Source organism: Streptomyces sp. IMTB 2501 (assembly GCF_001953885.1).
Lineage (GTDB): Bacteria > Actinomycetota > Actinomycetes > Streptomycetales > Streptomycetaceae > Streptomyces.
Genome location: NZ_MQUS01000032.1, coordinates 55,829 through 113,499 on the forward strand (window position 1 = coordinate 55,829; position 57,671 = coordinate 113,499).

30 protein-coding genes and 1 pseudogene (2 of these 31 running past the window's edge) are annotated in these 57,671 nt (G+C 72.4%); 7 read left to right on the top strand and 24 right to left on the bottom strand.

Features of this window, described 5'->3' with window-relative positions:
- From AV521_RS37925 to AV521_RS52400, 8 genes are all read right to left on the bottom strand, one after another.
- A protein-coding gene (locus AV521_RS37925; protein ID WP_076095272.1) for a carbohydrate ABC transporter permease crosses the window boundary here: on the bottom strand, positions 1-543 show its 5' portion. It extends 318 nt beyond the left edge of the window; 543 of the gene's 861 nt are visible here — the first part of the coding sequence; the start codon lies at positions 541-543; its stop codon lies beyond the left edge, outside the window.
- On the bottom strand, positions 540-1,478 hold the full coding sequence (locus tag AV521_RS37930) for a carbohydrate ABC transporter permease (protein ID WP_076095274.1): 939 nt from the start codon (positions 1,476-1,478) through the stop codon (positions 540-542). Before AV521_RS37930 ends, AV521_RS37925 begins: the two co-directional genes overlap by 4 nt.
- The gene (locus tag AV521_RS37935) at positions 1,475-2,758 is read right to left on the bottom strand and encodes an ABC transporter substrate-binding protein (RefSeq protein WP_076095276.1); all 1,284 of its coding nucleotides are present in this window, start codon (positions 2,756-2,758) and stop codon (positions 1,475-1,477) included. Before AV521_RS37935 ends, AV521_RS37930 begins: the two co-directional genes overlap by 4 nt.
- Positions 2,759-2,800: 42 nt before the next feature.
- Positions 2,801-3,571 carry a cupin gene (locus AV521_RS37940; RefSeq protein WP_076095279.1) on the bottom strand — a complete coding sequence of 257 codons (771 nt, stop codon included), beginning with the start codon at positions 3,569-3,571 and terminating at the stop codon, positions 2,801-2,803.
- Positions 3,565-4,497, bottom strand: coding sequence for a PmoA family protein (locus AV521_RS37945; RefSeq protein WP_076095281.1), 933 nt, complete (start codon positions 4,495-4,497; stop codon positions 3,565-3,567). Before AV521_RS37945 ends, AV521_RS37940 begins: the two co-directional genes overlap by 7 nt.
- The gene (locus tag AV521_RS37950) at positions 4,494-5,609 is read right to left on the bottom strand and encodes a Gfo/Idh/MocA family protein (protein ID WP_076095283.1); all 1,116 of its coding nucleotides are present in this window, start codon (positions 5,607-5,609) and stop codon (positions 4,494-4,496) included. The genes AV521_RS37945 and AV521_RS37950 overlap by 4 nt, the downstream gene beginning before the upstream one ends.
- A gap of 271 nt (positions 5,610-5,880) precedes the next feature.
- On the bottom strand, positions 5,881-6,312 hold the full coding sequence (locus AV521_RS37955; RefSeq protein WP_256725857.1) for a DUF4231 domain-containing protein: 432 nt from the start codon (positions 6,310-6,312) through the stop codon (positions 5,881-5,883).
- Positions 6,309-10,781: a hypothetical protein gene (locus AV521_RS52400; RefSeq protein ID WP_076095286.1), complete on the bottom strand. Its 4,473-nt coding sequence runs from the start codon at positions 10,779-10,781 to the stop codon at positions 6,309-6,311. The genes AV521_RS37955 and AV521_RS52400 overlap by 4 nt, the downstream gene beginning before the upstream one ends.
- An 87-nt stretch (positions 10,782-10,868) precedes the next feature.
- On the opposite strand from AV521_RS52400, the gene AV521_RS37965 reads away from it, so the two are divergent.
- Both AV521_RS37965 and AV521_RS37970 read left to right on the top strand, forming a co-directional pair.
- On the top strand, positions 10,869-12,302 hold the full coding sequence (locus AV521_RS37965) for a triacylglycerol lipase (RefSeq protein ID WP_143658726.1): 1,434 nt from the start codon (positions 10,869-10,871) through the stop codon (positions 12,300-12,302).
- Between the two features lie 503 nt (positions 12,303-12,805).
- Positions 12,806-13,460: pseudogene (locus AV521_RS37970) on the top strand (SAM-dependent methyltransferase); the annotation flags it as partial.
- 217 nt (positions 13,461-13,677) lie between these two features.
- Here the strand turns inward: AV521_RS37970 and AV521_RS37975 are convergent.
- A complete protein-coding gene (locus AV521_RS37975) occupies positions 13,678-14,565 on the bottom strand; it encodes an LD-carboxypeptidase (RefSeq protein WP_218639401.1) in 888 nt (295 codons plus the stop codon).
- Positions 14,566-14,918: 353 nt separating this feature from the next.
- On the opposite strand from AV521_RS37975, the gene AV521_RS37980 reads away from it, so the two are divergent.
- Positions 14,919-16,616, top strand: a complete 1,698-nt coding sequence (locus AV521_RS37980; protein ID WP_076095294.1) for a DUF885 domain-containing protein — start codon at positions 14,919-14,921, stop codon at positions 16,614-16,616.
- A 153-nt stretch (positions 16,617-16,769) separates the two neighbouring features.
- On the opposite strand, the gene AV521_RS37985 is transcribed toward AV521_RS37980, so the two are convergent.
- Positions 16,770-17,198, bottom strand: a complete 429-nt coding sequence (locus tag AV521_RS37985; protein WP_076095296.1) for a hypothetical protein — start codon at positions 17,196-17,198, stop codon at positions 16,770-16,772.
- Positions 17,199-17,910: 712 nt separating this feature from the next.
- The gene (locus tag AV521_RS49715; RefSeq protein WP_179023690.1) at positions 17,911-18,054 is read right to left on the bottom strand and encodes a hypothetical protein; all 144 of its coding nucleotides are present in this window, start codon (positions 18,052-18,054) and stop codon (positions 17,911-17,913) included.
- A 218-nt stretch (positions 18,055-18,272) separates the two neighbouring features.
- Here AV521_RS49715 and AV521_RS37990 point away from each other — a divergent pair, with 218 nt between their 5' ends.
- Together AV521_RS37990 and AV521_RS37995 are read left to right on the top strand one after the other, a co-directional pair.
- Positions 18,273-18,734 carry a pyridoxamine 5'-phosphate oxidase family protein gene (locus AV521_RS37990; RefSeq protein WP_076095297.1) on the top strand — a complete coding sequence of 154 codons (462 nt, stop codon included), beginning with the start codon at positions 18,273-18,275 and terminating at the stop codon, positions 18,732-18,734.
- Between the two features lie 425 nt (positions 18,735-19,159).
- On the top strand, positions 19,160-19,651 hold the full coding sequence (locus AV521_RS37995) for a hypothetical protein (RefSeq protein WP_076095299.1): 492 nt from the start codon (positions 19,160-19,162) through the stop codon (positions 19,649-19,651).
- Between the two features lie 43 nt (positions 19,652-19,694).
- Here the strand turns inward: AV521_RS37995 and AV521_RS38000 are convergent, their stop codons facing one another.
- The gene (locus AV521_RS38000) at positions 19,695-20,051 is read right to left on the bottom strand and encodes a hypothetical protein (protein ID WP_076095302.1); all 357 of its coding nucleotides are present in this window, start codon (positions 20,049-20,051) and stop codon (positions 19,695-19,697) included.
- Positions 20,052-20,502: 451 nt separating this feature from the next.
- On the opposite strand from AV521_RS38000, the gene AV521_RS38005 reads away from it, so the two are divergent.
- Positions 20,503-22,305, top strand: a complete 1,803-nt coding sequence (locus AV521_RS38005) for a CocE/NonD family hydrolase (protein WP_079249610.1) — start codon at positions 20,503-20,505, stop codon at positions 22,303-22,305.
- Positions 22,306-22,899: 594 nt separating this feature from the next.
- Here the strand turns inward: AV521_RS38005 and AV521_RS48880 are convergent.
- Complete coding sequence (locus AV521_RS48880) at positions 22,900-23,226, bottom strand: hypothetical protein (protein ID WP_143658727.1); 327 nt, start codon at positions 23,224-23,226, stop codon at positions 22,900-22,902.
- Positions 23,227-24,201: 975 nt separating this feature from the next.
- On the opposite strand from AV521_RS48880, the gene AV521_RS38015 reads away from it, so the two are divergent.
- Positions 24,202-26,985 carry an AAA family ATPase gene (locus AV521_RS38015; RefSeq protein ID WP_076095304.1) on the top strand — a complete coding sequence of 928 codons (2,784 nt, stop codon included), beginning with the start codon at positions 24,202-24,204 and terminating at the stop codon, positions 26,983-26,985.
- A 124-nt stretch (positions 26,986-27,109) separates the two neighbouring features.
- On the opposite strand, the gene AV521_RS38020 is transcribed toward AV521_RS38015, so the two are convergent.
- The 11 genes from AV521_RS38020 to AV521_RS38070 form a co-directional block, all read right to left on the bottom strand.
- Positions 27,110-37,600 carry a type I polyketide synthase gene (locus AV521_RS38020; protein WP_076095307.1) on the bottom strand — a complete coding sequence of 3,497 codons (10,491 nt, stop codon included), beginning with the start codon at positions 37,598-37,600 and terminating at the stop codon, positions 27,110-27,112.
- Between the two features lie 113 nt (positions 37,601-37,713).
- The gene (locus AV521_RS38025) at positions 37,714-48,423 is read right to left on the bottom strand and encodes a type I polyketide synthase (protein ID WP_076095309.1); all 10,710 of its coding nucleotides are present in this window, start codon (positions 48,421-48,423) and stop codon (positions 37,714-37,716) included.
- A 92-nt stretch (positions 48,424-48,515) separates the two neighbouring features.
- Entirely contained in the window at positions 48,516-49,796 is a 1,281-nt protein-coding gene (locus AV521_RS38030; protein WP_076095312.1) for a methylaspartate mutase, read from the bottom strand.
- Positions 49,793-50,245 (bottom strand): cobalamin B12-binding domain-containing protein, encoded by a 453-nt coding sequence (locus tag AV521_RS38035; protein WP_076095314.1) that lies wholly within the window; start codon positions 50,243-50,245, stop codon positions 49,793-49,795. The genes AV521_RS38030 and AV521_RS38035 overlap by 4 nt, the downstream gene beginning before the upstream one ends.
- Positions 50,245-51,483: a decarboxylase gene (locus AV521_RS38040; protein ID WP_076095316.1), complete on the bottom strand. Its 1,239-nt coding sequence runs from the start codon at positions 51,481-51,483 to the stop codon at positions 50,245-50,247. The genes AV521_RS38035 and AV521_RS38040 overlap by 1 nt, the downstream gene beginning before the upstream one ends.
- Positions 51,480-53,033 (bottom strand): AMP-binding protein, encoded by a 1,554-nt coding sequence (locus tag AV521_RS38045; RefSeq protein WP_076095318.1) that lies wholly within the window; start codon positions 53,031-53,033, stop codon positions 51,480-51,482. The genes AV521_RS38040 and AV521_RS38045 overlap by 4 nt, the downstream gene beginning before the upstream one ends.
- On the bottom strand, positions 53,030-54,592 hold the full coding sequence (locus AV521_RS38050; RefSeq protein WP_076095320.1) for an AMP-binding protein: 1,563 nt from the start codon (positions 54,590-54,592) through the stop codon (positions 53,030-53,032). The genes AV521_RS38045 and AV521_RS38050 overlap by 4 nt, the downstream gene beginning before the upstream one ends.
- A 25-nt stretch (positions 54,593-54,617) precedes the next feature.
- A complete protein-coding gene (locus tag AV521_RS38055; RefSeq protein WP_076095322.1) occupies positions 54,618-54,869 on the bottom strand; it encodes a phosphopantetheine-binding protein in 252 nt (83 codons plus the stop codon).
- A 26-nt stretch (positions 54,870-54,895) separates the two neighbouring features.
- Positions 54,896-55,831, bottom strand: a complete 936-nt coding sequence (locus AV521_RS38060) for an ACP S-malonyltransferase (RefSeq protein ID WP_076095324.1) — start codon at positions 55,829-55,831, stop codon at positions 54,896-54,898.
- A gap of 37 nt (positions 55,832-55,868) precedes the next feature.
- A complete protein-coding gene (locus tag AV521_RS38065) occupies positions 55,869-56,765 on the bottom strand; it encodes a proline iminopeptidase-family hydrolase (RefSeq protein WP_076095326.1) in 897 nt (298 codons plus the stop codon).
- A gap of 418 nt (positions 56,766-57,183) precedes the next feature.
- Positions 57,184-57,671 carry the 3' end of an MFS transporter gene (locus tag AV521_RS38070; RefSeq protein WP_107481133.1) on the bottom strand. 967 nt of this gene lie beyond the right edge of the window, so 488 of the gene's 1,455 nt are visible here — the last part of the coding sequence; the start codon falls outside the window, past its right edge; it ends in the stop codon at positions 57,184-57,186.

The following is a 57,671-nucleotide window of genomic DNA, read 5'->3' on the forward strand; positions in this document are numbered from 1 at the left end:
GGCGGCTTCCTCCAGTTCGCGGGGCAGGCCGCGCATGAACTGCACGATGAGGAAGACGAAGAACGCCTCGGTAGCGAGGAACTTCGGCAGGATCAGCGGCCAGTAGGTGTTCACCAGGCCGAGTTTGTTGAAGAGGATGTACTGCGGGATCAGAACCGCGTGATGCGGCAGCATGATCGTGGCGATCATGAAGGCGAACAGCGGCCGGCGCATCCGGAAGCGGAGCCTTGCGAAGGCATAGGCCGCGAGGGAGCAGCTCAGCACGTTGCCGAGGACGGCGCCGCCCGCGATCAGCAGCGAGTTGCCGAGCAGCCGCCAGACGGAGACGCCGTTCACGCCGTCCAGGGCGGTGGTGTAGTTCGACCATTCGAGGTGGCTGGGCAGCAGGTTGAGGCTCGCGATGACCTCGTCGGCGGGTTTGAGCGAGGTGGCGAGCAGCCAGGCCAGCGGGTACAGCATGACGAGCAGCGCGGCCAGACAGCCGGCGTGCAGGGCGATCCGGCCCCGGCTAACGCGCCGGCCCGGCACGGCGGTTGTGGTCATCGCTCCTCCTCGGAGGTGTAGAAGACCCAGCTCCGCGAGGTGCGGAAGAGGACGGCGGTGACGGCGCCGATGACGAGCAGCAGGACCCAGGCCATGGCGGAGGCGTAGCCCATGTGGGAGGCGACGAAGCCACGGTCGTAGAGGTAGAGGGTGTAGACGAGCGTGGAGTCGGCGGGGCCGCCCTTGCCCGCGCTGATGGCGAAGGCGGGCGTGAAGACCTGGAAGGCCTGGATGGTCTGCAGGACCAGGTTGAAGAACAGTACCGGGGACAGCATCGGTACGGTGACGGAGACGAACTGCCGCCATTTGCCCGCCCCGTCGACGGCGGCGGCCTCGTACAGTTCGGCGGGTATCTGCTGGAGCCCGGCAAGGAAGATGACCATGGGGGCGCCGAACTGCCACACCGTCAGCAGGGCGACGGCGAACAGGGCCCAGCCCGGCTTGTTGACCCAGCCGCCGGTGCCGAGCAGATGGTCCACGGTGCCGCCGTCGTTGAAGACCGCCCGCCACACCAACGCGACGGACATCGACGCGCCCAGCAGCGAGGGAGCGTAGAACGCGGAACGGTAGAAGCCCTTGCCGCGTTTCATGCCCTTCAGGGCGAGAGCGACCGCGAGTGCTAGCGCGAGCTGGAGAGGTACGGCGATGACGACATAGGTGAGCGTCGTCAGTACGGAGCGCCAGTAGCGCGGGTCCTCGGTGAACATCTGGACGTAGTTGCGCAGGCCCACCCAGTGCGGCGGGTTGAACAGGTCGTAGTCGGTGAACGACAGATACAGCGACACGGCCATCGGGAGCAGGGTGAGGACGGTCGCGCCGAGCACCCACGGGGAGAGGAACACCCAGGCGGCGCCCTGGCATTCGCGCCTCGGGCGGCGCCGTGCCGTGGCGGCGGAGCGGCGGGCGGTGGGCGCGGGGATGTCGGTGGTGGTCATGACCTCAGCTCCGCCTTCGCCTCGGTGATGTAGTTCTCGGCCGCCTTGCGAGGCGACATGCGCTCGTACGACACCTGGTCGTAGTCGCGCTGGAAGGTGGTCTGCAGGGCGTTGTCGCCGGAGGGCGGGGCCTGCGGCGGGTCCTTGAGGGTGCCCTCCAGGGAGGCCTGGTAGTCGGCGATGGTGTTGTCGAAGCCGGTCAGGCCGGCTCCGATCTCCTTGCGGATCGCCTCGTTGACGGGGATGCCGCGCGTCGCACCGAGGATCTTCGCCGCGTCGGGGTCGTTGACGAGGAAGTCGATCAGCTGGGCGGCCTGGGTGGGGTGACTCGTGTGGGCTCCGACGCCGAGGAACATGGACGGCTTGAAGTACTGGCCGGGGGTGCCGTTCGCGCCGGACGGCATGGGCGCGAGCGCCACCCCGCCCTTGACGAGGGCCTGGAAACCGCTGGCGGGGGCGTCCCAGTTGGCGTCGGAGGCGGCCTTGCCGCGGCCGAGCGGAGTGTTCTCGACGGATCCGTCGAGCTGGGTGGTCTGCTCGGCGGGCGACACGGCGCCCTCGCGGCGCAGCCGGTCGGTGAAGGTCCACCAGCGGGTGAGGTCGGCGGCGGTGAAGCCGAGCCCCCGGTCCTTGGTGTAGAGGGACTTGCCCCGGCCGCGCAGCCAGACCTCGAAGGCGTCCTCGCTCTGCCCGGGGTCGGTGCCGCCCGGCTTCCCGGTCTTCCGGGCCAGGGTGCGCATCGCCTCGGCCCACTGGTCCCAGGTCCAGCTGCGGCCGGGCAGCGGCGCCCCTGAGCGCCGCCAGGCCCGGACGTCGTATGCGACGGTCTCGGTGCCGCGGCCCTGCGGCACGGCGTACTGCGCGCCGCGCACCCGGCCGGTGGCCAGCAGTCCGGGGTCGATGCCGGCGGTGCGCAGCACCCGCTGCTGCCGCCCGAGGTCGAGCAGGACGCCACCGGAGGCGTACTGGTCGATCTGCCGGTAGTCGAGCTGCATCACATCGGGTGCGTCGCCGCCGGCGGCCTGGGTGGCGAGCTTCTGTTTGTAGGCGTCGTAGCCGGAGAACGACGTCTGCACCCTTACGTCCGGATGCCGCTGTTCGAACAGGGCGACGGCCTTCCCGGTGCGTGCGGCACGGTCGGGGTTGCCCCACCACGTGTAGCGCAGCACGATCTTGCCGCCCCCCGCCGACTCCCCGGATCCGCCGCAGCCGGCCAGCACCACGCACAGGGCGAGTGCGGCGGCCGTCGCGCAGAACCCCTTTGTCGTGTGTCCGGGCATGCCGAGGTCACCTCTTCCTGATCGCCGGTGCCGGGGTGGCTTCTAGACCGTCGGCTTGCCGTCGTACGGCAGCGTCGTCCCGGGCAGTGCGTACTCGTCCCGGCGGCCGCACATCCCGAAGCCTCCGAGGCGGCTCGGCTCGCTCTGGTACGCGGTCGTTTCGGCGAGGTAGGCGGGCTCGCCGGACTCCAGGGCGTCGAGTTGGGCGCCGGTGCGTTCGGCGGCGGCGAGGGCGCCGGCCCGCCACAGCTCGCGCCAGGCGGGCACCCGGGCGCGGACGAGGCGGGCGGCGGCCTGCTGGAAGGCGCGGTACGGACCGCTGTCCCCGGCCGTCAGGGCCTCGCGCAGGGTGAGATAGCCCTCGACGGCCAGGTCCCGGCGGCGCCGGGCGGCGGCCTCGGTGTCCGGGCCGGTGCCCGGCGGAAGGGCGGCGGCGGCTGCGTACCGCTCGGGGTCGGCGAGCACCTCGGGCGGGAAGGTGAACACGGCGTCCCCGGCCTCGGGCAGGCCGTTGTTCTGCATGAGCACCGTGATCCGGAGACCGCCGCCCTGCACCATGCGGTGCACGGTGCCGGGGGTGAACCAGGCTAGTGAGCCGGCTCGCAGCGGGATGTCCCGGTAGCCGTCGGGGCTCAGCGTCTGCACCGCCCCCTGCCCGCCGGTGACGACGTACGCCTCGGTGCACACCAGATGCAGATGGGGGCTCCCGCCGCAGACCCCGTCGGCGGCCGCCCAGTCGTAGGCGCTCAGATGGGACAGGCCCACGGCGCCGGGCAGCGGACGGGAGGGCGCGGGCTTGGCTTCGCTCACCACGGCAGACCCTCCAGGTGACGGCTGACCCGGTCGCGGTCCCAGGCGCCGTCGGCGATCACGACCCGGTAGCGGAAGCCGAAGCTCTCCCCCGGCGGCAGGGCGAACTCCTCGAAGAAGGCCCAGGAGAACGCGACGGTCGGGATCGGCGCGGAGCGCACGAACCAGTGCGAGGCATGGATGGCGGACGACTCGTCCAGATTCTCTGGGGCGTGCGCGAAGACGAGTGTGGAGCGGGCGTCGGTCTCGTCGTGTTCGGTGGTGAAGGCCAGCCACGGGCCCTGACGGCCCATCACCTTCTGGGCATCGACACCCGGTTCGGAGTCGGGCGTGAACACCGCGCCGCCGGTGAAGTCGCGCGGACCGCGCCACTGCAGCCCGGTGTAGCCGGCCATCTCACGGCCCGCGGTGGTGGGCGAGCCGAACAGCAGCGGCTCGTCATGGATGTTGGTGAGGTGGATGGACCAGTCCAGGGTCCAGGCCCCGGCCTCCTCGTCAACCGTGTGCACGGCGAGGCCGCGGACCTCGCGGGCCCATTCCCGGCCGCCGTTCTCGACCCAGGTCAACCCCTCGGTGAGGTCGAGGCGTTCGTCGGTGACGGCGAGGTCGGTGAAGCCGTCGTGGCGCATCGAGCCGACCCGGTCGGGCAGCCTTAGGTAACCCTCGCCGTGCACATAGCAGTTGCCGCCCCAGAAGTTCTGCCCGGACAGATGACTGGCCGTCATCTGCAGACCCTTGTGCCAGCGGTGGTCGTTCGGCCGGTATCCGGTCACCGTGCTCCCGGCGAGGGTGCGCACGGGGTGGGCGTAGGGCTTGCGGGCCTCGAAGGCGTCCGGGTCGGGGCGGTAGACGTAGCGGAGGATCTCGGTGCCGTTCGGCGCCTCGACCGCGAGATGCTCGCCGTGGACGTGGCTGACACGGATGCTCATGCGCGCTCCTTGGGAGCCCAGTCGGGGTGGCCGCCGTGCATGGCCGCGTAGTAGGGGTCACCGGGGGCGATCTCACCGGCCCGAACCGGCTGTCCGGTGAACGCCGCCTTGTACAGGGCGGCGGCGAACTCCAGGGTGGAGCGCGCGTCGGGCCCACTGCCCGGGGGGCGCTCGCCACGGTCGAACGCATCGAGAAGGGCGCCGAGTTGGGCGATGTGCGAGCTGGGTACGTCGGCGGCGAGGGCGCGCCAGACCGCTGCACGCTCGGGATCCACATGCGGTGCGGGGGTGTAGACCCAGTCGTCGTTGCCATGCCCGTACAGGTGGCTCAGTTCCAGCGTGGCGTCGGCACAGTCGACACGGATGCGGCTGACCTGGTCCGGGGACAGGACGCTGTTGACGACGGTGGCCAGCGCGCCGCCGCGAAAGCGGACCAGGGCGGTGGAGACGTCCTCGCTCTCGACGTCGTGGACCAGCCGGGCCGCCATGGCCCGCACCTCCTCCCACTCCCCCAGCAGATGCAGCAGCAGGTCGTACTGGTGGATGCCGTGCCCCATGGTCGGCCCGCCGCCCTCGGTCGCCCAGCGGCCGCGCCACGGTACGGAGTAGTAGCCGGCGTCCCGGTGCCAGGTGGTCTGGCAGTGGGCGACCAGCGGGGTGCCCAGTTCACCGCGCGCGATCAGGTCCCTGGCGTGTACGGCGCCGGAGCCGTAGCGGTGCTGGAAGACCACCGAGGCGTAGCCGCCGGAGGCCTCCTCGGCGGCGGCGATGTCGTCGTACCCGGCGAGCGACAGACACAGCGGCTTTTCGCACAGCACCCAGGCACCCGCCTTGAGCGCGGCCACGGTCTGCTCACGGTGCAGCGCGGGCGGGGTGCCGATGAGGACCAGGTCGGGGCGTACGGCGTCGAGCATGGCCTCGGTCGAGGTGAACCCGGCGATCCGCGCACCCGCTCGGCCCCGGAACTCGTCCAGTCGGCGCTCGTCCACATCGACGGCGGCGACGAGTTCGACGCGCTCGGCATGGACTCTGAGCGCGGGGAGATGACTGCCGGTGACGATGGCGCCGGTGCCGATGACGGCGACGCGACGGCGGGGCGGGGGCAGGGACATGCGGCGCTCCTGAGGGCTCGGCAGACGGGGTGCAAACGCAGCTGCACCCACACGCAGAAAGCGCTTGCTCCGTACGGGGCGACCCTAGGGGCGGAGGGATTGTCAGGACAACCCCTGTGCAGGGGGATTCGCTGGCGCGAGGGTGATGAGGAAGGGGCGGCGGCATGTGCGGACGGCGATCAGCGCCACGCCGGGGACGCCCATCGGCGCCGTGTCGCGGACGACGGGGACCGCCACTCGTCTTCTCAAGAACGGCGCCCGCGCGCCGTCCTCAGAAGATGTTCCGCTCCCGGTGCCGCTGGCGCAGTTTCAGGAACCGGGACCGCACCTCTTCGGCGGGCAGGCCCCCCTCCGCCTGGACCAGCAGGTCGGCCAGGGCGTCGCGCGACTCCATGAAGCCGCGCCATTTCTGCTGTGGTTTGAGCCAGGTGTCGATCGCCGTGGTGATCGCGACGATCAGGGACAGGGCCGGCACCCAGGACAGCAGCCAACTTCCCTTCGCCTGGCCCAGGTTCTGGTCGGCGGCCACGATGGCGCTGGTCGCGATCAGCACGATCCGCAGGCCGTAGTACGTCCCGCCGTACGCGTTCGTGCCCACCCTCCAGCGGCGCAACTCCCGGCGCAGCTCGCGTTGGAGCACGGGCGGCAGCCCCTGGAGCCCGTCGGAGGAGGAACGGGGCGGGTCCTGGGCCGTAGCGGTCATGGTGTGCCCTTCCAGCGCCGGCGGTCGGAGAACTCCAGCAGTTCCACGATGTGCACGACTCGCCCGTGGCCCACGGCGAGGAGCACGGTGTCGGAGTCGTGCCGGTCGCGCAGCATGCTCACGGTCGAGACCGGTTGAGGAAACCCGCGGACGGCTCCGAGCAGCGCCTCGGCCTGCGCGTCCCAGATCTCCACGGTGCGGTCGGCGGTGGGTACGGCGACCAGAATCCGCCCGTCGGCGGTGGCCACCGCAGCCACTCCACGGACCGGCCCGCGGCCGAACTCGGCCCGGATCGACCGGGACGTCAGGTCCCATACGCGTACGACGTCCGCGTCTGCGCTGACCAGCATCGAACCCTCGGGGCCGAGGACGGAGGCGAGGCTGTGCACGGGGCCCCGGTGGGCCTTGCTGCCGTCGCCGGGGCCACGCAACTGTCCGACAGGCCTGCCGGAGGGGTGTGCCCAGAGGGTGATCTTTCCGCCCTTGTCGCCGCTCGCCAGCCATGTCGTCCCGTCGGGCTGCGGGGCGAAGGCCACGGCGCCGATGGCGCGGCGGTGGCCGCGCAGCAGCCGGATGCGAGAGCCGAACCGGGCGCGCATCCGGTCACCTTCGCTGTCATGCAGTGCGATGGTGTGGGGGCGGCCGACCGCGATGAGTCCGTCGTCGCCGTCCTCGTCGAGGGCGGCCGCAGTCAGTGCGGCCACCGGTCCGCTGCCCTTGTGTCTCATCAGCGGGGAACCCTCCGTGCTCCAGAACTGGACGGATCCCTCCTCACTGCCCGAGACCAGGGTCGCGTGGCGCTCGCCGCCTGCAGACACCCAGGAGACCGCGGTGACGCTTTGTTCATGACCCGACTTGACGCTCCTGACCGCCGCGGTGGTGCCGCCCGCAGGCGGTTTGTCGACAGTTATGTACTCGGTTTCCACGTGGACGACGCACCGGGCGATCCTCCGTCCTGTCCTCCCGTCCCAGATCCAGACCGTGCCGTCCGCGGTACCGGTGGCCAGCAGCAGCCGGCCGTCGGGCAGCGCGACAAGGTCCGAGCTGGTAAGGGCGTCGGCGTGGGACTGGCCGCGCTGCGGGTGGTCGTCGGCGGTCGAGACAGCCGTGTTCCACAGCCGTACGGTTCCGTCCTGGCTCCCGCTGACGACGAAGGTCTCACCGCCGCGATTCCGCACCCCCGCCACAGCCCGGACATCGCCGGAGTGACCGGTCCAGCCACCGGCGGGGCCGCGTCCTCGTCTGAGCCGGACCCCTCCCTCCGGTCCGCCGGTCACAAAGGCCGCCGGATCACCCTTGACACCACCGAGGGACTCGGGGGTGAAACCGATGGCTCTGGGCGTGAACCCCTCGTCACCGGTTCCGTCCTCGTCGTCGGCCGGTGCCCCGGTTCGCAGATCCAGGCAGCGCACTCCGTCGACGAACGGCCCGCCGCGGCCCACCACGACGTCACGTCCGTCGAGCTCCGCAAGGGCCAAGCCGTAGCGGGCCCTCAGCTGGCCGGGCCACTTGCGCCACCACAGCTGCGGAACCCGGACATCTGCCGACGGCGCGATTTTCCAGGTTTTGACCGCGCCCGTGGTGTGGGCGGCCACGAGTACGTCGCCGATCCCCGACAGGGAGGTGAGGGCCAGCGCGCGCGTGCCGAGACCGCCGCCGGGCCAGGTCTGCCGCGGTTCGCCGCGGTCGGTGTCCCAGAGGCGGATACGGCCGTCGCGGGCGCTCGTCGCGAGCAGCGGTTCGCCGTCCGCGGTGGCGCCGAAGGCCATGGCCGTCACCTTCCGGCGGTGAAGGCAGGGTGCGACCGCCGGCAGACCTTCGTAGACGTCCCACAGATGGACCTCGCGGTCCGAGGCGGCGGCGAGCAGGAGCCGGCCTCTGGCGCGGGCGAGTTCCACCGCCGTCACGGGGGCTTGTCCGATGGGCAGCGTGTGCAGCAGTTTGCCCGTGGCCCCGTCCCACAGATGGACCGTACCCTGGTCGTCGCCGGCGGCCACGGTGAGCGTGCCGTCCGGATCGAGGTCGATCGCGACGGAGCCCACCGCACTGGTCGGGCCGCCGACGAGCACGCCGTGAAAGTTCGTTCTGCGGCCGTTGCCCCACCGGACCCGCCAGCCCAGTTGCGCTTCTGTCCGCAGCTGGGGCAGCGCGTCCGGTTCGTCGATGCCGGCTCGCAGCTGCAGCAGGGCCGCTCGGTCCTCGGGTGTCAGGTACCGCAGCTCGTCCCAGACCCGCAGATACAGCCGCGGCAGGGAACGGCGCTGTTGTTCGGGCGTGTTGAGGACGCCCATCATCCGGGTCGGGTCCGCGTACGGGAGGATGCCGGTGTCCTGGACGAGGTGATCGAGCCGGTCCGCGGCGAGGGCGTAGACAGGCAGATGCTTGAGTGCGTAGGGGGTGGCGTGGGCCCAGTCCCACTGCCGGTCGGTGCGGGGGACGGTGCCCAGGACGGTCTCGTACAGGAGGACGGGCGCGCGGTCCGCCGTGGCTACGGCCTGGCGTAGGTAGTCGGCGTAGGCCTGGTGGTAGAGGCGGTAGACGCTCTGGCCCTCCTCGCCGGCCTCGATCAGGTGGGCGCCGGCGTTGGCCATGACCCAGGCCACGTCGTCCTCGGTATAGGTCCGTGCTCCGCCGGTGAGCGCCGTTGCCGCGGTGGCCCAGATCGTACGCTTGGGCAGGCCGGGGCCCAGCGCCCAGGCCAGCGGGGCGAGCAGGTCGGTGACCTGCTGCCGCAGGGTGCCGTACCGTGAGAGGTCGGCCGCGAACACCTCGGCCACGTCACGGCTGCGGAAGATCTCGCGCGCCTCGGGGCCGTCCAGGTCCAGGATCTCGCTCCGGGCGGCCAGCGCCCGGGTGAACAGCCGGGCCATCAGGAACACCGACTCGCTCTCCCGCGCAACGCGCCGGGCCGCCCGCCGGGTGAGTTCGGTGTCGGCGAGCTCGTACCGGGAGCCCTTCAGGTCGGTGAGGCGCTTGTAGGCGTACGCCTCGATGTCCTCGGTGGCGGCGGTGTCCTGATCGAGATCGAGGCGATGCCGCGATTCCGGGGCGAGGATCCCCAGCAGGTCACGGGCGGCGGAATCCCTCGCCTCGGCGGCGCGGCCGCGCGTGCCGACGAGGACCTTGACCCCGCTCTGGTCGGCGAGCGGACGCAGCAGAAGCCCGGCGATGGCGCCCACCGCCTCCGGCCGCGCCTCGTCCAACGCGTCGACGAGCACGGTGTACCTGCGGTTGGTCCGGCCGACGGCGGAGACGAGTTGCTCCGCTCCGCGCCAGCCACCGCGAGGAGGTTCGAGTCCGAGGGCCTTCGCCAACGCCTCGACGCAGTCCAGCACGTCCTTGCCACGTGCGTGGATGCCCACGTCGATGGCGCCGATGTCGGGCAGCGTGCCGGGGTCCGCGCCGTCGACCACGTCCGGGGCGGCCGCATATACGTCCTTCCGGTACGACGCGTCGGACAGCACGGCGAGTCTCCCGAGCAACGCCGACTTGCCGCTGCCCGGCGGTCCGGTGACGACGAACATGCCCGAGTCCTCCGTGCGCAGCCACGTCACGATGGACCGCAGGGCGTGGGTGCGCCCCTGGAAGAAGTAGCCCTCGTCGCCGACTGCGTCGATGCCCTGGAACTTGAGCATGAAGTGTTCGCGGACGTCGGCGGGCAGCAGGGCCGGCCGGGCGCGGCGGCTTTCGAGATCGGTGTCCGGGAGTTCCGGGTCGTAGCGCGGGTTGGGGAAGAAGGGGGTGGAGAAGACATCGGTCCACCGCTTTGCGAGGCGCTGACGCGAACCGAGCTGGGCATTCAGCGCCGTGATCATTTCATCGATCGTGATCGACCGGTCACGTGGCCCCCACCCCCGCATCGTCACCTCGTCGTCCGGGTCCTGCAGGAGTGCCCGCATGGCCTCGCTCAGAGCCAGCTCTTCGGCACGCTCGCCGGAAGCCACCGAGCACAGGACCACCAGCTTGGGCGGCCTGGCCATCCGCTGATCGTCCAGCACCTTGCTGAACGCCTCGCACGCCTCTCCGGCGCCGCTTCCCGAACTGCACGCATCCATGACGAGGACGATTTCGCGAGCGCCGCACCGCGCCAGCAGTGATCCCAGATAGGCGGGCTGAATCGCGTCGCCCATGCTGATCAGCCCGTCGTCGCCCTTGGCAGAGTCGGAGCACAGCAGGAAGAACCCGCTGTGCTCCAGCCGACGGCCGTGCCCGGCCCAGTAGACAAGCAGCCGTTCGGTGCCGGAGGGGAGGCTCAAGTCGGCGATGAGGTCCTGGATTTGGCGGCAGCGCAGGTCCTGCGGTCGCCTTCTGCTGCCGGGGTGGCGGCGAAAGCCCCCGGCGACCAACAGGTCGACCACGGCGTCCACGTGGCTGCGCAGATGTTCCAGCTTTCCCATGGACGGGGACTCGTACTCGTCCACGACGATGTCCAGGACGGTTCCCCATTCGTCCCCCGCTGTGTTGTGCACGCCTCTATCTTGGTCGTCTCGGGCCTGCGTCGTCAGGTCATCCCGTGGATTCGACGGTCGTTCCGTCACGGCAGCTGAGGCGGTGTCGTGTTCGCACAGCGTCAGGAGGGGACTCTCCTTCAGGAGCGGGATCTCGTCGTGGTGGTGCCGGGCATTCTCGGCAGTGTGTTGCGCGCGCCGAACGGCCGGGAGGCGTGGAACGCCTCGTTCGCCATGGCGGCGCATGTCCTGGGCGACTTCTGCGAGGCCCTGGAGGCCCTCAGGCTCCCGCCCGGTCTCGGCGACGGACCACCGCCCGCGCGATACGCCCTGCAGCCCGAGTCGTTGATGCCGGGCTCACAGGTCTGGCCGGGCTTCTGGGCGGGCGCCGGATACCCGGCCCTGCTGAAGTCCCTGCGCCAGCACCTCAAGAATCCCGCACAACAGCTGATGATTTTCACGTACGACTGGAGGCTGTCGAACCAGTACAACGCGCGCCTGCTCATGGACCGGGCGAAACGGCGACTGCATCAGTGGCGCCGCGAAGGCGGTGAGCCCGACGCGCAGCTGCAACTCGTCTGCCATTCCATGGGCGGCCTGATCGGCCGGTACTTCCTGCACGTCCTCGGCGGTACGGAAATGACCAGGCGGGCGTACACCATCGGCACGCCGTACGTGGGTTCCGTGAAAGCGGTGCGCGTCCTGACAGGCCATCTGTTGCCGCCGTGGGCGGGCCGGTTCGGTGAGCGACTGCGCTCCGTCGCGGAGACCTTCCCCTCGATCGCGGAACTCCTCCCGGCCTACCGCTGCGTGACGAAGCCGAGGGGCATGGGCAGCCCAGGCACCGGCGGCGGTGCGGGGGACGACGGCCCCGCCGATGCCATCCGTCTGCTGGACTGCCACGTCCCCGGCCTCAGCCGTCAGGCCGTGGAACGCTCAGCCGATTTCCACACCACGATCAGAAAGAGGGAAGCCGAATCGGGGGACAGGCTGGTGCATGTGTTCACGGGAGGCGGGCAGCCGACTGAACAGAGCGTGGTGATCGACCCATCAGGGCTGCGTTTCACCTGTCAGCAGCGTGGCTTCGACCACGGCGGAGACGGAACGGTGCCACGCTTCAGCAGCGTCCCTCCGCACTGGGAGGACGATTCCCCCGCCCTGTTCTATCCGTCGACACACGTCGGCCTGACCAGCCACAGGGAGTTGTTGCGCAGCCTCACACGAAAGATCGCCGCAGCTCCCTCCAGCGCGACACTGACGCCGGCCCGCTCACTGTCGCTGCACGTGGATCCCGTGGTGCTGGCCGGACAGACCGTGCCCCTCCAGGTCCACACGGACTGCCCCGACCTCACCCTCGACGCCCGCCTGCAGCACGTCGGCGGAACGCCCTACGGCCGCCCCCTCCCCCTCCGCCCCGACGGCACGGGAAACTACACGGCCGACCTCACCCTGCCACCCGGCATCTGGCACATCACCGTCGAGACGACGAAGGAGTCCCCCGCGAGCCAGGTGGACGACCTCATCGTGGTGGCGCCGTACTGATCCTGGCCCATACGCGAGTAGCGCGCGGGTGGTCAGTTGTGGTGGGGAAGCCAGACGGGGGCACTGCTGCCGCGTGGAAGCAGGATGTCGCGGAAACGGCCGGGAGTTCCGGACATGATGACCTGGTCGGTGACGCCCTGGTAGTGGCCGCAGGAGGTCTCGGCGGTGAAGGTGTCCGGGCCAAGGGGGATCGGCTCTGGTCGGCCTCTGCAGGGAGGCCCGTACGGATGGCTGGCCCCCGGACGAGGTCAGGGGGCCTGCGCACTCTGCTCGCCCGCTACAACGAGGCCTGCTCCGTCGGCACCGAGGACGAGTGACTGGAGGACGAGCGGACCACACTGAGGCCCGCCGGCCCAAGTTGGGCCGGCGGGCCGTAGCTCACATTTGTCCGTGCGGTCACTCGGTCCGGGTGGTCACCGGAGCGTACGAGTGAACTGGTACGCGCTCTGCGAGGTGCCGCTGCAGGAGTCGGAGAGCTGACCGTTGGTCGCGCAGGCTTTGTCGAGTCGAGGCAAGCGGCTTACCAGAACCGCCAGTTCATGCACCGGACAGCCGCCTGGCTCGCCGAGCAGGGGATCGACCGGTTCCTGGACATAGGCACGGGAATTCCGACCGAGCCCAACCTTCACCAGATCGTGCAGGACATCCTGCCGACCGCGAAGATCGTGTACACCGACAACGACCCGATCGTCCTGCGGCATGCCGAGGCGCTGCTGGTCAGCGTTCCCGAGGGCGCGACCGACTACATCCAGGCCGATGTACGACAGCCCGAAGTCATCGTGCAACACGCCCAAAGAATCCCGGACTTCTCACTCCCATCGCGCGGTCGCTGATAGCTCTGACGCATTTCAGCCCCGATGAGCAGGATGCCCACGGGATCGTCCGCGATCTGGTCGCCACGCTGCCGTCCGGCAGTTGTCTGGCGCTGTCGCACGCCGCGTCCGATCTGTATCCGGAATTCGCCGCCCAGGTCACTGTCGAGTACGCCAAGGGCGGCATCCAGCTCGGTTTCCGAAGCCGGGCGGAGGTGGCGCAGTTCTTCGACGGCCTGGAACTCGTCCCGCCCGGCCTGGTGACGGCGACGGAGTGGCACACCTCCTCCCTGCCTCCGTACCAGAAGGCAGTGGCAGCTACGCGGGAGTGGCCCGTATCTCCTGACGCACGCCTGCACCCGGACGACGCGTCATGGGTGTCTCCGGCTGCCTGGCATCTGCCGTTCACCGGGGTGCTGGAGCTGCCTCTCCGAAGCGACGAGGCTTTTCCGACCCTGCCTTGTCGCTGGTCCACGGCGCCCTCGTGATGGGACGAGCCGGCGTCTGCGATGCCCCCGAAGACAGTGCCGGGTCATGCCGTGCGCCCCGGACGGCCCGCGGCGTTATGCGACGGCGGGCTGGACGGTCAGTGTGCCCGTGGCCGTGTCGATTCTGGCCTCGGTACCGAGCGGGACAGTTGGAGGATGCGCACCGTGTCCAACGGGAAGCCCGCCGAGGACTGGAACGTCCAAGCGGGCGAGTCGGTCGCGCAGGACATCAACGAGGCCCCATCCTCCCGTCGCAGGGTGAGCCGCCGACTGGTCGAAGCCGAGGAACTGGCCGAGTGCGACGCCACGCAGTCCATCCAGGCTTCCGCTGCGGGACAGTTGGGTGAGCGCGCGGTCGATCTCGCCCAGCCCGGTGCCCTTCTGGTGCTCCAGAAACAGAATCGCGCCTTTCAGGCTCGGCAGGCCGGCTCCGATTTCGGTGCGGACCGCGTCGAGGTTGCCACCGACCAGGATGCCGGTCGCCACACCGCCGATGGTGACCGCAGCGCTCGCCTCAGCGGGGTCTCGGAGGACAGTGACGGGATCGGTGGTCATCAGCGCCCGGCGCAGAGCATCCGCCGACGCGGGCCCCGACCACTCCGCGCTCCAGTTGGCAAACGGGCCGTGCAGGCCGGCCAGACGGCACCGCGCCCACACCGCCAGGTGGATATGGGTGATGTCGCTGAACCCGACCACGGGTTTCGGGTCGCGCCGCAGGGCGTCGGTGTCCAGCGAGTCCACGATGCGGTATGCGCCTTTGCCGCCCCGGGCGGCGATGACGGCACGGACTCCCGGATCCCGGAACGCGGAGTTCAGGTCGAACGCGCGATCCTCGTCCCGGCCGGCCATGTACCCCCACTGGTCGAAGACGTGCCTGCCCAGCTCGACTCGAAGCCCCCACGATGACAGCAGCTCGACACCACGCGCGACTCCCTCACGGCTAGGTGGGCTGGCAGGAGACACGAGCCGCACCCGGTCCCCGGGCCTCAACCGCGGCGAACGCACACTCTGGAGACTGTCGGGGGTGTCCACCCGAGGATCCTCGCACCACCCAGCCGAGGCCGGCGAGACCGGCCCGGCTCCTTCTGCTCGTGTGCGCCCTGGAGCTCTCCGTGCCGACCCGCAAGCCACACAACACGCTTTACGGCTCTGACCGACGTACTCTCTGTGCCCTGCAGGGCCGTCAGCACCAGTGTGCTCCTGACGGCCTTCAGAAGCCCTCCCAGGGCGGAGGACAAACTTCTCTGGCCGAATTCACAGAGCCTCGTAGAAGGCGCTGCTGACACCGTCGGTGGCCGTGCGCCAGCATGAGGGCCATGCCCGAGACGCCGAGTACCCCGCGCCGGATCGCCGACGACTACGTCGCGCAGGTCGCCGCCCTCGACCCCATGTTCTCGACCCGGCTTGGCCTCCACCCCGGGGATGACCGGCAACCGGATCTTTCTCCGGAGGGCTTCGAGGCGTTCGCCGAGTTGGCCCGGCGCACGCTGTCCGCACTCGACGTCATCGAGCGCGACGCGGAGAAGAACGGCGCGGAGTTCGAGGGCGCCGAGCGTAACTGTGCCCGGCTGCTGCGGGAGAGGCTGTCCGCACATCTCGCCCTGCACGAGGCGGGGGACCACTTCCGCGAGCTGCGCAACGTCAGTTCGCCCCTGCACCAGGTACGCGGCATCTTCACCCTGATGCCCACCGACTCCGACGAGAACTGGGCGACCGTCGCGGGGCGGCTGCGCAATGTGCCCGGCGCGCTGGACGGCTACCGGGCGACCTTGAGCGAGGGCCTCGCCCGCGGGCTGCTGTGTGCGCCCCGGCAGGCCCGGGCCGTCATCGGCCAGCTGACCGCCTGGACCGGGCAGGACGGTGGCGCCGCGAGCTGGTTCACCACGTTCGTGGCCGACGGCCCCGATCGGCTCAGGCCCGAGCTGTTCGCCGCCGCGGACCGGGCGACGACGGCGGTGGCGGACTTCGCCGACTGGCTGGGCGGCACCTACCTGCCCGCCGTGCAGGGCGCCCCGGACGCCGTCGGCCGGGAGCGGTATCTGCGCTCGGCCCGCTGGGCCAACGGCACGAGCTCGGACCCGGCCGACGCCTACTCCTGGGCCTGGGAGGAGTTCCACCGCACGGCCGCCGAGATGCAGGCCGAGGCCGGCCGGATCCTCCCGGGGGCAAGTGTCCGGGAGACCATGGACCACCTGAACCAGCACGGACACGCCATCACGGGTGAGGAGAACATCCGAGCCTGGCTCCAGGAGATCATCGACGAGGCGATCGACGCCCTCGACGGCACACACTTCGACATCTCCGGCCCGCTGCGCCGGGTCGAGACGAGGATCGCGCCCCCGGGCAGCTCGGGCGCCCCCTACTACAACGGCCCCAGCCTCGACTTCAGTCGCCCCGGGCGCACGTACCTGCCCACGCTGGGCCAACAGACCTTTCCCACCTGGGAGATCGTCAGCACCTGGTACCACGAGGGTGTCCCGGGCCACCACCTGCAGACCGCTCGATGGACCGCCGCCGCAGGCCACCTCAGCCATTACCAGATCACCCTCGGCGCGGTCAGCGCCAACAAGGAAGGCTGGGCCCTGTACGCCGAGCGTCTGATGGACGAACTGGGCTTCCTCACCGACCCCGCTCGCCGCCTGGGCTATCTGGACAAACAGATGCTCCGGATCATCCGCGTGATCGTCGACATCGGCATGCACCTGGAACTCGCCATTCCCGCCGACTCGGGCTTCCACCCGGGCGACCGCTGGACCCCGCATCTCGCCACCGCGTTCATGGCCGCCCATCACGGCAGCGACACAGCCCGCCGTACCAGCGAGATCGACCGCTACCTCGGCTGGCCCGGCCAGGCGATCGGCTACAAGCTCGGCGAGCGCGCCTGGCTGCAGGGCCGCGAGGCCTCCCGCCGCCGCCTCGGCACCGACTTCGACCTCCGCAGCTGGCACATGAACGCACTCAGCCAGGGCTCACTCGGCCTCGCCGACCTGGCCGACAACCTGGCCTCACTGTGAACGGCGGTTCCGGACCGGGGTCATGAAATTGTTCATTGCTCCCAACCGATGGCCTGCGGCGTCCGGTTGGGCTCTGGAGTGGCACGACGAGTCCAGTCGGTCCCGGCTCTGTTCGGCGGGGTCGGCTGAACTCGTCGTGCGGGGCGGTGCGGGTCAGCGGACCGTCACGTTGAAGACCGGTGAGGCCGTCGTGCCGCTGACGATGCGCAGGTCGTTCTTGCCCTTCAGGCCGAGCTTGACGCCGAGCGAGTAGGAGCCGTTGCGCAGGACCGGCGCGGACGCGGGCAGGCTGACCCACTTGCCGTGCTGCTTCTGCTGCAGAGTCACCTTCGTGCCCGCCTTGATGCCGGTGGTCTTGCCCGTCACCCGGAACAGCTGCCAGGCGCGGACCGAGGACGCCGACGGGGTGGCGGTGATGCCGGCCTTGACGGCCTTCGCGGCCTGGGCCTTGTGTGCAACGGCGACGGGAGACGCGGCCTGCGCGGCGGGGGCGGCGGCCATGGCGGTGCCCGCGAGGGCGATGGAGGCCGCGCCGAGGGCGCCGACGACGGCTATGCGCAGGGAACGGCGCTTCGAGACCATCACAGATATGTCCTTTTCTATGGGTAGGTCGGGTTTTTGCGCTGATAGCGCACTACATGTTGATTGGCGTAGTCATTAGAAGTGACGTCACAGGGACCCCAGGCGTTCATCGGCGCTATGTCGCTGTCTTGTAACAGCACTTGCGTGCTGGCCGCCGACTGTCGGCAGGGGTCAGGCCGCCGGGGCCTGTTCGCGGGGGCAGGGTGGGTATTCCAGGCCGAGTTCGCTGTCGACGGCCCGGCGGGTGCGGGTCGCGGCATCGGCGACCTTCCCCCAGGAGCCTTACCTGGCGTGGAACTGGCCGGCCGTCGGACCGGGCGGGTTGCCGTACTTCGCCAAGTTGCGCGGGGCTGCGGCCCTCCACGCGCATCTCTCAGCGCACGCGGTCCATCGCGCCGATCAGGGCGTGGTAGCGCATGCGGATCTCGCGCGCCTCTGCCCGTTCTTCGGGCTGTCACGGCGGATCTGGCATACCACGGGTTCGGGACTCGTGCACGGTCCCGTGCTGGGTGGCGCCGTGGACAGCGGGGCTACGACGACGGTGCGCTGCGGGAAGCGGGCGCTGAAGGTCGACGAAGACACGGGGCCGGTCTTCGGGTGGGTCCGGCCCGCCTTCTGGTGGCGCGCGCGAAGATCACGCCGGAGAGTGGAGGATCGTACCGGAGGGTGACCGGGGTTCTGACGGCCCCTGGAGCAACCCCCGTCGTCGAGGTCAGGTGCCGGGGTCGTCCGGGTCGGACGGGTCCTGCTCCGTCCGGCGCGCGGAGGACGGGGGAAACAGGAGATCCTCATAGAGGTCCATGGCGAACAGTACGAGCAGCAGCATCACCGGCACGAGCAGGGCTAGCACAACCATGATGCCTCCCGGCACGACAGTGACCACGGGAACGGCAACGGCAATCGGTTCGCTTCCAGCTTGCGCCGAATGGGGGTACTCGGCACGCCGGGACGGCAGGGATGTAGGCCGGTCGAGTGACTCTGTCCGTGAGGTACGGGCTGAGAGGTTTATCCGTCCCTGGGACTAGGTCCGGTGCCCCATGTGCGCTGCGATCATGCTGGCTAGGGTCGGCGCTCATGGAGAACACCGGGATCGTGCGTCGGCAGGTTGTGGAACGTAGGCGCGACACGCTGGAGCGGCTTGCTGCCGAGAGGGATGTATGGGTGTCGACGGCTCACCCCGATCATGGGCCGCATCAGGTGCCCCTGTGGTTCTTGTGGGACGGGCGAGCGGTGTGGATGTGCACCGGCGCCACCTCGGTGACCGCGCGGAACGTCCGTAAGGAGCCGCGCGTGCATCTGGGGCTTCCGGACACCTTCGATGTGGTGCTTCTCCAGGGTGAGGCGGAGTGTTTCCCGGACACGGAGGTGCCCGGGGAAGCGGCGGAAGCCTTCACGGGCAAGTTCGGGTGGGACCCGCGTACGGAAGAGGGGCCTTTCCTGTACATCCGTGTGGTGCCGAAGACCGTGCGCGCGTGGCGCGGCGAGCCGGAACTGCGCGGCAGGCTTATCATGCGCGACGGCACCTGGCTGGAATAGCGGGCTTGGCCCGCGCGTGCTAAGGCCTGTCCGGCGGATCAGGTCGCAGGACGTCGACGGCGCCTCATCAGCGCAGGTGAGCGGGGGCTGGTGCGTCCAACGGCAAGGCGGAGGAGGGCGTCGACGCGGCGCGCCGGTAACCGACGACAACGCCACATATCTGCGTGCCCCCCGGCGCCTGCGACAGGATCCGCCGTCAGGGCCTAGGCGCCGACAGCCTTCCGGACCTTGCGTACGAGCTTGACGATGCCCCAGACGGCCAGGCAGGCCGGGCAGGCAGGCCGGGCCGGGCCGGGCCGGGCCGGGCCGGGCCGGGCAGGAACAGGATCGCCTGCCACCAGGGCATCCTCATCGTTCCGGAGGACGAGTCTCCGTAGTTGTGATGGAAGGACGAGCCGCCGCTGGTAGGGGCGCGGGCCCCGGCCGTGCCGAGCCAGATCCAGGCCAATCCTGCCTCCGTCGCGGACACCGGCGTGATCCCGGAGTTCGTGGTGGTCTACGACCGCGACGGGGGCCAGATGATTCTTCCGCACCTCAACAGCAAGACGGTATTCGCGCTGCACAAGGACGTGGCGGAACTGCGGGCGCTGTGGGAACGGCTGCGCGGCGAGGACTGGACGGCGCTGCCGAAGGTCGCGGCGATGATCGCCAGAACGCGGCGCCATATGAACCGGCAACGCGGGTTCGTGGCCGGGGTGGCGGCCTGGGCCCGTGTCATGGTGACCGGCCTCGTGCTGATCCTCGCCCTGCTGCTCACCGGGGCGCTCGACGGCACCGGCGAAAACACGCTCACCGTGGCGGCCGTGGGCTTCGCGGTCGCGGGTGTGGCGGTGGGCGTCGTACTCGGCCGCCGACTGGCGGGCCAGGGCAAGCCGGCCGCCACGCCGCAGCCACGGCGGAAGGGCTTGCACGAATGAACATCAACGCGAAGGTACGACCGGTCTCTGCCCCGCCGGCAGGCTACTTCTTCGGGAAGAAGTCCAGTACGGCCTGCCCGTCGCGGACTTCCGTCACCCGGAAGCTCAGCCCGTTCAGGCTGCCGGTGCCACCCTCGCTCACCGACGTGGACAGGAACATACCGTCGCCCGAAGCCTGTACGACGACCGAGCTCGCGGTGATGCTCGCGACCTCCAGCGAACCCACCCCGAACCTGCCCTCGACCGGAATGCGCGTCGGTTCCTTCGTGACGAGGATCTGGCAGCGGCCGTCGTAACAGGCACCGACGTCGGTGCCGTCCGCGGCCTGCCCGGCGCCGGATGCCGCGGCGGGCGGGGAAGGTGAGGCGGACCGGGAGCCGGAAGGCGAGACGGACGGCATCGGCGAGGAGGCTGGGGAAACAGCGGACGAGGACGGTGACTTGGCCCCGTTCACGGAGTCGCCGTCCCCTCCTCCGCCGCCCCCTCCACAGGCCGCGAGAGCCACCGCCAAGCCCGATCCCAGTACGGCCACCACACTCCGGTACGCGCCGTTCCTCATCGCTCTGCCTGCCCCTCACCACATGTCTGGCGCCCGCACGCACCACGCGGACCTGTCACGGTCTTTGCGTTCCACGGCCCTTCTACGGACACACCGTGGGACGGGTCCCGAACACACAGGCGCATCATGGCGAGCCGTGCACCCAGGGGCCGCGGAGCCCGCCGAGTGGTGGGTGTCGCCCGGCACTCGGCAGCGAGTCCTGACCTAGCCTGACGGCGCGGTCAAGGCCCATGGCGACGAAACAGGCAGGTGAGCGATGGAATACGGGGCCGTTTTCGATGTGCCGGTACCCATGAAGGACGGCACGGAGTTGTCGACCAGCATCTGGCGGCCGGAGACGGACGAGCCAGTGCCCGCACTGCTCGTACGCACGCCCTACGACAAGGAGACGGGAGGCCTGGGGCCCAGCTCGCCGGCTCTGTCCGCGCTGCTGCGCGGCGGCTACGCGGTCGCCCTCCAGGACTGCCGCGGCACCTTCGCCTCGGCCGGCGTCTTCGTACCGCATGTGCACGACGCGGCGGACGGCGCGGACACGGTGGCCTGGCTGGCCGCGCAGGAGTGGTGCGACGGCAGCGTCGGCATGCTGGGGGCCTCCTACGTCGGCATGGTGCAGTGGCTGGCCGCCGCGTCCGGGGCACCCGAGCTGAAGGCCATCGCGCCCGCGGTGACGTCGGCTGACCTGTACCGGGCGCCCTGGCACTCCCCCGGCGGCGCGTTGTCACTGGACGGCGCGCTCGGCTGGGCCACCATGATGTCCCTCAACGAGGCGCGCCGGGCCCTCGCGCAGGGGCGCGACGTCGCCGAGGACATCGCCGCCCTGGCGGCCCGCCTGGCCGACCGCTCGATCCACAACGAGGCAACCCCGGTCATCGACCAGCCGCTGCTCTCGGCTCACCTGCCGTGGACGGTCGACGTCGGGATCGGTCATCCAGACCGCGACGAGACCTGGCGGGAGATCTCGGCCCTCGACCAGGTCTCCTCGATCACCACGCCCGCACTGCACATCGGCGGCTGGTACGACCTGTTCATCGGCCAGACGCTGCGTTCCTACGGCGAAATGAAGACACGGGCCGGCACGACGGAGGCGCGTGAGGGGCAGCGTCTGGTCATCGGGCCGTGGAGCCACAACCTCAGCGGGTTCCTCGGCTATTTCCCCGACCGGGATTTCGGAATTACGGCCGGTATGGACGCGGCGGCGCTGGCCGAACCGCACATCGCCTTCTTCGACCGCTGGCTGAAGGGACGTCAGGAAGGGCTGGACGGCCGTCTGCCGGTCCGGTTGTTCGTGATGGGGATCGACCGGTGGCGGGACGAGCCGGATTGGCCGCTGCCCGGCACCGATTACACGGCCTACTACCTGGAGGGCGACGGCCCGGCGAACAGCGCGGCGGGCGCGGGGCGGCTGACGACGACCCAGCCGGCCGACGCCTTCGTCGACACCTACCTGTACGACCCGCGTCGGCCCGTGCCCTCGTTCGGCGGCACGATGATGAACACGGGCGGGTACGACGGTCCGGCCGATCAGCGTCCGGTGCACGACCGTGACGACGTGCTGGTCTTCACCACGGACGTGCTGGACGAGCCGGTGGAGGTGACCGGGCCCGTCTCCGCGCGGCTGTTCGTCAGCTCGTCGGCGGTGGACACGGACTTCACCGCGAAGCTGGTGGACGTCCACCCGGACGGCCGGGCGATCATCTTGTGCGACGGCATCCAGCGGATGCGCTACCGCGATTCACTCGCCGACCCGGAGCCGGTGATCCCGGGTGAGGTGTACGAGATCGGGATCGATCTGATCGCGACCTCCACCGTCTTCCTGCCCGGGCACCGGATCATGGTCGAGGTCTCCAGCAGCAACTTCCCCCGCTACGACCGGAACTCCAACACCGGCGGGGTCATCGCCCGGGAGCACCTCTCCGACATGGTGGCCGCGGTCAACCGGATCCACCGCGGCGCCGAGTACCCCAGCCGCGTCGTCCTTCCGGTCATCCACCGCCAGCCGGCACGGCCGGGCGCAGCAGCCGCCGTGCAGTTTGGGCCAGGTGCACCCGTAACCGACCCTGGGAGTCGCCGTACCGGGAAGCCCAGGTCGCGCTGAATCACGGTGAGGCGGTCCTTGAGTGTCGAGTGGTGGGTACAGGGCCGCCGCCGCGAGTTGGAGGCCGACGTGCGAGGTGTGCCCGACCAAGGTACGCAGTACCCGCGGGACGGATCGGGCCGCCTTCTCCAAGGCGCGGAGGTCGGCCTGTGGCGCGGCGGGGTCGAGGGCTTCGGCGAGCCGGGCCGGCGTGCCCAGTTCGTCGTATCGGACGACGCTCGGAGCCGGGTCCCCACCGGTGTACTCGGCGACGCAGCGGCAGTGCGGTGCGGGCCTGGGACCAGGACCGGAGCAGTTCCAGCACGAGTACGGCGGCCCCCATCCCGGGCCGGCCCGGGCCTTCCCGGCACCGCGCCCCCCGGCCTTGCCGGCGACCACGATCCCCCCTGCGCCCTCGGCCGGCACCACCGCTCTCAGGGCGGCCGTCTCAGGCAGGTGCAGCAGCCGGGCGGCGTGCAGCCGGTCGCTCTTGCCGGCGCCGCTGTCCAGGAGCACCTCGACCGCGGCGGGGTCGTCCGCGAAGAGGCGCAGTCCCGCTGCCGGGCGCGCTGCGGGTCCGGTGCGGTGCCTCGCGTGTGGCGAACGCGGCCCGGTTCAGGACCAGCGCCTCCACCGGGGAGTGCGGGCCGGTCTGCTCCAGCCGGAACGCGGTCCGGCCGCCCGGTACGGGTGGCGCGGCAAGTCACTGCGGATCGGAGGGACCGGCATGCCGCTCGGCCCGGCCGTCGTGGTCCGCGCGCAGGGCGACGGCGACCGCGCGTCGACCAGACGCGCCGGTGAGCCGGTCAGCGCCGCCACGGCGGTGATGGTCGCCCCCAGGCTCGCACACCCCTCGATCAGCTCGTCGAACCGCCCGATGACCCTGGTGGCGGCGCCCGCCTCCGGGTCGAGGACGTCCAGCCTGGCGGCCACTTGATGCATGAATCCATCGTGCCGAGCCGTGGCACGCGTCGCCAAGTGCGCGCAGTTCCCCACCAGTTCTCCCGCGAAGGGAAAAACTCGTGTGCCGGCATGCCGTGCCGCCGTGTCCGACGAACCACCGACGGCCGAGTACCGGCTTCGGGCAGGTCAGGCGGGCAACGTGGGGTGTTTCGTGGCGCCCGCAGCTGCCGCTGACGTTGGTGGGCGACGGTGACGGCATTCCTGACGGAGCACTGAGAGTCAGAGGCCCCCAGGACAATGCGCGTTGCCCGAACGGGCAGCGGAAGCGCTTTCCCGTGACCGAAGTCACGATTGACCGTGCCCGGTTCCTTTCCTTAACCATCCGGTAAATCAACGGACTGTATAAGGACGTCCCACCGGACCATGCGAAGCGTAGGCAAGAGGCAGCAGAAGACGGCAGTTGACAACGTTGGCCTAGACAGATAGCGTCTCTTTCTGCTAAGAGCACCCAATCTTGATTTGGCACTCGACCAGCAAATCCGCGGGCGACCGAAACAAAGCCAGCCAGAATATGACCGAAACCATTCGGTCCATGGATTTCCAACCGTCCGCGGTTGTAGCGGCGGTGAGCATCGGCACGGCAATGCGGACAGGCATTGCGACCGTCCGCAGGTACGCGACAAAACAGGGGACCACAGGATGCGACGCGTCTATCACGGTGCGGTTGGGAACGCCGGCAGACAGACGGACGTCGTTCGTGGCGCCGGCGTGGCGGTGTGGTGACACACCCTGCCCCGGGGCACGCCCTGACGGCGGGCCTGACCAGCCGGTTCCGCTTCCGTTTCACATCCTGTCAGATGCCATTCGCCAGGCCTCGGAAAAGTCCGGCGAGCCGCCTTTGCGGCAGTGCCGCCGCCCTCACAAACTCTCCCACGGACCGTCGCGCGCCGCCGTCTCGTGACGTGGGAAACGGGGCATGACGTCGCTCGGAAAAACAATCTAGGGGGACTCACGATGCAACTTTTCGGTCGTTCGAGGGAACTACAGGTCCTGGGCGAGGCGTTCACCGACAGCGCGGGGGGACACGGCCGGCTCGTGATCGTCACAGGCGGCCCCGGATCGGGCAAGACCCACCTGGTGCATGAATTCCTCACCACGCTGAGCAGCACCGATGCGCGCATACTGACCGGTACGACATGCGCGACGGAGCAGGATCGTCCGATGAGCCTCGTCGGGCAATTACTGCGCAACGCCGAGGTGGAGTGCGGAGCACCCCAGCACGCCCCGCCCGTAATGAACTCCCCGGTGGAAACCCACCGTTCCTGGCCGTCCGGGCACCGTCTCGGGCACGCGCCCGACGGAGAACGGGCGGCCGATGCCCTCCTGCGCCTGGCCGACGAGCGCCCTCTGGTCATCGCCGTGGACGACGCCCACGCCATGGACCGGGCCTCCTTCCAGACGATCGTCCGTCTGCTGCGCCGCAGCCGCTCCCGGCGCCTGCTCGTGGTGTGCGCCACGTCAGGACACTTCAGCGACATACGCTCGCCCGCGCACACGGAACTCCTGCGCCAGCCGCACCGACGGGTACGGCTGGCGCCGCTGTCGGAGGCGAGCGTCGGCGAACTGCTCGCCGCCCAGGCCGGACACACCCTGCCGGGCCCCGTCCGCGGCGCCTACCACCGGGCCACCGCGGGCAACCCCCTTCTGGTGCATGCCCTGTTGGACGACAGCACACGCTTCGGCCCCGAGGTCGGCCGGCCCGTCGCCGGCGCCGCCTACCGCCAGGCCGTGCTGTCGCTGCTGCACCGCGGTGACGCGAGCCACGTCCGAGTGGCCCGCGTCCTGGCCGCGCTCGGCAGCCTGGCGGGGACCGTCGCCGTCGGAGAGCTGACCGGCACCACCGCGGCGGGCACCCAGGAAGCCGTCGACGCCCTCAACTCCTCGGGGCTGCTGAACTCTCGCGCATTCCGGCACCCGACCGCCGCGGCGGCCGTCCTGGAGGACATGTCCGCCGCCGAGCGCACCGAGCTGCACGGCCGGATCGCCCACCTGCTGTACCGCTCCGGCGTACCCGCCGTACAGGTGGCGCGGCACCTCCATGCCGCGGGCCTCGTCCCGGAGGGCTGGGGCGCGGGGATCCTGCGCGCCGCCGCGGAACAGGCGCTCGCCGCGGACGATGTGGAGCGCTGCACCGACTACCTCGGCCTGGTCCTGCGCGACTGCGCCGACGACCGCGAACGCCACGCTCTGTCGGTGGCACTGGCCCGCGCGGAATGGCGCACCAACCCGGCAGCCGCCGGACCGCATCTGGAGCCACTGCGCAAGGACGCCCTCGACGGCGGCCTGAACATGCGGGACACCGCCACCGTCCTGCGCTACATGCTGTGGCGGGGCGACACCGAGCTGGCCGCCCAGGCCGTCGCGAGCCTCGTCCACGCGCAGTCTCCCACCGACGCCCAGATCGTCGCCGAGGTGGAGTTCGTACGCCAGTGGTTCTACGGCGTGGCGCTCCCCGGCAAGGGCGCCCCGGTCGCCGGCCTCGACCCTCGCCGCCGCCATGTGCAAGCAGACACCAGCGGACTGGGTGCCCGCCTCGCCGCGCTCATCGGCGGCGAGGCGACCGACGAGTCGGCGGCGGCGGTCGCCCAGGCTCTCCAGGGACATCAACTCGACCATCTCAACCTGGAGTTGGTCGCCATGTCGCTCCTGGCGATCGCCCACGCGGACCGGCCGGCGCTCGCCGCCGAGGCCTGCGACGCGCTGCTGGAGTGCGCGGTGGAGCGCCGCGCGACCACCTGGCAGGCCCTGCTCGGCAGCATCCGGGCGGAAATCGCCCTGCTCCAGGGGGACGTGACCACCGCGTCGCAGGGCGCGCTCACCGCTCTCGGCATCCTGAGCGCCCAGAGCTGGGGGGTGCTCGTCGGTCTCCCATTGTCGACGGCGATCGCCGCGTACACCGCCATGGGTTCCTACGCCGAGGCCGAGGAACTGCTCGGCCACGATGTGCCCGAGCCGATGTTCCGCACCGTGTTCGGCATCCAGTACCTACGGGCCCGCGGGCACCACTACCTCGCCACCGACCGTCCCTTCGCCGCGCTCAACGACTTCGAGACCTGCGGGCGACTCCTGCGCGAAGGCAACCCCAGTCTCCAGAAGGGCATTCCATGGCGGTCCGACCTGGCCCTGGCCAACCTGCGGATCGGCAAGGCCCGTACGGCCCGGGAGTGGGCCGAGGAGCAGCTGCGGCTGCCCGGCGGCCACAGCTCCCGGGCCCGCGCCATGGCGCTGCGCCTGCTCGCCGCGACCTGCAAGCCGCACCGCCGGGCCTCGCTGCTGCGCGAGTCGATCGACCTGCTCAAGACCTGCGGTGACCGGTACGCGCTGGCACAGGCGTACGCCGACCTGTCCGCCGCGCACTACGAGCTGGGAGAGTACGCCCGGGCCAGGCTGGTGGCGCGGCAGGCGGCGCAGGAGGCCGAGGCCTGCCGCATCGAGTCGCCGGTCGACGCGCATCTGCTGGAGGATCCGGTACGGCCCGAGAGTTCCGAGGCTGAGGACGGCCCCGCCATCCTCAGCGACGCGGAGTGCCGGGTCGCCGGGCTGGCCGCGCTCGGGTACACCAACCGCGAGATCAGCGGCCGTCTCCACGTCACGATCAGCACGGTGGAGCAGCACCTCACCCGGGTCTACCGCAAGCTGCAGGTGGCCAGCCGTTCCGAGCTGCCGTCGAAGATGCTGGAGCACCGCATACCGAAGCTCTCGGACCGCTGGGCCAGCACCCACACGTCCACGGGCTGACAGCACGTCCCTTCTTCGTGCCCGCTCTGAGAGCGCTCCCTCTCGTCGTCCACGCAACGGAGCGCGGCCCCACCGGTGACTCCACCGGTGGGGCCGCGCTCCGTCAGCCGTGCGGACACAGACCTCAGTTGAAGCTGCCGAGTTCGTCGTCGAGGATGCCGAAGAGTTCGTCGGCCGTGGCCGTCTCCAGCCCCTTGTCACCGCTGCTCACGGTGCCGCTCTCCTGCCACTGCCCCGTACCGTCCCACCGGGCGCTGAGGGTGCGCAGCCGGGCGGCCACCCGGGCCCGCTGCTCCTCGTCGAACGCGGCCGAGTCCAGCGCCGCGCCCAGCACCTCCTCCAGCCGGACCACTTCGGCCTCGGCGTCGACGAGATCACTGGAGGTGTCCCCGCCCAGTTCCTCGAAGAGGTGCCGGGCGAGGGCCTCGGAGGTCGGGTAGTCGAAGGTGAGGGTCGTGGACAGCCGCAGGCCGGTGTCGGCGCTGAGCCGGTTGCGAAGTTCCAGCGCCGCCATCGAGTCCACTCCGAGGTCGCCCAGGGAGCGCTGGGGGTCGACGGCGCTGCCGGAGCCATGGCCGAGGACGTCGGCGACATGTCCGCACACCGTCTCCACCAGCAGCTTCTGCGCGTCGGCACCGTTCAGCCGGGCCAGCCGCTCCGGCAGCGCCGCGACGGACGCCGGCGCCTCGGTGGCCGTGCGTACGGTGCGTCGTACGGCCGTCGGGGCGAGGCCGCGTACGAGGGCGGGGGCGTCGTCGGTGACCTGGACGCGGACCGGCAGCAGCAGGGCCCGGTCGGCGGCAGGGGTGCCGGGGGCTGTGAGCGCCCGGTCGAACAGGGCCAGTGCCCGGTCGGCGGGCAGCGGCAGGATGCCGTCGCGGGCCAGCCGGCGCAGCTCGGTCTCGCCGAGCCCGGCCGCCATGCCCTCGCCCGTGTCCCACAGTCCCCAGCCCAGCGAGAGGGCCGGGAGCCCCTCGGTTCGGCGCCGCGCGGCCAGGGCGTCCAGGAAGGCGTTCCCAGCGGCGTAGTTGGCCTGGCCCGCGGCGCCCAGGGTGCCGGCGGCGGAGGAGAACAGGACGAACGCGGCGAGGCCGAGGTCACGCGTCAGCTCGTGCAGATGCCACGCGGCGTCGGTCTTGGGCCGCATGACCGCCGTCAGCCGCTCGGGGGTGAGGTCGGTGAGCAGCCCGTCGTCCAGGACACCCGCCGCGTGCACCACGGCGGTCAGCGGGTGCCGGGCCGACACGGACGCGAGCAGTCCGGCCAGTGCGGCCCGGTCGGTGACGTCACAGGCGGCCACGGTCACGGTCGCCCCCAGGGCGGCAAGGTCGTCCAGGGCACCGGGCTCGGGCAGCCGCCCGGCGCGCCCGGCCAGCAGCAGATGGCGTACGCCGTGCTGCGTGACCAGGTGCCGGGCGAGCAGCCGGCCGAGGCTGCCGGTGCCGCCGGTGACGAGGACGGTGCCCTCCGGGTCCAGGGCGGGCGCACCGGCCGGCTCCTCCGCGCCGGTCCTGGCCAGTTCCGGTACGTACACCGTGCCTGCCCGCAGGGCGAGTTCGGGTGCGCCGGTGGCGACGGCTGCCGGGAGGGCGGCGGCCGAGGCCGGGTCGTCGTCGGTGTCGACGAGCACGAACCGGCCGGGGTGCTCGACGGCGGCCGCCCGGACCATGCCCCAGATCACGGCCTGCGCCGGGTCGGGCGCACCGTCGGCGGCGACGGCGACGGCCGACCGGGTCAGCACCACCAGCGGCTCGCCCGGTGTGTCGGCGAGGTGCCGCTGCAGGCAGGCGAGTGCCTGTACGGCGGTCTCGCGGGCCAGTGACGGCAGATCGGCGCCTGAGCCTCCGTCGACGGTCACGGCGAGGGTGCGGGGCGCGGGGCCGCCGGCACTCACCGTCAGCGGCGTCCACCGCACCCGGAACAGATCGCCCGGCGCGGGCGCGGCCGCGTTCAGCTGCTCGGCGGTCACCTGGCGGATGCGCAGCGAGGTCACCTCGGCCACGGGCGACCCGGCGCCGTCATACAGGCGCAGGGTCATGTGGTCGGTGCCGTGCGGGGTGAGCCGCAGCCGGACCGCCGTGGCGCCGGTCGCGTACAGGGTGACGCCTTCCCAGGAGAAGGGCAGGGTCATCACGGTCGGGTCCTGGCCGTCGAGCAGGTCGATGGCGTGCAGCGTGGAGTCGAGCAGCGCCGGGTGCAGTCCGAAGCCGTCGGCCGCGTCGGCGTCGGGCAGGGCGAGTTCGGCGCACACCTCCTCGCCGAGCCGCCAGGCGCCGCGCAGGCAGCGGAACAACGGGCCGTAGTGGTAGCCCTGTTCGGCCAGGTGGTCGTAGGTGCCGGTGACGTCCACCGGTACGGCCCCCGCGGGCGGCCAGGAGGTTACGGCGGCCGGTTCGGGTGTGGTGCGCGGGGCGAGGACGCCGGTGGCGTGCCGGGTCCACTCGCCGTCCGTGCCCTCCGGGCGGGCGTGCACGGTCAGTTGCCGGCGGCCGTCGGCGCCGGGGGCCGCGGCGGCCACCTGGAGGTGGACGGCGCCGTGCTCGGGCACGACCAGGGGCCGTTCCAGGGTGAGTTCCTCCACCTGCGGGCAGTGGGTGCGGTCGCCGGCCTGGACGGCCAGTTCCACGAAGGCGCTGCCCGGGACCAGGACGACGCCCGCCACGGCGTGGTCGGCGAGCCACGGGTGGGTGGCCAGGGACAGACGGCCGGTCAGGGCCACCCGGTCGTCGCCGGCGAGTTCGATCGCGGCGCCGAGCATCGGGTGCCCGGCCGGAGCCTGGCCCAGCCCGCCCGCGTCGGTGGCCGCGCCGGGCGCGTCGTCCAGCCACAGCCGCTGCCGCTGGAAGGCGTAGGTCGGCAGGTCGGTACGGCGGGCGCCGGTGCCGGCGAACACGCCGTTCCAGTCGACGGTCAGACCGCGGACGTGGGCGCTACCGAGGAGAGTGGCGAAGGTCTGTTCCTCGTCGCGGTCGCGGCGCAGCGCCGGGACGAACGCCGACCGTTCGGCGTCCACGACGGCGTGGGCGCCCATGGCCGACAGGACGGCGTCGGGGCCGAGTTCGAGGAAGGTGCGTACTCCGTCGGCCTCCAGCGTGCGGACGCCGTCGCCGAAGCGGACCGCCTCGCGGGCGTGTCGTACCCAGTACCCGGGCTCGCACAGCTCGTCCTCGCCGGCGCGCGCTCCGGTCACGTTGGAGACGACCGGGACCGCGGGCGGCGCGTACCGGAGTTCCCGGGCGGTCTTCTCGAACTCCGCCAGCATCGGGTCCATCAGCGGGGAGTGGAAGGCGTGGCTGACCCGCAGCCGCTTGGTACGGCGGCCGGAGAAGGACCCGGCCACAGCCTCTACGGCGGCCTCGGTGCCGGAGACGACGACGGCACGGGGTCCGTTGACGGCGGCGACGGACACCTCGGGGCCGAGATACGGGAGCACCTCGTCCTCGGTGGCGTCGACGGCGAGCATCGCGCCCCCGGCGGGCAGGGCCTGCATCAGCCGGCCGCGCGCGGCGACCAGCCGGGCGGCGTCGGCCAGGTCCCAGACGCCCGCGACATGCGCGGCGGTCAGTTCGCCGATGGAGTGCCCGGCCAGCCAGTCCGGGCGGACGCCGTGGGACTCCAGCAGCCGGTACAGAGCCGTCTCCACGGCGAACAGGGCGCTCTGGGTGTACATGGTGTGGTCGAGCAGGGCGGCTTCCTCGGTGCCGGGCTCGGCCCACATCACGTCCCGCAGCGGGCGGTCGAGGTGGGCGTCGAGCGCCTGGCAGACCTCGTCCAGCGCCGTGCGGAAGGCGGGGTGAGCGGCGTACAGTTCGCGGCCCATGCCCGCCCGCTGCGCGCCTTGGCCAGTGAAGAGGAAGGCGGTGTTGCCGCCGGCGGGTCGGCCCCGGACCACGGTGTCGGAGGCGGTGCCGTCGGCCAACGCGGTGAGTGCGGCCAGGAGTTCGTCCCGGTCACGAGCCACCACCGCGCCCCGGTGGGTGAGGGCGGCGCGGCCCGTGGCCAGGGAGCGGGCGAGGTCGGGCAGGGGCTGGCCGGCCACCTCGCGGAGCCTCGCGGCCTGGGCGGACAGTGCCTCGGGGGTGGCACCGGAGAGCACGAGCGGCAGAAGCGGGGCCGGGGCCGGTTCCGTGTCGGCCACGGCCTCGTCGGCCGGTGCCTCCTCGATGATCGTGTGCACATTGGTGCCGCTGATGCCGAAGGACGACACACCGGCGCGGCGCGGGCGGTCCGTCGCCGGCCAGCCCCGCTCCTCCGTCAGCAGGCGCACGCTTCCGGCATCCCAGTCGACCTTCGTGGACGGCGCGTCGACGTGGAGGGTCCTCGGCAGGACGCCGTTGCGCATCGCCATGACCATCTTGATGACGCCGGCGACTCCGGCGGCGGCCTGGGCGTGTCCTATGTTGGACTTGATCGAGCCCAGCCACAGCGGGGCTTCGCGGTCCTGGCCGTAGGTGGCCAGCAGCGCCTGCGCCTCGATCGGGTCCCCCAGCGTCGTACCCGTGCCGTGTGCCTCCACCGCGTCCACGTCGGCGGCCTCCAGGCGTGCCGCCGCCAGCGCCTGCCGGATCACCCGCTGCTGTGAGGGACCGTTGGGCGCCGTGAGGCCGTTGGACGCACCGTCCTGGTTGACGGCGGAGCCGCGGACGACGGCCAGCACCGGATGCCCGTTGGCCCGCGCGTCCGACAACCGCTCCAGGACGAGCATGCCGGCGCCCTCGGACAGGGCCGTGCCGTCCGCGCCGTCGGCGAAGGATTTGGCGTGGCCGTCGGCGGCGAGGTTGCGCTGCCTGCTGAAGTCCACGAACGTGTCGACGGTCGACATGACGGACACACCGCCGGCCAGCGCCAGGGCGCACTCGCCCTGCCGCAGCGCCTGTGCGGCCAGGTGCAGCGCCACCAGGGACGACGAGCACGCCGTGTCGACGGTGAGGGTGGGGCCCTCCAGACCGAGGGCGTAGGCGACCCGGCCGGAGGCCACGCTGCCGAGGCTGCCGTTGCCGAGGTAGTCGCGAACGGACTCGGGGACGCGCCGCAGCCGGCTGCCGTAGTCGTGGTACATGACGCCCGCGAAGACACCGGTACGGCTGCCGCGCAGGGAGTGCGGGTCCATACCGGCCCGTTCCAGCGCCTCCCAGGACGTCTCCAGCAGCAGCCGCTGCTGCGGGTCCATGGCCAGGGCCTCGCGCGGGCCGATGCCGAAGAAGTCGGGGTCGAAGTCGGCGGCGTCGTACAGGAATCCGCCCGCCCGGGTGCTGCAGTGGCCCGCCTTGCCGGGCTCGGGGTCGTAGAGGCCGTCCAGGTCCCAGCCGCGGTCGGCGGGGAAGGCGCCGATGCCGTCGCCGCCGTCGGCGAGCAGTCGCCACAGGTCCTCGGGTGTGCTGACGCCGCCGGGGTAGCGGCAGGCCATGGCGACGATGGCGACCGGTTCGTCCGCTTCCCGCACGACCACCTCGGTGACGGCCTCGGCCTGTGCGCCGAAGAGTTCCGTCCTCAGGTAGCCCACGAGCGTGCCCGCGTCGGGGTAGTCGAAGACCAGCGTGGCGGGGAGCCGCAGGCCGACGGCGTTGCCGAGCCGGTTGCGCAGTTCCACCGCGGTCAGCGAGTCGAAGCCGGACTCGCGGAACGAGCGGCGCACATCGAGCGTCATGTCGCTGCCGTGCCCGAGCACGGCGGCCACGTGGGTGCGGACCAACTCCAGGAGAATCGCGTCCCGTTCGGCGGGGCCGAGGGCGGCCAGCCGGTCGGCGAGCGACGCCGAGTCGTTGCGGGAGGCCGCCGTGCGCCGGACGCGTGTCGGCACGAGGCCGCGCAGTACGGCCGGGACCTCGGCGGCGCGGCGCAGGACTGTCAGGTCCAGGCCGATCGGAAGGAGCAGTGGCTCGTCGGCGGCCAGGGCGGCGTCGAGCAGGCGCAGGCCCTCCTCGGTGGGGATGGGGCGGACGCCGGCGCGCGCCATGCGCTCCACGTCGGCGTCGGTGAGGTGGGCGGTCAGTCCCGTGCGCTGCTCCCAGAAACCCCAGGCCAGCGAGTGGGCGGGCAGGCCGTGGTGCCTGCGGTGGGCGGCCAGCGCGTCGAGGAAGGCGTTGGCGGCGGCGTAGCCGGACTGCCCGGCGCCGTCGACCGTGCCGGCGGCGGAGGAGAACAGGACGAACGCGGCGAGGTCGAGGCCGCGCGTCAGCTCGTGCAGATGCCAGGCCGCGTCGGCTTTGGGACGCAGTACGGCGTCCAGGCGGTCGGGCGTCTGGTCGGTCACCAGTCCGTCGTCGAGGACGCCGGCGAGATGGACGACGGCGGTCAACGGATGGGCGGTGGGCAAATCGGCGATGAGTCCGGCCAGTTGGTCTCGGTCGGCGGCGTCGCAGCGGGCCACGGCGATCTCCGCGTCGACGTCCGCGAAGTCGTCGGCGGCGGTGCCGCTGCGCCCGGCCAGCACGAGGTGGCGTACGCCGTGCTCGGCGACCAGGTGCCGGGCGACCAGCGCACCGAGGACTCCGGTGCCGCCGGTGATGAGCACGGTGCCGTCCGGGTTCAGGGTCGGCGCCTGCCCGCCCGGCGTGGCACGGGCGAGCCGGGGGACGCGCACCGCGCCGTCGCGCAGGGCGAGTTGGGGCTCGCCGCTCGCCTCGGCGGCGGCCACGGCGGCACCCGCGTCGCCGTCACCGTCGCCGGAGTCCACGAGCACGAACCGCCCGGGATGCTCGCCCTGTGCGGCCCGGACCAGTCCCCACACGGCGGCGCCCGCCAGGTCGGTGACGTCGTCATCACCCACCGCCACGGCCCCCTGGGTGAGCACCAACAGCCTTGCCGTCGCCGTGCGTTCGTCGGCAAGCCAGTCCTGTACGGCGGTCAGGACCCGCTCGGCCGCTCGGCGGGAGCCGGTGACCGGGTCACCGCCACCGACCGGGAGCACCACCCATGCGGGCATCGTGTCCAGGTCCTGCTCGCCCAGTACGGCGTACTGGGGTGCGGGCGCCTCGGGCACGGGCAGCGCCGGCCACTCCAGGTGGTACAGGTCGTCCGTGTGGGCCGTAGAAGCGAGGGCGGCCGGGTCGACGGGCCTGGAGGCCAGGGCCTCGACCTCGGCGACCGGGGCGCCGGTCGGGTCGGCGAGCTGGAGGGAGAGTGTCTCGCCACCGTGCAGTCGGACCCGCAGGGCGGTGGCTCCGGCCGCGTACAGCGAGACCCCGGTCCAGGCGAAGGGCAGCCGGGCGGTGTCCTGGGCGTCGGTGCCGAGGCCGTCGGCGTGCAGGGCCGCGTCGAACAGGGCCGGGTGCAGGGCGAAGGATTCGGCCTCCACGGGCAGTTCCACCTCGGCGAAGGTCTCCTCGCCCCGCCGCCAGGCCGCACGCAGGCCCTGGAAGGCGGGCCCGTAGTCGTAGCCGAGGCCGGCCAGCTGGGCGTAGGCGTCCTCGACCGGTACGGGCTCGGCGCCCTGCGGCGGCCAGGCGGTGAGGTCGAAGGCGGGCTCGGCGGTCTGCGGGGCGAGCAGGCCGGTGGCGTGCAGGGTCCAGGCGGTGCCGTCGGCGCCTTCGGGGCGGGAGTGGACGGTCAGCGCGCGGTGTCCGGTGTCGTCGGCGGCGGCCACGTGCAGCTGCAGCTGGACCGCGCCCCGGTCGGACAGCACCAGCGGTGCCTGGAGGGTGAGTTCGGCGAGGTGTCCGCAGCCGAGGTCGTGGCCGGCGCCGAGCGCCAGCTCGACCAGGGCGGTGCCGGGCAGCAGGGTGGTGCCGGAGACGGCGTGGTCGGCCAGCCAGGGGGCGGTGGCGGTGGAGAGGCGGCCGGTGAACAGGGTGCCGCCCTCGGCGACGGGGACGGCGGCGCCCAGCAGCGGGTGCCCGGTGGTCTGCAGCCCGGCGGCGGTGACGTCGCCGGTGGTGGCGGAGCGGCCGAGCCAGTAGCGCTCGCGCTGGAAGGCGTAGGTGGGCAGGTCGGCGGAGCGGACCGGCATGCCGGTGAACACGGCCGGCCAGTCGACCGGGACGCCGGCGACGAAGGCTTCGCCCAGGGCGGCCAGGATGCGCTCGGGGCCGCCGTTGTCGCGCTGCAGCGAGCCGAGACCGGTGATGTCGGCGCCCGCCGAGTCGGCGGTCTCCGCGATGCTGTGCAGCAGCACCGGGTGCGGGCTGCACTCCACGAACACCCCGTACCCGGATTCGAGCAGGGTGCGGGTGGTCGGCTCGAACAGCACGCTCTGGCGCAGGTTGGTGTACCAGTAGCCGGCGTCCAGGCCGGTGGTGTCGATCCGGGCGCCGGTGACGGTGGAGTAGAACGGCACCTCGGCGGGCCGGGCCCGCACGCCCGCCAGGTCGGCGAGCAGCTGTTCCCGGATCGACTCGACGTGCGCGGAGTGCGAGGCGTAGTCCACGGGGAGCCGCTTGGCCCGGTCGCCGCCGGACACGATCGTCTCGCGGAGTTCGTCCAGGGCGTCGGCGTCGCCGGACAGCACCACGGAGGCGGCGCCGTTGACGGCGGCCACCGAGACCCGGCCGTCGTGGCGGGCGATGAGCTCGCGCACCCGTGCCTCGGGCAGGGCCACCGACATCATGCCGCCGCGGCCGGAGAGTTCCCGGGCGATGGCCTGGCTGCGCAGGGCCACGACGCGGGCGCCGTCGGCGAGGGAGAGCGCGCCGGCCACGCAGGCGGCGGCGATCTCGCCCTGGGAGTGGCCGACGACCGCGGCGGGCCGGACCCCGTGCGCGCGCCACACCTCGGCGAGCGACACCATGATCGCCCACAGCACGGGCTGGACGACGTCCACCCGCTCCAGCGGCTGCCGCGCCCGTACGGTCTCGATGAGGTCCCAGTCGGTGACGGGCGCGAGGGCCGCGGCGCAGTCGGCCATGGTGGCGGCGAACACCGGGGAGGTGTCGAGGAGTTCGGCGGCCATGCCGGCCCACTGGGAGCCCTGGCCGGGGAAGACGAAGACGATCCGGGACTCCCCCACCGGCCTGCCGCGCACCACGTTCGGTGCGGCGTCACCCTGGGCGAGTGCGCTCAGGCCCGCAGTGAGGGCGGGCAGGTCGGCGCCGGTGACGACGGCCCGCTCGTCCAGTGCGGCGCGCCCGGTGGCGAGGGTGTGGGCGACGTCGGGGACGGGGTCGGTGCCGGTGGCGAGGTGGTCGAGGAGAAGACGGGCCTGGGCGGCGAGGCCCTGCTCGCCCTTGCCGGACAGCACCAGCGGGAGGGGTCCGGTCCAGGAGGGCTCCTCGGCGCGGGCCCCGGGCTCGGGGGCGGCCTCCACGATGACGTGGGCGTTGGTGCCGCTGATGCCGAAGGAAGACACGGCGGCGCGGCGGGGCTCGCCGTCCGCTGTGCGCCAGTCGCGCGCCTCGCCGAGCAGTTCTACGGCGCCGGCCTCCCAGTCGACCTGGGAGGTGGGCCGTTCGGCGTGCAGGGTCCTGGGCAGCCGGCCGTGCCGCATCGCCATCACCATCTTGATGACGCCCGCGACACCGGCGGCGGCCTGGGTGTGCCCGATGTTGGACTTGACCGAGCCGAGCCACAGCGGCTCGCCATCAGGCCGGTCCTGTCCGTAGGTGGCCAGCAGGGCCTGCGCCTCGATCGGGTCACCCAGCGGGGTGCCGGTGCCGTGCGCCTCGACGGCGTGCACCTGGCGGGGTTCCAGACGGGCGTTGGCGAGGGCCGCGCGGATGACGCGCTGCTGGGAGGGGCCGTTGGGGGCGGTGAGCCCGTTGGAGGCGCCGTCCTGGTTGACGGCGGTGCCACGCACCACGGCCAGCACGCGATGGCCGTTGCGCCGGGCGTCGCTGAGCCGTTCCAGCAGGATCAGTCCGGCGCCCTCGCCCCAGCCGGTGCCGTCCGCGCCCTCCGCGAAGGACTTGCAGCGGCCGTCCTCGGCGAGGCCGCGCTGGCGGGAGAAGTCGATGAAGGTGTCGGGCGTGGACATCACGGTCACGCCGCCCGCGAGGGCCAGGCCGCACTCGCCGGTGCGCAGCGCCTGCACCGCGAGGTGGAGGGCGACGAGCGAGGAGGAGCAAGCGGTGTCGACGGTGACGGCGGGCCCTTCCAGGCCGAGGATGTACGACACGCGTCCGGAGGCGACGCTGCCCAGGTTGCCGTTGCCGAGGTAGCCCTCGACGCCTTCGGGCACGTCGGTGAGCCAGCTGCCGTAGTCGTGGTACATGACGCCCGCGTAGATGCCGGTCCGGCTGCCCTTGAGGGTGTGCGGGTCGATGCCGGCGCGTTCGAAGGACTCCCAGGCGGTCTCCAGCAGCAGCCGCTGCTGGGGGTCCATGGCGATGGCCTCGCGCGGGCTGATGCCGAAGAAGCCCGGGTCGAACTGCGGGGCGTCGTAGAGGAATCCGCCCTCGCGCACATGGGTCTTGCCGGGGGCGTCGGGGTCGGGGTCGTAGATGCCTTCGACGTCCCAGCCGCGGTCCGCGGGGAAGTCGCCCACGGCGTCGGTGCCGGAGTCGACCAGCTGCCACAGCTGCTCGGGCGTACTGACGCCGCCGGGGTAGCGGCAGCTCATCGCGACGATCGCGACGGGTTCCTGCGCCGCCTCGGTGATCTGGGCGTTCTGCTGGCGCAGCCGCTCGTTCTCGAGCATTGACTCGCGCAGCGCCTCGACGATCTGCTCGACGGATGTGTCCACGGTCGGTGTCGCTCCCTGCTGGCTCGGCGGCGCTGGTGACGCGGTGGAGGGTGCGCCGGACTTGGGGTGCCCCGGTGCCGGACGCGGCGCGTCGTCCGGCACCCGGGGAGAGGTCACTGGCTGCCGCTGCGGTCGAGCGCGGCGCGCACCAGGTCGGCCACCGCCATGGACTTGATGTCCAGGGTCCGGGCGGCGGGTTCGGGCTCCGGAGCCTGCTCGGTCAGCTTCAGCAGGCTGTCGAGCAGTCCGGCCTCCCGGAGGCGGGCGACCGGGATGCGCGAGATCAGGGTGCGCAGTTCGTCGTCGCCGTGCTCCGCCGCGGCGGGCTCGGGCTCCTCGGTGTCCGGCAGGAGCCGTTCCAGGAGGTGCCCGGCGAGCGCCGCCGGGGTGGCGTAGTCGAAGATCAGGGTGGACGGCAGCCGCAGTCCGCTGACCGCGTTCAGCCGGTTGCGCAGTTCGACGGCGGCGAGCGAGTCGAAGCCCAGCTCGGTGAAGGCGCGGCGCGGCTCCACGGCGGCCGGTCCGGCGTGGCCGAGGATGGCGGCGACCTCGGTGCGGACCGATTCCAGCACGGTGTGCTCGTGGTCGGCGGCGGGCAGTTCGGCCAGCCGCTCGCCCAGGGTGCGGGACCGTTCGGCGCGGTCCGCGTGGACGGTGACGCCGGCCAGGGTGCGCAGCACGGCGGGTACGTCGTCGCCGCGCCTGCGCAGGGCCGCGGTGTCCAGCCGTACGGGCACCAGGGCGGGGCTGCCGGCTGCCACGGCGGCGTCGAACAGCTCCAGCCCCTCGGCCGGGTCGAGCGCGCCGATGCCGGAGCGTTCGATGCGCTGGACCTCGGCGGCGTCGAGGGCGGCGCCCATGCCGCCGCCGGACCACAGGCCCCAGGCGAGGGAGGTGGCGGGCAGGCCGAGGGCGGCGCGTTGGGCGGCGAGCGCGTCGAGGAAGACGTTGGCGGCGGCGTAGTTGCCCTGGCCGGAGGCGTCGATGGTGCCGGCGGCCGAGGAGAACAGCACGAAGTGGGACAGCTCTCGCTCCCGGGTCAGTTCGTGCAGATGCCAGGCGGCGTCCGCCTTGGGCCGCAGTACGGTGTCCAGCCGCTCCGGGGTCAGCGAGGCGACCAGGCCGTCGTCCAGGACACCGGCGGTGTGTACGACGCTGTCGACGGGGTGGGCGGTGAGCAGCGCGGCGAGCGCGGCGCGGTCGGAGACGTCACAGGCGACGATCTCGGCCGCTACTCCCAACTCCGCCAGTTCCGAGCGCAGTTGTGTGACGCCCGGCGCCTCGGGTCCGCGTCGGCTCGTCAGCACCAGGCGGGTGACGTCGTGCCGTTCGGCCAGGTGGCGGGCGACCAGCGCACCGAGTCCGCCGGTGCCGCCGGTGACGAGGACGGTGCCCCACGGCCGGTCCTCCCCCGCGGAGTCGTCGGCGCGCACCAGGCGGGGGGCATGCGCCCGCCCGTCCCTCCACCACACCTCGGGCTCCCCGGAGTCGAGGAGGGCGGCCAGGGCGGCCCGGTCCGGAATCGGGCCGTCGGGCGCGGCCCGTCCGACGAGGAGGATCCGGCCGGGGTCCTCGGCCTGAGCGGCCCGCACCAGCCCGTGTACGGCGGCGTCGGCGAGGCCGCCACCGGTGAGCACCACGAGCGCCGAGTCGGCGAACCGGTCGTCGGCCGACCACGCCCGCAGGGTCTCCAGAGTGTGTCCCAAGGCCGTTCGCACGGCGCCGGGCAGTTGCTCGCCCTCGGTGTGCGGGGCGGTGACCGGCAGGATCACCACGTCCGGCACGGGGGTGCCGAGCGCGGCCGGGTCGGCGTGCAGCGGGGCGCCGAGGCCGAGGTCGTCGTCGCCGAGGACCGCCCAGGTACGGCGTTCGGGGCGCCCGGCGGCCTCGGGCAGCGGTTCGTCGGTGACGGCGTACAGGTGGCGCCGCTGCTGCGGGGCCAGACGGTCGGCGGTGACGGGGCGGGTGACGTACGACTCGACGGAGGCGAGGGGTTGGCCCTCGGTGTCGGCCAGTTCGATGCGGGTGCCGTCGGTGCCGGGGGTGACGCGGACGCGGGCGGTGAGGGAGCCCTGCGCGTGCAGGGCGACTCCGGTCCAGGCGAAGGGCAGGGCGATGCCCGCCGCGGGCTCCGCCTCCGTGTCCAGGAGCGAGGTGACGTGCAGGGCGGAGTCCAGCAGCGCCGGGTGCAGGGCGTGCCGGGTGGCGTCCTGCCGTGCGCTCGCGGGCAGTTCGAGTTCGGCGAGGAGGGTGTCGCCGTCCCGCCAGGCGGCCCGTACCCCCTGGAAGACGGGGCCGTAGTCGTAGCCCTCGGCGTGCAGGCGCGGGTAGAGGCCGGTGACGTCGAGCGGGGTGGCGCCGGGCGGCGGCCAGGCACCGGGGGCTGCCGGGGGCGCGGTGGCGGGGCCGGTGAGGGTGCCGGTCGCGTGCCGTGTCCAGCCCTCGCCCTCGGGGGCGTTCTCGGCACGCGAGTGGATCTCCACGGTGCCGTCGGAGCCGGCAGCGACCTGGAGGCGTACGGCGGTGTCCGCGGGCAGCACCAGCGGGGCCTGCAAGGTCAGTTCCTCCACTACTGGGCGTCCGGTGAGGCGCCCGGCGTGCAGCGCGAGGTCCACCAGCGCGGCTCCGGGCACCAGGACCGTGCCCAGTACCGCGTGCTCGGCGAGTACCGGGTGGGTGGCGGTGGAGATCCGGCCGGTGAGCAGCACACCCGCGTCGCCGGGCAGGTCCACGCGGGCGCTGACCAGCGGGTGGTCGACGGCGGCCAAGCCGTGCCCGGCGGCGTCGCCGGCGCTGACGGCGGCGGTGGGCAACCAGTACCGGCGGTGGTCGAAGGCGTAGGTGGGCAGTTCGACGCGGCGTCCCGCATACGTCCCGTACAGCACCGCCCAGTCGACGTCCGTGCCCCGCGTGTGTACGGCGGCCAACGCGCCCAGGAGGCCGGGCAGTTGAGCGCTGCCCTTGCGGGCGGTGGAGATGAACGCCGGGTCTTCGGCGTCCGGCAGGCAGTCGGGACCCATGGCGGTGAGCACGGGCGCGGCGCCGAGTTCGAGGAGTGTGTCCGCGCCCTTCGCGGCCAGCGTGCCGACTGCGTCGGCGAAGCGCACGGTCTCTCGCACGTGCCGCACCCAGTAGTCGGCGGAGCCGAGTTCGGCGGCGGTGGCCGGGGAGCCGGTGAGCGTGGAGACGATCGGCACGGTCGGTTCCGCCGCCTCGATGCCGCTCATGACCTCCCGGAACGCGGCCAGCATGGGCTCCATACGGGGCGAGTGGAAGGCGTGCGACACACGCAGTCTGCGGGTGGTCGTGAAGTGCGCGGCGACCTCCGTGACGGCGTCCTCGTCGCCGGAGACGACCACGGCACGCGGGCCGTTGACGGCGGCGATCCCGCACCGCTCGTCCAGCAGCGGGGTCACCTCCTCCTCCGAGGCCTGCACGGCGACCATCGCGCCGCCCTCGGGCAGGGCCTGCATGAGCCGGCCCCGGGCGGCGACCGCGGTGACGGCGTCCTGCAGCGACCACACACCGGCGACGTGCGCGGCGGCGAACTCGCCGACGGAGTGGCCGGCCAGCCAGTCCGGGCGCAGCCCGAAGGAGTCCAGCAGCCGGTAGAGGGCGACCTGGGTGGTGAACAGCGCGGCCTGGGTGTAGGCGGTCTGCTCAAGGGTCTCGGCGTCGCCGCCGAACACGACCTCGGCCAGGGGACGTTCGAGGTGTTTGTCGAAGAGGGCGGCGGCGCGGTCGAAGTGCTCGGCGTAGACGGGGAACGCGTCGTACCAGTCGCGGCCCATGCCGGGGCGCTGGGCGCCCTGACCGGAGAACAGGTAGGCCAGCGTGCCGTCCGTGGCGGACCCGGTGACGAGGAGTCCCGGTGCTTCGGTTCCGCGCGCCAGGGCGTCCAGTGCGGTGGCGGCCTGGTCGTCGCCGGTCGCGAGGACGACGGCGCGGTGGGCGTGGGTGCCGCGGGTGGTGGCCAGGGCCAGGCCGAGGTCGGCGGGGGCGGTTCCGGTCAGCTCCAGCAGGCGCCTGGCCTGGCCGCGCAGGGCCTCGGGCGAGCGGGCGGAGACCGGAAGGGCGAGTACCGGCGGGGCGGTGGCCGGGTCGGGGTCCGAGGGCTCCGGGGGCTCGGGTTCGGTGAACTCCTCAAGGATCACGTGGGCGTTGGTGCCGCTGATCCCGAAGGAGGACACACCGGCGCGGCGCGGCCGGTCCGGCGTCTGCCACGGGCGCTGCTCGGTGAGCAGCTCCACCGCGCCGGCGCCCCAGTCGACCTGGTGGGACGGCGCGTCCACGTGCAGCGTCTTCGGCAGCACACCCTTGCGCATCGCCATGACCATCTTGATGATCCCGGCGACACCGGCGGCTGCCTGTGTGTGCCCCATGTTGGACTTGATGGAGCCCAGCCACAGCGGGTGGTCCTCGGAGTGCTCGGCGCCGTAGGTGGCCAGCAGCGCCTGCGCCTCGATCGGGTCACCCAGCGTCGTACCGGTGCCGTGTGCCTCTACGGCGTCGACGTCGGCCGGGGTGAGCCCGGCCGCGGCCAGCGCGGCGCGGATGACGCGCTGCTGGGAGGGGCCGTTGGGGGCGGTCAGGCCGTTGGAGGCGCCGTCGGAGTTGACGGCGGAGCCGCGGACCAGTGCGAGCACGCGGTGGCCGCCCCGGCGGGCGTCGGAGAGGCGCTCTACGACGATCATGCCGGCGCCCTCGCCCCAGCCGGTGCCGTCGGCCCCGGCGGCGAAGGACTTGCAGCGGCCGTCGGCGGCCAGGCCGCGCTGCCGGGCGAAGTCCACGAAGGTGTCCGGCGTCGACATGACGGTGACGCCGCCGACCAGCGCCAGATCGCACTCGCCCTGCCGCAGCGCCTGGGCCGCCAGGTGCAGGGTGACCAGTGAGGAGGAGCAGGCGGTGTCGACGGTGACGGCCGGCCCCTCCAGGCCGAGGGCGTACGCGACCCGGCCGGAGACGACACTGCCGAGGCTGCCGTTGCCGAGATAGGCGGCGAGGTCCTCGGGCACCTCGGCCAGCCAGGTGCCGTAGTCGTGGTACATGACGCCCGCGAACACGCCGGTGCGCGAGCCGCGCAGGCGGTGCGGGTCGATGCCGGAGCGCTCCAGCGCCTCCCAGGACACCTCCAGGAGCAGTCGCTGCTGCGGGTCCATGGCGGTGGCCTCGCGGGGGCTGATACCGAAGAAGCCCGCGTCGAACTCGGCCGCGTCGTACAGGAAGGCGCCCTCTCGGGCGTAGGTGCGGCCGGGGGTGCCCGGCTCCGGGTCGTACAGCGCCTCGGTGTCCCAGCCGCGGTCGGCCGGGAAGTCGCCGACCGCGTCGACGCCGTCGGCGACGAGCCGCCACAGGTCCTCCGGGGAGCGGACCCCGCCCGGGTAGCGGCAGCTCATGCCCACGATGACGATCGGGTCGTCGTCCACCGCGCTTCGCATGCCAGGCGCGGCGGTCTCCTGCGGGCCGGTGCCGAAGAGGGTGTCGCGGATGTGGTCGGCGAGGACCCGGGAGGTGGGGTGGTCGAAGACGAGGGTGGCGGGCAGCCGCAGCCCGGTGGCGGTGTTGAGCCGGTTGCGCAGCTCCACGGCGGCCAGCGAGTCGAAGCCGAGGTCCGTGAAGGCACGGCCGGGGTCGATGGCGGACGGCCCGTCGTGCCGCAGCACGGCGGCCACTTCGGTGCGGACCAGGTCGAGCAGGGCTCGGTCGCGGTCGGCGGCGGGCAGTGCGGCCAGCCGTCCGTCCGTGGCCGGGGCGGGAGCGGCGGCGCTCGCCGCGGTCCGGCGGGTGACCGGGCGCACGAGGGTGGTCAGCAGCGGCGGTATGCCGTCGGGACGGCGGCGTACGGCGGCGGCGTCGATCTCCACGGGCACCAGGTGGGGTGCGCGGGAACGGAGGGCTGCGTCGAACAGCTCCAGGGAGCGTTCGGCGGACAGTCCGGGAATGCCGTAGCCCGCGATGCGGTCCAGGGCCGTGTCGTCCAGGGCGGCGCCCATGCCGCTGTCCGTGTCCCACAGGCCCCAGGCGAGCGCGGTGGCCGGCAGACCGAGGGCGGCGCGGTGCTCGGCGAGGGCGTCGAGGTAGGCGTTGGCGGCGGCGTAGTTGCCCTGGCCGGGGCCGTCGAGGACGGCGGCGAGGGAGGAGAAGAGCACGAAGTGGGCGAGGTCGCGGCCTCGGGTCAGCTCGTGCAGGTGCCAGGCGCCCAGTGCCTTGGCGTGGAAGACCTCGTCCACCATCGCGTCGGTGAGGGTGTCCACGACACCGTCGCGGACGGTTCCCGCGGCGTGTACGACGGAGTCGACGGGGTGCTCCTCCAGCAGCCGGCGCAGTGCCTCGCGGTCACCGACGTCGCAGGCGGCCACGGTCACCTCGGCGCCGAGCGCGGTGAGTTCGGCGTGCAGGTCGGGGGCCGTACCGCTGCGGCTCGCCAGCACCAGGCGGCGTACGCCGTGAACGCGGACGAGGTGTCGGGCCAGCAGCGCGCCGAGGCCGCTGGTGCCGCCGGTGACGAGGACGGTGCCCCAGTCGGCGGTCGGGGCGGGTTCGGCGGCGGGCTGCGCCATGAGCCTCGGGACGCTGAACTTGCCGCCGGTGAGGGAGAGTTCGGGTTCGCCGGTGGCGAGGATCCGGCGCAGGTCGGCCTCGGAGAGCAGCGGCTCGTGCTCGACGAGCACGTACCGCCCGGGGTTCTCCGCCTGGGCGGAGCGGACCAGACCCCGGACGGCCGCGTGGGCGGGGCTGTCGGGCGGGGTGACGACGACCAGCCGGGTTTCGGCCAGACGCTCGTCCGTCTGCCAGGTGCGCACCAGCCGGAGCACGTCGAGGACGTGGCCGCGCGCCGCGTCGGCGTCGGTGTCCGCCGGGCCCGGAACGCGATGGACGACGGCGTCCGGGGCGGGGCCGTCGAGCAGGGCTTCGACGGAGTCCGCGAGGACGGCGGTGCGCAGGGGTGCGGTGGTCGCCGGTCGGGGGTACGGCGACCACCGCACGGCGTACAGGACGTCGTTGCCCTGTACGGGTCGGGAGGTCAGGGCCTCGACGTCGGCCACCGGAGCGCCGGTGGTGTCGGCGAGGTGCAGGGCGATGGTGTCGCCGCCGCTGCGGGTGATCTTCACGCGCAGGGCGGACGCGCCGGCGGCGTGCAGGGTGACGCCGGTCCAGGCGAAGGGCACCAGCACCCCGGGGCGCGGCGGGGCACCGAGGTCGGCGGCGTGCAGTGCGGCGTCGAGCAGCGCCGGGTGCAGGCCGAACTCGCCCGCGTCGGTGGCGGCTTCGGCGGGCAGGGCGACCTCGGCGTAGACGTCGTCGCCGTGCCGCCAGGCGGCGCGCAGCCCCTGGAAGGCGGGTCCGTAACCGTAGCCCTGCTCGGCAAGGTCGGCGTAGACGCTCGCCACGTCGAGGGACTTGACGTCCTGCGGCGGCCACTGGGTCAGGTCGGCCGTGGCGGCCGTGGCGGTGGCGGTGAGGACGCCCGCGGCGTGCTGGGTCCAGGGGGCCGCGTCGTCGGCGCGGGTGTGGACGGTGACGCTGCGGCGTCCGGAGTCGTCGGATTCGCCGACGGCGACCTGCACGGCGACGTCGTCGGCGGCGCGCAGCACGAGCGGAGTGCCGAGGGTCAGCTCCTCCAGGCCGGCCGCGCCAACGTGGTCGCCGGCGCGCAGGGCGAGTTCGACGAAGGCGGTGCCGGGGAACAGCACCTGTCCGGCGATGACGTGGTCATTGAGCCAGGGCTGGCTGCGGGGCGACAGACGGCCGGTGAGCACGACGCCCTCGGCGCCGACGGCGACCACGGCCGCGAGCAGCGGGTGGCCCGCGGGAAGCTGGCCGAGGCCGGTGGCGTCGGTGGCGGCGCTCTGCTCCAGCCAGAAGCGGCGCCGCTGGAAGGGGTACAGGGGCACGTCGATGCGGCGTCCGCCGAGGGAGGCGAAATGCCGCTGCCAGTCGACCGGGACGCCCCGGGCGTGGGCGGCGGCGAGCGCGGCGACGGCCTCGCGGGCCTCGGGCCGTTCGCGCCGCAGCACCGGCAGGAAGGCGGTGCCGGGTGCGTCGGTGCAGTCCGGGCCCATGGCGGACAGCACCGCGTCGGGGCCGATCTCCAGGAACGTCCGTACCCCGGTGTCGGCGAGCGCGCGCACGGCGTCGTGGAAGCGGACCCGGGCACGGACGTGCTCCACCCAGTACTCGGGGTCGCACAGCTCGTCGGTGACGGGGGCACCGGTGACGGTGGAGACGACCGGCAGCTTGGGCTCGGCGTAGTCCAGGACGTGTACGACGCGCCGGAACCCGGCCAGCATCGGTTCCATCAGCGGCGAGTGGAAGGCGTGGCTGACCCGCAGGCGCTTGGTGTCGTGGCCACGCGAGGCGAGCTCGGCGGCGATGCGCTCCACGTCGGCCGCGTCGCCGGAGACGACCACGGCGGCGGGCCCGTTGACGGCGGCGATGCCGGTGCGCGGGGTGAGCAGCGGCGCCACCTCGTCCTCGGCCGCGCGTACGGCGACCATGGCGCCGCCTTCGGGGAGTTGCTGCATGAGCCGGCCGCGGGCGGCGACCAGGATCGTCGCGTCCTGCAGGGTGAGTACCCCGGCCACGTGCGCGGCGGCGATCTCGCCGACGGAGTGCCCGGCGAGCTGGTCCGGGGTGAGGCCCCAGTTCTCCAGGAGCCGGTAGAGGGCGACCTCCACGGCGAACAGGGCGGGCTGCGCGTACTCGGTGCGGTGCAGCAGCCCGTCCTCCTCGCTGCCCGGTTCGGCGAACAGGACGTCCTGCAGGGGCCGGTCGAGCTGGAGGTCGAAGTGGGCGCAGACATCGTCCAGGGCGTCGGCGAACACCGGGTGGACGGCGGCGAGTTCGCGGCCCATGCCGATGCGCTGGCTGCCCTGCCCGGTGAAGAGGAAGCCGAGGTCGCCATCGGCGCGAGCCGCGATCGGCGCGGCTCCGGACGCCAACTCGGTCAGCGCGGCGCGCAGTTCGGTGCGGTCGGCGGCAACGAGGACGGCCCGGTCGGGCAGGGCGGCCCGGGTGGTGGCCAGCGAGTGGGCGAGGTCCAGCGGGTCCGCCTCGTCCGCCAGGGGCAGCAGGTCGGCGGCGCGGGCCCGCAGGGCTGCCTCACCTCGGGCGGACAGGGCGAAAGGCAGCGGGGCGCCGACGGGAAGGGCCGGTCGAGTCTCCGCTACGGCCTCTTCGGGCTCGGGCTGTTCCAGAATGACGTGCGCGTTGGTCCCGCTGACCCCGAACGACGACACGCCCGCGCGCCGGACCCGGCCGGTCTCGGGCCACGGGCGCTGCTCGGTGACGATTTCCACGGCCCCCGAGGACCAGTTGACGGCCGGGGTGGGCGTGTCGACATGCAGCGTCGCCGGTATCTGCCCGTGCCGCATGGCGAGGATCGTCTTGATCACACCGGCGACACCGGCAGCGGCCTGGGTGTGGCCCAGGTTGGATTTGACGGAGCCGAGCAGCAGGGGGGCGCCGTCGGGGCGGCCCTGGCCGTAGGTGGCCAGCAGCGCGGTGGCCTCGATGGGGTCGCCGAGCCGGGTGCCGGTGCCATGGGCCTCGACCACGTCGACGTCGGCGGCGGTGAGACCGGCGTCGGCGAGTGCCCGGCGGATCAGCCGCTGCTGGGAGGTGCCGTTGGGCGCGGTCAGGCCGTTGGAGGCGCCGTCCTGGTTGACGGCGGAGCCGCGGACGACGGCCAGCACGTGGTGGCCGTTGCGCCGGGCGTCGGACAGGCGCTCCAGGACGAGCACGCCGACGCCTTCGGCGAATCCGGTGCCGTCGGCCGCGGCGGCGAACGCCTTGCAGCGGCCGTCGGGCGCGAGGCCGCGCTGCCGGCTGAAGGCGGTGAACACACCGGGCCCGCCCATCACGGCCACGCCGCCCGCGAGGGCGAGTGAGGACTCGCCCTGCCGCAGCGAGCGGCAGGCCAGGTGGACGGCGACCAGGGCGGCGGAGCAGGCGGTGTCGACGGTGACGGCCGGGCCCTCGGCGCCGAGCACGTAGGCGACGCGGCCGGAGATGACGCTGGAGGCGTTGCCCGCGAGCAGGTAGGCGTCGAGGCCGTCCGGGGCGTCGTGCAGGCGCGGCCCGTACTCCTGGACCTCGGCTCCGAAGAACATGCCGGCCGGGGTGCCGCGCAGTGCCGTGGGGTCGATGCCGGCGTCTTCCAGGGCCTGCCAGGAGGTCTCCAGGACGAGCCGCTGCTGCGGGTCCATGCCCAGCGATTCCCGCGGGCTGATGCCGAAGAACTCCGCGTCGAACTCGGTGGCGGTGTCGAGGAATCCGCCGCTGCGGACATAGGAGCTGCCGGGTGTCTCGGGGTCCTCGTCGTAGAGGGCGTCCAGGTCCCAGCCGCGGTCCTGCGGGAAGCCCGACAGCACTTCGCCGCCCTCGGCGAGCAGCCGCCACAGGTCGGCGGGCGAGGAGATGCCGCCGGGGAAGCGGCAGCCGAGGCCGACGACGGCGATCGGTTCGTCGGCGGCGCCGTCACCGGCCGGCTCGGGACGGTCGTCCGTGCCGCCGTGGACCTCGGCGAGCAGCCGGGCGGCCAGGTCGTGGACGGTGGGGCAGTCGTAGGCGAGGCCGACGGGCAGGTCGAGGCCGGTCCGCTCGGTCAGCCGCCGGTGCAGGTCGACCGCGGCGAGCGAGTCGAGTCCCTGCGCTGAGAACGGGGCGGCCGCATCGAGCGAGTCGACCGTGCCCGGCCGGGCCGCTTCGATCGCCTCGGTCACGGCCGTGCGCACCAGTTCGGTGACCAGCCTGCGGTGCTGGGAGGGTACGGCCGTGGCGAGCCGTCGTCCCAGAGCTGAATCGGATCCGGGCCCGTTCATCCACGCATCTCCACTTTCGGCCGACACCGGTTTTCCTCACCTTTTTCCACACGGTAATGACGGGCCACGAAAAGCCACACCCTTAAGCACCCCTAGGGGCGGGCGAGTTCGAAGGCCGCCGCGTCCTCAGGGTCGTGCCGGTCGTACGAACGGCGCACATAGGACAGGGAGTCGAGCAGATCTGCGGAGGTGATGGCCTGTGCGGGGCGTACGTCGGCGATGCCGTGCAGTGGCATCTTTCCGATGTCGGCCCAGCACAGCCGGCCGTCCGCGTCGATATAACTCCGGCTGAATCCGGCGTTGTCCGGATGCAGACAGTAGGGAACGTCGAGCAGGCCTCTGGCGAACGCCGTGAGCAGCGCCGCGCCGAGATCGTCGTCCAGCTCCAGCACCGCGTTCACCAGCGCGAAGGCCTCGGCGTAGGTCTGGGTGCCGGGGCCGTCGAGCGGGGCGCGGGGGGTGCGCGCGGCGACCGTCGCCGCGTATTCGAGGGCGGCGACGTTCTCGGCGACCGAGGGAATGCGGCGGGATTCCGCGACGGTTTTCACGATGAGCCGTTCGGAGCCGCTGGCGACGGCGAGTTCGGCCGCTTTCCCGAGGAGTCGGTAGGCGCCGTGCTCGGTTTCCGGATACAGCCCCATGTAGGCGTAGACGACGACATGCCATTCGGTGTCCGGCAGGAACCGCGCGCACAGGGTGCGCAACGCGGCCACCGCTTCGGCGTCCTGGCGCGGATCGGTCTGCTGGGCATAACTCACGGAAATGCTGCGAATGCCGTGCCGGTGGAAGAACATCGCCTCCAGGACACTGACCGCGACCAGCAGGCTGGGCGGGCAGAGCTGCCCGAGGACACAGCCGCCGAAGGTCTCCAGGTGCGGTGCGGCGCCCGGCGCGCACAGGGTGGCGAGCAGTTCGCAGGAGGCCGCCCAGTGGGCGACGGACTCACGCAGCGGGACTCGGCCGTAGGGCAGGCAGTAGGAGACCGGACCGCCCTCGGAGGCGTCGAGGCCGACGGCCATCAGTGCCCGGAAGATGTCCTGCGGCGCGGCCGAGCCGTGCCGGACCTGGACCGGGAAGTCGGGTCCGTGGATCCGGTCGAGCACCTGAAGGGTGGTCGTCGTCTCGTGGCTCACGATCGGATAGCCGTTGAGGGCGACGCCCTCCAGCACGGCCAGTTTGGCCGACTCCAGGTCGCCGACCCGGGTGTAGCTGTCCAGGGTGAGGGTGCCGACGGTGGTCGCCGTGGCGTTCCGGGTGGCGAGCAGCCCGGCCCGCATCCGTTCCGGGCTGCTCATCCCCATCCGGGGCTGGACCACGAGGTGGCCGGCGTCGTGAGCCCGGCGCACGAACGCGCCGAACCCGACACCGGTCACACCAGGGCCCGCTGCGGCAGCGTGTCGAGCATGCGGCGGAAGGCGGCGACGCCCTCGGCGCTGTCGTCGAACACCGCGTCGTAGCCGGCGGCGCTCAGGGCGGCCACCTCGTCGTTGCCGCAGGGTCCGGCGATGCCGAGCTTGCCGCCGATCACGGCGGGTACGTCGGCGAGTTCGGGGTGCTCGCGCAGCCGGGTGACGGTGCGCATGCCGTCGTGGTAGCCGTGGCCGTTGACGCTGCTGACCACGATCAGGGCCGGGCGGTCGGCCAGGGCCTCGGCGATGAGCAGGTCCTCGGGGACGCAGGGGCCGAGGTTCACCACGCGGTGTCCGTGCTCCTCAAGGAGGAGGTGGAGGTAGACGAGGTTCCAGGTGTGGGAGTCGGAGATGCCGCCGGCCACGAGAACGGGCTGGTCGCCGGGGGTGGGGGTTATCGGGGAGGGGCTCATCACAGGGCCTGTCCGTGTTCGTAGGTGCGGATGTGCTGGATACGGGAGACGGAGACGACGTCGTCTCCGCGTACGACGATCTCGGCGGGGGCGGGCCTGCCGAGGAACATCAGAAGGCTGGCGGTGGGGCCGTAGGCACCGGCGTTGGGCACGGTGAGCAGGGCACCCGGGGCCAGTTCGGGCAGCGGGACGTTGCGGCCGAGCAGGTCACCCGGGGTGCACAGCGGCCCGGCGAGGCTCGCGGGGGTGCCGTCGGCGCCCACGGACTCGTGCGGCTCGACGGACACGGGCAGGATGCGGCCGAGGCCGGACATGCCCCCGAAGGTGTTGATGCCGGCGTCGAGGACGAGATAGCGGGTGTCGCGGCTGTCCTTGACGTTGACGACGGAGGTGAGCAGGGTGCCGCTGTCGGCGACCAGGTAGCGGCCGGATTCGCAGGCGATCTGCGGGGCGCCCTTGCGCCAGCCGGGGAAGTGCTCGTCCAGCGTCTCGGCCAGGGCGTCGCGCAGCTCGCGGTAGACCGGTCGTTCGCCCTGCACGGCGTAGGGAGCGGCGAATCCGCCGCCGATGTCGACGAAGCGGAACGTGACCCCGAGGGCCTGCTGGAGGGCGGCGGCGGTGGCGACGGTGTGGCGGAACTCGGCGATGAGGCTCGCCTCGTCCTTGGCGTTGCTCAGCGGGAAGAAGTGCAGCCCGGCGATGCGGGTGCCCGGCACCTCGCGCAGGTCGGCGGCGAGGCCGGGCAGGGTCTCGCTGTCGAAGCCGAACTGCGAGGGCACGCCCGTCATCCGGATGCTGGTGGCCGCGGCGCCGGTCGCGTTGTTGACCCGGATCAGGCAGTCGGCGGTGACGCCGAGCTCTAGGGAGCTCTCGCCGACGCGGCGCAGGTCGCCGTAGGACTCGGTGGAGAACAGCCGGACGCCGCGGGTGAGCGCCTCGGTCAGTTCCTCGGTGGTCTTGCCGGGACCGGTGTAGAGGATCCGGTCGCCGGGGAAGCCGGCCTGCAGGGCGGCGTCGAGTTCGCCCACGGAGCTGATCTCGGCGCGGCAGCCGCGGGCCGCGCCGGCGCGCAGCTCGCGCAGCAGCTCGGGGTGCGGGTTGGCCTTGGCGGCGTAGAAGACCTCGACCTCGTCGGGCAGCGCGGCGAACAGGTCGTCGCGGGCCGCGGCCACCCGGTCCAGGTCGTAGACGTAGGACGGGGTACCGAAGCGCTCGGCCAGTACGGTGGGGCCGGTCACGGGGTGGTTCCTTCCAGGAGGCGGGCGAGCTGCTTGCGGTCGTGCTTGCCGTGCGGGGTCAGCGGCAGCTCGTCGACGACACGGCTGACGCCGGGCACCTTGGCGGGCTCCAGCCGTAGCGACAGCTCCTTGAGCAGGGCGTGCGGGTCGATGTCACCCTCGGCGAACACCGCGAGGGCGCGGCCTTCGGCGGGCGGCAGGACGGCGGCGGCGCGGACGCCGGGGATGTCGGTGGCGGCGCTCTCGATCTCGGTGGTGCTCATGCGAACGCCCTTGTGCTTGAACATGTCGTCGCGGCGGCCCTCGTAGTACAGGAAGCCGTCCTCGTCGACGTGGCCGAAGTCGCCGGTGTGCAGTCGGAGTCCGCCGTCGGGGGCGGGGCGGAAGGCGCGTGCCGTCTGTTCCGGTGCGCGCCAGTAGCCGGGCATGACGTGCGGGCCCTCCACCACGATCTCGCCGGTCTGCCAGGGCGCCAGCGCCTTGCCGTCGTCGTCCACGACGAAGGCGCGGGTGCCGGGCAGTGGGCGGCCGACCGAGTCGGGCTTGGCGTCCTGGTGGGCGGGCGGCAGCACGGAGACGCGCTTGCACTCGGTCTGCCCGAACTGGATGATCACCTCCGCGCCGGGGAACGCCGTGCGCAGTCCGTCGGCGGTGGTCTTGGGCAGCGCGGCACCGGTGTTGGTGAACATCCGTACCCGGGACTTCCGGCTGGGCTCGCGCTCGGCGAGGGCGACGATCATCGTCGCCAGCGACGGGACGATCGGGACGACGGTGGCGCCGGTATCCCGGATGCGGCGCAGCAGCACCAGGTCCGACTCGCCGTCGGCGAGGACCAGTTCACTGCGGCCGGCGGCGGTGAGCAGCACCTTGTACAGGCCGTAGTCCCAGGAGATGGGGAAACGGCAGAACACCACGTCGTCGGGGCGGTAGCCGAGTTCCAGGTTGATGGCCTCGGTGGCGAAGACCATCCGGCCGTGCGGGCAGATCACCGCCTTCGGGGCGGCGGTCGAGCCGGAGGTGTAGACGAGGACGGCGAGGTCCTCGGGGCCGACCTCGGCACCGCAGGACCGAGCCCCCCGCCCCCGCAGCGTGGTGATGTCCTGCCACGCCTCGCCGAGTCCCAGGACCGGTACGCTCTCGGCGAGCGCGGCGATCCGCTCCACGGCCGGGTCGGTGACGACGACCAGCGCGGGCTCGGAGTTCTCGACGACCGCCCGCAGATGGAAGTCCTTCATGCCGGTGTTGACCGGGACGAGGACGGCACCGCGGCGCGCGGTGCCGTACAGCAGCGCGACCAGTTCGCGGGTGCTGGGCAGCTGGACGAGGACCCGGTCGCCGTGGCCGATGCCGCGCTCCTCCAGCCAGGCGTCTACGGCGTGGCTGTGGGCGGCGAGTTCCCGGTACGTCCAGCGGCCCTCGCCGTCGGCGACCGCCGGGGCGTCGGGGCACTCGGCGGTGGCCTCGTCGAGCAGGTCGTGCACCCGGGCGTCGGTGCGAGCGTCGTGCGTCCGGGCGTCGGTGCGGGCCTGCGCTGTCGGTTGACCGTTCACTGCGACTCCTGCCGCCTTTCATGAGTGCGTGCCGCCCCGCCGGACTGCCGCATGGCCGTGGCCCGGGAGGCGAGCTTCCTGCGATCGGTCTTGCGGTTGGAGTTGAGCGGGAGCGCGTCCAGGTGGTGGTAGGCACGCGGGACGACCGCGGCCGGCAGCAGCTCCCGCAGATGGCGGGCGAGCCGGGCGGGCGGCACGGGCACCCCGGTGTGGAAGACCGCCAGCTCCACCGTGCCGTCCACGGGCACCGCCACGGTCACGGCGTCCTCGACGCCCGGGCAGGTCCGTGCGGCGGCGTCCACCTCCGCCAGCTCCACCCGCACCCCGTGCACCTGGACCTGGGCGTCCTGACGGCCGAGGTACAGCCAGCCGCCGTCCTCGGCGCGCCGGACGCGGTCGCCGGTGCGGTAGAAGCGGTGCCCGCCGTGCTCCAGGAACCGTCCGGTGTCGTCGGCCGGGTCGAGGTAGCCTGGCGTCAACTGGGGCCCTGCGATGCACAGTTCACCCTCGTCGCCGTCGCTGGGCGCATCGTCCGCACCCAGCAGCAGCGTCTCGTGACCCGGGTGTACGGCGCCGATGGGCACCATGTCGTTGAGGTACCGTCCCGGCGTCCAGCGCTGTGCGGTGATGGTGACGGTCAGTTCGGTCGGGCCGTACAGGTTCTCCAGCGTCGCACCCGGCGCGGCGCCGGCCCAGTCCTCGGCGTCCTTGCAGCTGAGCGCCTCCCCCGCGAAGAAGCTCCACCGCAGCGACGGAAGCGCGCCCGGCTGAAGTCCGCCGGTGCGGCGCACCAGGGTGATCGCGCTGGGCGTGGAGAACCACACGGTCATGCCCTGCCCGGCCACGAACTCCGGAAGATGCGCATACGCGTGCGGCGGGACCGGTACGACGGTGGCTCCGGCGCCCCAGGCGCAGAACAGGTCGAACATCGCGCAGTCGAAGTTGAGGTCGAAGGTCTGCGAGAAGACGTCATGCGGACCGAAGTCGTAGCGCTCGTCCAGCAGTTGGAAGTAGTGCGCGGTGTTGGCGTGGGTGACCGGGACGCCCTTGGGGCGGCCGGTGGAGCCGGAGGTGAACAGCACGTAGGCGATGTCGGAGGGCCGGGCGGGCATCGGCGCCTTCAGGGCGCTGTCCGCGTCGACAGCGAGCGCCGGCATCGGCTGCCCGCCCGGCGCGAACAGCGTCGGCAGGCTGACACCCTCGGCGTGCAGCGCGGTCAGGGCGGGCAGGGCGTCGTCGTCTGCGAGCAGAGCGCCGACCCCGGCGGCCTCGATCATCTGCCGGGTGCGGGCGGCGGGGAAGGCCGGCTGCAGCGGGACTACGGTGACGCCGCTGTACAGGCCGGCCAGCAGGGCCGCGTACGCCGTGGGTCCCTTGCCGGCCGGCACGCCCACGGCGGGCGGCCGGTCGGGCAGCCCGGCGCGCAGCGAGCCGGCCAGCACCAGGGCACGTTCGTGCAGTTCACGGTAGGTGGTGTCGACGCCGTCGGCGCGCAGCGCGGGCCGGTCCGGGGAGAGGGCCAGCCCGCGCATGAACCGGCCGGACAGCGTGCTGTCCATGGTGGGATCCACGGTGGCCGTCCCGTCAGCTCGCGGTGGTGTGCAGCATGCTCTGCACGGTGTCCCACAGCACGCCGGCGGTGCGGAAGGTGTCCATGGTCAGCGCGCTGTCCCGGAAGCGGACCTGGTAGGCCTCCTCCAGCGTGCCGAGCAACTGGACCGTGGCGAGCGAGTCCAGGCCGAGGTCCTTCAGTTCGGCGTCCGGCGTCAGCTCCTCCTGCGGGCCGAGGAACGGCACGAAGGGGCGGAGTATCTGTTCGAACTGGTCGTCCCACATGGGAGCCTCCAACGAGTCGGGCGGGGTCAGGCGGCGCGCGAACGGCGCCGGGGGGTCATCGCCAGCCGCGGCTGTGCGGCGACGACGTCGAAGTTCCGGGTCGCGCAGGGGACCCGGCCGAAGAGGCTGTCCGGCCCGGCCACACACAGGCGCGTGGCACCGGCGTCCTTGAGGGCCGTGGTGACGCTCGGCCAGTTCATGGGGTGGTCGAAGCCGTCGAGCAGCATGGTGCGCAGTTCCTCGCCGGTGTGCAGCAGCCGGCCGTCCTGGTCGGCCACGACGGGCAGCTTGGGGTCGGCGAAGGAGTAGCGGGAGACCACTTCGCGTTCGGCCTTGTCACGCAGCGAGCGGAACGCCGAGGCGTGCATGGGCGGGCGCATGGTGTACAGCGGGAGGCTGCCGATGCCGCGCAGCCGCTCCTCCAGCCATGTGACACGGTGCTCGGGCAGGGAGATCATGTAGAAGCCGTCGTCGATGTGGCAGGAGATCTCGTGCCACTCCCCCGCCTCGTCCAGCTCGGTGAGGATCGCGTCGAGGCCGTCGCGCGGGGCGCGGACGAAGGACAGGGTGACGATGTCCTGGTGCTCCTCGGCGAAGTACTCCTCCAGGCAGCGGGCGATCTCGGCCGTCAGACGCACCGCGTCGGGCAGCTCCAGGGCGCCGGTGTAGGCGATGGCCGCCTTCTCGCCGAAGCTGGGGCCGGCGACGATGTCGGGTTCCACGCCGAGGTGGTCGCGGGCCCAGTGGGCGCAGGCCAGGCAGTTGACGAAGAACGCGACCTGGGCGGCTTCGGAGTAGTCGCCCGGAGAGGTCCGGAAGGCGTCCACGAGCGAGTAGCCGAGCGCCTCGTCGGCGACGGCGACCAGGTCCCGGGCGTAGGGGCTGGCCACCATGAACCGGCCCACCTCGGCGAACGGGACGGGGCCCATGCCGGGGAAGACGAGAGCGGTGTCGTGTGCCATGGCGGGATCCCCGCCCCCTTTCACAGGCTGGAGAGCGTCAGAGGCTCTTGAGGAAGTCGGTCATCACCTCGAAGAACCGTTCCGGTTCCTCCAGGTGCGGAAGGTGGCTGGACTCCTCGAAGATCTCCCAGCGCGCTCCGGGGATGCCGTCCTGGTACGGCTGGACGACGGCCGGGGTGGCCTCGTCGTGGCGGCCGCTGATCAGCAGGGTCGGGGTGCTGATCCGGTGGAGTTCGTCGATGATCGACCAGTTCCTGAGGGAGCCGATGACGTGGAACTCGTTGGGCCCGTTCATCGCGTAGTAGACGGTCGGATCGTTGTAGATCTCCATGAAGGAGGACAGGAAGTCGCGCGGCCAGGGCGTCACACGACACACATGGCGGTCGTAGAAGACGCGCATCGCGGCCAGGTAGTCCGGGCTGTCGTAGGAGCCGTCCGCCTCGTGCCGCCGCAGGGTCTGCTCCACCGTTGGCGGCAGCTCGGCGCGCAGCCGCGCCACCTCCCGCAGCCAGATCGGGTACGAGGCAGGCGCGTTGGCGATGACCAGCCCTCGCAGACCGGCCGGAGCGGTCATCGCGTGCCGGGCGCACAGGGGGCCGCCCCAGGACTGGCCGAACAGCACATAGTCGTCGGCGATACCCAACTGCTTTACGAGATTGGCCAGTTCACGCTCAAAAAGTTCGACCGTCCAGAACTCGGCACCCATGTCCGGCAGATGGGTCGAGCCGCCGTTGCCCAGCTGGTCGTAGTGGATGACGGGCCAGCCGTCCTCGGCGAGCCGGGCCAGGGGCAGCAGGTAGTCGTGGGTGCTGCCGGGGCCGCCGTGCACGGCGACGACCGCCGGCCGTCCCGCGCCGAGTTCACCGGTCACTCGGTACCAGGTCCGGTACTCCCCGAAGGGAACGGTTCCCTTCGCGCTGGGATCCGGAGACACGCTGATCACCTCTGCTCGGCTGCGGGACGCGGCGGCGGCCGGGGCAGGGACGCCGGCCGGGACCCGGCGAGCCGGGCGGCGGGCGATCCGTGCCCTTGCCGTCCATCCATCTGCCGTGGTCCGCTGCCGACGCTAATCGCCGCCGCGCCGCCGCCAGACCCCTAACCGCCCCTAGGCGCTGTCCGACCGGTCGGACAGCGCCTAGGGGTCGGCGGGCACTGCGGTGACGGCCCGGCAGGGGGTTCCGCCGGATACACAAAAGCCGGCGAGGCGGATATGGCCCCGTGTTGCACCTTATGAAGGTGCGTGCAGAAACCGGATTGTCTCCGGAGTCCGCGCATGCCTGAGCGACGAGGCAATCCACACAGTCAGGGAAATGCCGAAACACACAGGAAATCCACGGGAATTGAGCCCAGCGTCAACTCTCCCTCCGGTCGTCCGTCTTTGCAGCCGCTGCCCGCTTGCGCGTCGGTTCCGACGGCGTTGACGGCATTCTCCGCAGCAGCGGAAGGCAGCCCAGGAGAAGGAGGCCGGCCGCGGCCCAGGGCGCGTCCGGACCGGCGTCCTTGGCTAGCACGCCGCCCAGTGCGGCGCCCAGAGGCATGGTCCCCCACGCCGCGATCCGGTAGCCGCTCGTGACCCGGCCCAGCATGCCCGGTGGGGCGAGCCGCTGCCGCAGCGAGACCGTGCACACGTTCCACAGCACCACGCCGGCACTGTTGACGGCCAGCATCAGCGCCACCAGCGGCCACCAGGGCACCGCTGCGACGACCAGGTAGCTCAGCGCAGACACGGTCACCGACACCACCAGGCTGCGTCCGGAGCCGAGCCGTCGCGCCGTCCAGGGCGCCGCCCTGGCTCCGGCCAGGCTGCCGAGGGCCGCCGCCACGAGCATCAGGCTGTATC

Coding starts and splice junctions, on each gene's coding strand:
- AV521_RS37930 (WP_076095274.1), bottom strand. CDS start 1,478: ATGACCACCACCGACATCCCCGCGCCCACCGCCCGCCGCTCCGCCGCC.
- AV521_RS37935 (WP_076095276.1), bottom strand. CDS start 2,758: ATGCCCGGACACACGACAAAGGGGTTCTGCGCGACGGCCGCCGCACTC.
- AV521_RS37945 (WP_076095281.1), bottom strand. CDS start 4,497: ATGAGCATCCGTGTCAGCCACGTCCACGGCGAGCATCTCGCGGTCGAG.
- AV521_RS37950 (WP_076095283.1), bottom strand. CDS start 5,609: ATGTCCCTGCCCCCGCCCCGCCGTCGCGTCGCCGTCATCGGCACCGGC.
- AV521_RS37955 (WP_256725857.1), bottom strand. CDS start 6,312: ATGACCGCTACGGCCCAGGACCCGCCCCGTTCCTCCTCCGACGGGCTC.
- AV521_RS37980 (WP_076095294.1), top strand. CDS start 14,919: ATGCCCGAGACGCCGAGTACCCCGCGCCGGATCGCCGACGACTACGTC.
- AV521_RS37985 (WP_076095296.1), bottom strand. CDS start 17,198: ATGGTCTCGAAGCGCCGTTCCCTGCGCATAGCCGTCGTCGGCGCCCTC.
- AV521_RS49715 (WP_179023690.1), bottom strand. CDS start 18,054: ATGGTTGTGCTAGCCCTGCTCGTGCCGGTGATGCTGCTGCTCGTACTG.
- AV521_RS37990 (WP_076095297.1), top strand. CDS start 18,273: ATGGAGAACACCGGGATCGTGCGTCGGCAGGTTGTGGAACGTAGGCGC.
- AV521_RS38000 (WP_076095302.1), bottom strand. CDS start 20,051: ATGCCGTCCGTCTCGCCTTCCGGCTCCCGGTCCGCCTCACCTTCCCCG.
- AV521_RS38005 (WP_079249610.1), top strand. CDS start 20,503: ATGAAGGACGGCACGGAGTTGTCGACCAGCATCTGGCGGCCGGAGACG.
- AV521_RS48880 (WP_143658727.1), bottom strand. CDS start 23,226: ATGCATCAAGTGGCCGCCAGGCTGGACGTCCTCGACCCGGAGGCGGGC.
- AV521_RS38015 (WP_076095304.1), top strand. CDS start 24,202: ATGCAACTTTTCGGTCGTTCGAGGGAACTACAGGTCCTGGGCGAGGCG.
- AV521_RS38025 (WP_076095309.1), bottom strand. CDS start 48,423: ATGAACGGGCCCGGATCCGATTCAGCTCTGGGACGACGGCTCGCCACG.
- AV521_RS38035 (WP_076095314.1), bottom strand. CDS start 50,245: ATGAGCCCCTCCCCGATAACCCCCACCCCCGGCGACCAGCCCGTTCTC.
- AV521_RS38050 (WP_076095320.1), bottom strand. CDS start 54,592: ATGGACAGCACGCTGTCCGGCCGGTTCATGCGCGGGCTGGCCCTCTCC.
- AV521_RS38055 (WP_076095322.1), bottom strand. CDS start 54,869: ATGTGGGACGACCAGTTCGAACAGATACTCCGCCCCTTCGTGCCGTTC.
- AV521_RS38060 (WP_076095324.1), bottom strand. CDS start 55,831: ATGGCACACGACACCGCTCTCGTCTTCCCCGGCATGGGCCCCGTCCCG.